Annotated in this window: 52 protein-coding genes and 1 pseudogene (1 of these 53 running past the window's edge); 24 read left to right on the top strand and 29 right to left on the bottom strand. The window is 68.0% G+C overall.

Annotation, left to right across the window (positions count from 1 at the left end):
- The 3 genes from MLGJGCBP_RS20580 to xsc all read right to left on the bottom strand — a co-directional run.
- On the bottom strand, positions 1-910 hold the 5' portion of the coding sequence (locus tag MLGJGCBP_RS20580; RefSeq protein WP_236581223.1) for an amidohydrolase. Its footprint begins 764 nt before the window's first position; 910 of the gene's 1,674 nt are visible here — the first part of the coding sequence; it begins with the start codon at positions 908-910; the stop codon falls past the left edge of the window.
- 123 nt (positions 911-1,033) lie between these two features.
- Positions 1,034-1,789, bottom strand: a complete 756-nt coding sequence (locus tag MLGJGCBP_RS20575) for a sulfite exporter TauE/SafE family protein (RefSeq protein WP_160097792.1) — start codon at positions 1,787-1,789, stop codon at positions 1,034-1,036.
- A gap of 164 nt (positions 1,790-1,953) precedes the next feature.
- Positions 1,954-3,762: a sulfoacetaldehyde acetyltransferase gene (gene xsc / locus MLGJGCBP_RS20570; protein ID WP_160097791.1), complete on the bottom strand. Its 1,809-nt coding sequence runs from the start codon at positions 3,760-3,762 to the stop codon at positions 1,954-1,956.
- 198 nt (positions 3,763-3,960) lie between these two features.
- On the opposite strand from xsc, the gene MLGJGCBP_RS20565 reads away from it, so the two are divergent.
- The 4 genes from MLGJGCBP_RS20565 to MLGJGCBP_RS20550 are packed head-to-tail and all read left to right on the top strand — an operon-like array spanning position 3,961 to position 8,223.
- Complete coding sequence (locus MLGJGCBP_RS20565; RefSeq protein ID WP_160097790.1) at positions 3,961-4,794, top strand: IclR family transcriptional regulator; 834 nt, start codon at positions 3,961-3,963, stop codon at positions 4,792-4,794.
- Positions 4,795-4,804: 10 nt separating this feature from the next.
- The gene (locus tag MLGJGCBP_RS20560) at positions 4,805-5,773 is read left to right on the top strand and encodes an AAA family ATPase (RefSeq protein ID WP_087558646.1); all 969 of its coding nucleotides are present in this window, start codon (positions 4,805-4,807) and stop codon (positions 5,771-5,773) included.
- Between the two features lie 10 nt (positions 5,774-5,783).
- The gene (locus tag MLGJGCBP_RS20555; RefSeq protein ID WP_160097789.1) at positions 5,784-7,496 is read left to right on the top strand and encodes a cobaltochelatase CobT-related protein; all 1,713 of its coding nucleotides are present in this window, start codon (positions 5,784-5,786) and stop codon (positions 7,494-7,496) included.
- A gap of 43 nt (positions 7,497-7,539) precedes the next feature.
- Positions 7,540-8,223: a phosphonatase-like hydrolase gene (locus MLGJGCBP_RS20550; protein WP_160097788.1), complete on the top strand. Its 684-nt coding sequence runs from the start codon at positions 7,540-7,542 to the stop codon at positions 8,221-8,223.
- A gap of 47 nt (positions 8,224-8,270) precedes the next feature.
- Here MLGJGCBP_RS20550 and MLGJGCBP_RS20545 read toward each other — a convergent pair whose 3' ends face one another.
- Both MLGJGCBP_RS20545 and MLGJGCBP_RS20540 read right to left on the bottom strand, forming a co-directional pair.
- Positions 8,271-9,296 (bottom strand): glutamate ABC transporter substrate-binding protein, encoded by a 1,026-nt coding sequence (locus tag MLGJGCBP_RS20545; protein WP_160097787.1) that lies wholly within the window; start codon positions 9,294-9,296, stop codon positions 8,271-8,273.
- A 38-nt stretch (positions 9,297-9,334) separates the two neighbouring features.
- Positions 9,335-10,882, bottom strand: a complete 1,548-nt coding sequence (locus MLGJGCBP_RS20540; RefSeq protein ID WP_160097786.1) for an amino acid permease — start codon at positions 10,880-10,882, stop codon at positions 9,335-9,337.
- A 276-nt stretch (positions 10,883-11,158) separates the two neighbouring features.
- On the opposite strand from MLGJGCBP_RS20540, the gene MLGJGCBP_RS20535 reads away from it, so the two are divergent.
- The 6 genes from MLGJGCBP_RS20535 (at position 11,159) to MLGJGCBP_RS20510 (ending at position 20,842) form a co-directional block, all read left to right on the top strand.
- Positions 11,159-12,766: an SLC13 family permease gene (locus MLGJGCBP_RS20535; RefSeq protein ID WP_160097785.1), complete on the top strand. Its 1,608-nt coding sequence runs from the start codon at positions 11,159-11,161 to the stop codon at positions 12,764-12,766.
- Between the two features lie 93 nt (positions 12,767-12,859).
- Entirely contained in the window at positions 12,860-14,389 is a 1,530-nt protein-coding gene (locus MLGJGCBP_RS20530) for an alpha/beta fold hydrolase (RefSeq protein WP_236581222.1), read from the top strand.
- A 338-nt stretch (positions 14,390-14,727) separates the two neighbouring features.
- Complete coding sequence (locus tag MLGJGCBP_RS20525; protein ID WP_236581236.1) at positions 14,728-16,131, top strand: amino acid permease; 1,404 nt, start codon at positions 14,728-14,730, stop codon at positions 16,129-16,131.
- Between the two features lie 145 nt (positions 16,132-16,276).
- Positions 16,277-17,623 carry a hypothetical protein gene (locus MLGJGCBP_RS20520; RefSeq protein WP_160097783.1) on the top strand — a complete coding sequence of 449 codons (1,347 nt, stop codon included), beginning with the start codon at positions 16,277-16,279 and terminating at the stop codon, positions 17,621-17,623.
- On the top strand, positions 17,623-18,633 hold the full coding sequence (locus MLGJGCBP_RS20515) for a glutamate ABC transporter substrate-binding protein (RefSeq protein ID WP_160097782.1): 1,011 nt from the start codon (positions 17,623-17,625) through the stop codon (positions 18,631-18,633). The genes MLGJGCBP_RS20520 and MLGJGCBP_RS20515 overlap by 1 nt, the downstream gene beginning before the upstream one ends.
- 40 nt (positions 18,634-18,673) lie before the next feature.
- The gene (locus MLGJGCBP_RS20510; RefSeq protein ID WP_160097884.1) at positions 18,674-20,842 is read left to right on the top strand and encodes a serine/threonine-protein kinase; all 2,169 of its coding nucleotides are present in this window, start codon (positions 18,674-18,676) and stop codon (positions 20,840-20,842) included.
- Positions 20,843-20,850: 8 nt separating this feature from the next.
- On the opposite strand, the gene MLGJGCBP_RS20505 is transcribed toward MLGJGCBP_RS20510, so the two are convergent.
- The gene (locus MLGJGCBP_RS20505; protein WP_087558749.1) at positions 20,851-21,066 is read right to left on the bottom strand and encodes a hypothetical protein; all 216 of its coding nucleotides are present in this window, start codon (positions 21,064-21,066) and stop codon (positions 20,851-20,853) included.
- Positions 21,067-21,278: 212 nt separating this feature from the next.
- Between MLGJGCBP_RS20505 and MLGJGCBP_RS20500 the strand changes: the two genes are divergently transcribed.
- Positions 21,279-22,046 (top strand): thiazole synthase, encoded by a 768-nt coding sequence (locus MLGJGCBP_RS20500; RefSeq protein ID WP_160097781.1) that lies wholly within the window; start codon positions 21,279-21,281, stop codon positions 22,044-22,046.
- Between the two features lie 60 nt (positions 22,047-22,106).
- Complete coding sequence (locus MLGJGCBP_RS20495; RefSeq protein WP_160097780.1) at positions 22,107-22,916, top strand: MBL fold metallo-hydrolase; 810 nt, start codon at positions 22,107-22,109, stop codon at positions 22,914-22,916.
- Between the two features lies 1 nt (position 22,917).
- Here MLGJGCBP_RS20495 and MLGJGCBP_RS20490 read toward each other — a convergent pair whose 3' ends face one another.
- From MLGJGCBP_RS20490 to MLGJGCBP_RS20470, 5 genes are all read right to left on the bottom strand, one after another.
- Positions 22,918-23,814 carry a class I SAM-dependent methyltransferase gene (locus MLGJGCBP_RS20490; protein WP_160097779.1) on the bottom strand — a complete coding sequence of 299 codons (897 nt, stop codon included), beginning with the start codon at positions 23,812-23,814 and terminating at the stop codon, positions 22,918-22,920.
- Between the two features lie 466 nt (positions 23,815-24,280).
- Complete coding sequence (locus tag MLGJGCBP_RS20485) at positions 24,281-24,586, bottom strand: helix-turn-helix domain-containing protein (RefSeq protein ID WP_160097883.1); 306 nt, start codon at positions 24,584-24,586, stop codon at positions 24,281-24,283.
- A 5-nt stretch (positions 24,587-24,591) separates the two neighbouring features.
- Positions 24,592-24,948: a type II toxin-antitoxin system RelE/ParE family toxin gene (locus MLGJGCBP_RS20480; RefSeq protein ID WP_160097778.1), complete on the bottom strand. Its 357-nt coding sequence runs from the start codon at positions 24,946-24,948 to the stop codon at positions 24,592-24,594.
- A gap of 479 nt (positions 24,949-25,427) precedes the next feature.
- The gene (locus tag MLGJGCBP_RS20475; RefSeq protein WP_160097882.1) at positions 25,428-26,426 is read right to left on the bottom strand and encodes a PHP domain-containing protein; all 999 of its coding nucleotides are present in this window, start codon (positions 26,424-26,426) and stop codon (positions 25,428-25,430) included.
- Positions 26,427-26,471: 45 nt separating this feature from the next.
- The gene (locus MLGJGCBP_RS20470) at positions 26,472-27,347 is read right to left on the bottom strand and encodes a LysR family transcriptional regulator ArgP (RefSeq protein ID WP_160097777.1); all 876 of its coding nucleotides are present in this window, start codon (positions 27,345-27,347) and stop codon (positions 26,472-26,474) included.
- Between the two features lie 72 nt (positions 27,348-27,419).
- Between MLGJGCBP_RS20470 and MLGJGCBP_RS20465 the strand changes: the two genes are divergently transcribed.
- From MLGJGCBP_RS20465 to MLGJGCBP_RS20445, 5 genes are all read left to right on the top strand, one after another.
- Positions 27,420-28,040, top strand: coding sequence for a LysE/ArgO family amino acid transporter (locus MLGJGCBP_RS20465; RefSeq protein ID WP_201453146.1), 621 nt, complete (start codon positions 27,420-27,422; stop codon positions 28,038-28,040).
- 47 nt (positions 28,041-28,087) lie between these two features.
- Positions 28,088-28,669, top strand: a complete 582-nt coding sequence (locus tag MLGJGCBP_RS20460) for a hypothetical protein (RefSeq protein ID WP_087558618.1) — start codon at positions 28,088-28,090, stop codon at positions 28,667-28,669.
- Positions 28,669-29,073: a TIGR03668 family PPOX class F420-dependent oxidoreductase gene (locus tag MLGJGCBP_RS20455; RefSeq protein ID WP_160097775.1), complete on the top strand. Its 405-nt coding sequence runs from the start codon at positions 28,669-28,671 to the stop codon at positions 29,071-29,073. The genes MLGJGCBP_RS20460 and MLGJGCBP_RS20455 overlap by 1 nt, the downstream gene beginning before the upstream one ends.
- 54 nt (positions 29,074-29,127) lie before the next feature.
- On the top strand, positions 29,128-29,796 hold the full coding sequence (locus MLGJGCBP_RS20450) for an SDR family oxidoreductase (RefSeq protein ID WP_160097774.1): 669 nt from the start codon (positions 29,128-29,130) through the stop codon (positions 29,794-29,796).
- Between the two features lie 152 nt (positions 29,797-29,948).
- Positions 29,949-30,290: a hypothetical protein gene (locus tag MLGJGCBP_RS20445; RefSeq protein ID WP_087558615.1), complete on the top strand. Its 342-nt coding sequence runs from the start codon at positions 29,949-29,951 to the stop codon at positions 30,288-30,290.
- 3 nt (positions 30,291-30,293) lie between these two features.
- On the opposite strand, the pseudogene MLGJGCBP_RS20440 reads toward MLGJGCBP_RS20445, so the two are convergent.
- A pseudogene (locus MLGJGCBP_RS20440) lies at positions 30,294-30,943 on the bottom strand (maleylpyruvate isomerase family mycothiol-dependent enzyme).
- A gap of 141 nt (positions 30,944-31,084) precedes the next feature.
- Here MLGJGCBP_RS20440 and MLGJGCBP_RS20435 point away from each other — a divergent pair.
- From MLGJGCBP_RS20435 to MLGJGCBP_RS20425, 3 genes are read left to right on the top strand one after another with little or no spacing between them, the layout of a single operon-like run.
- Positions 31,085-31,951: a TIGR04222 domain-containing membrane protein gene (locus MLGJGCBP_RS20435; RefSeq protein WP_160097773.1), complete on the top strand. Its 867-nt coding sequence runs from the start codon at positions 31,085-31,087 to the stop codon at positions 31,949-31,951.
- On the top strand, positions 31,948-32,793 hold the full coding sequence (locus tag MLGJGCBP_RS20430) for a DUF692 domain-containing protein (RefSeq protein WP_160097772.1): 846 nt from the start codon (positions 31,948-31,950) through the stop codon (positions 32,791-32,793). Before MLGJGCBP_RS20435 ends, MLGJGCBP_RS20430 begins: the two co-directional genes overlap by 4 nt.
- A complete protein-coding gene (locus MLGJGCBP_RS20425; protein WP_201453148.1) occupies positions 32,790-32,996 on the top strand; it encodes a hypothetical protein in 207 nt (68 codons plus the stop codon). The genes MLGJGCBP_RS20430 and MLGJGCBP_RS20425 overlap by 4 nt, the downstream gene beginning before the upstream one ends.
- On the opposite strand, the gene MLGJGCBP_RS20420 is transcribed toward MLGJGCBP_RS20425, so the two are convergent.
- Positions 32,977-33,939 carry an alpha/beta fold hydrolase gene (locus MLGJGCBP_RS20420; protein WP_160097770.1) on the bottom strand — a complete coding sequence of 321 codons (963 nt, stop codon included), beginning with the start codon at positions 33,937-33,939 and terminating at the stop codon, positions 32,977-32,979. The genes MLGJGCBP_RS20425 and MLGJGCBP_RS20420 overlap by 20 nt on opposite strands.
- Positions 33,940-34,061: 122 nt before the next feature.
- Between MLGJGCBP_RS20420 and MLGJGCBP_RS20415 the strand changes: the two genes are divergently transcribed.
- Entirely contained in the window at positions 34,062-34,817 is a 756-nt protein-coding gene (locus MLGJGCBP_RS20415) for a GntR family transcriptional regulator (protein WP_160097769.1), read from the top strand.
- A 33-nt stretch (positions 34,818-34,850) separates the two neighbouring features.
- On the opposite strand, the gene MLGJGCBP_RS20410 is transcribed toward MLGJGCBP_RS20415, so the two are convergent.
- A complete protein-coding gene (locus MLGJGCBP_RS20410; protein WP_160097768.1) occupies positions 34,851-35,552 on the bottom strand; it encodes a phosphonatase-like hydrolase in 702 nt (233 codons plus the stop codon).
- Between the two features lie 42 nt (positions 35,553-35,594).
- The gene (locus MLGJGCBP_RS20405) at positions 35,595-36,737 is read right to left on the bottom strand and encodes a TIGR03364 family FAD-dependent oxidoreductase (RefSeq protein ID WP_160097767.1); all 1,143 of its coding nucleotides are present in this window, start codon (positions 36,735-36,737) and stop codon (positions 35,595-35,597) included.
- A gap of 185 nt (positions 36,738-36,922) precedes the next feature.
- Here MLGJGCBP_RS20405 and MLGJGCBP_RS20400 point away from each other — a divergent pair, with 185 nt between their 5' ends.
- Positions 36,923-37,729 carry a CPBP family intramembrane glutamic endopeptidase gene (locus MLGJGCBP_RS20400; protein ID WP_160097766.1) on the top strand — a complete coding sequence of 269 codons (807 nt, stop codon included), beginning with the start codon at positions 36,923-36,925 and terminating at the stop codon, positions 37,727-37,729.
- 13 nt (positions 37,730-37,742) lie between these two features.
- On the opposite strand, the gene MLGJGCBP_RS20395 is transcribed toward MLGJGCBP_RS20400, so the two are convergent.
- From MLGJGCBP_RS20395 to MLGJGCBP_RS20365, 7 genes are all read right to left on the bottom strand, one after another.
- Complete coding sequence (locus MLGJGCBP_RS20395; protein ID WP_160097765.1) at positions 37,743-38,828, bottom strand: DUF6777 domain-containing protein; 1,086 nt, start codon at positions 38,826-38,828, stop codon at positions 37,743-37,745.
- Positions 38,829-38,898: 70 nt separating this feature from the next.
- Positions 38,899-39,273 (bottom strand): nuclear transport factor 2 family protein, encoded by a 375-nt coding sequence (locus tag MLGJGCBP_RS20390; RefSeq protein ID WP_012690605.1) that lies wholly within the window; start codon positions 39,271-39,273, stop codon positions 38,899-38,901.
- 161 nt (positions 39,274-39,434) lie between these two features.
- Entirely contained in the window at positions 39,435-40,844 is a 1,410-nt protein-coding gene (locus tag MLGJGCBP_RS20385; RefSeq protein WP_160097764.1) for an MFS transporter, read from the bottom strand.
- A 74-nt stretch (positions 40,845-40,918) separates the two neighbouring features.
- Positions 40,919-41,647 carry an enoyl-CoA hydratase/isomerase family protein gene (locus MLGJGCBP_RS20380; RefSeq protein WP_160097763.1) on the bottom strand — a complete coding sequence of 243 codons (729 nt, stop codon included), beginning with the start codon at positions 41,645-41,647 and terminating at the stop codon, positions 40,919-40,921.
- Between the two features lie 4 nt (positions 41,648-41,651).
- Positions 41,652-42,851: an acyl-CoA dehydrogenase family protein gene (locus tag MLGJGCBP_RS20375; RefSeq protein ID WP_160097762.1), complete on the bottom strand. Its 1,200-nt coding sequence runs from the start codon at positions 42,849-42,851 to the stop codon at positions 41,652-41,654.
- 19 nt (positions 42,852-42,870) lie between these two features.
- On the bottom strand, positions 42,871-44,943 hold the full coding sequence (locus MLGJGCBP_RS20370; RefSeq protein ID WP_160097761.1) for an acetate--CoA ligase family protein: 2,073 nt from the start codon (positions 44,941-44,943) through the stop codon (positions 42,871-42,873).
- Positions 44,940-45,773 carry an SDR family NAD(P)-dependent oxidoreductase gene (locus tag MLGJGCBP_RS20365; RefSeq protein ID WP_160097760.1) on the bottom strand — a complete coding sequence of 278 codons (834 nt, stop codon included), beginning with the start codon at positions 45,771-45,773 and terminating at the stop codon, positions 44,940-44,942. The genes MLGJGCBP_RS20370 and MLGJGCBP_RS20365 overlap by 4 nt, the downstream gene beginning before the upstream one ends.
- A 254-nt stretch (positions 45,774-46,027) precedes the next feature.
- Here MLGJGCBP_RS20365 and MLGJGCBP_RS20360 point away from each other — a divergent pair, with 254 nt between their 5' ends.
- Entirely contained in the window at positions 46,028-46,657 is a 630-nt protein-coding gene (locus MLGJGCBP_RS20360) for a TetR/AcrR family transcriptional regulator (RefSeq protein ID WP_160097759.1), read from the top strand.
- Between the two features lie 36 nt (positions 46,658-46,693).
- A complete protein-coding gene (locus MLGJGCBP_RS20355) occupies positions 46,694-47,611 on the top strand; it encodes a DMT family transporter (RefSeq protein WP_160097758.1) in 918 nt (305 codons plus the stop codon).
- Positions 47,612-47,651: 40 nt separating this feature from the next.
- On the opposite strand, the gene MLGJGCBP_RS20350 is transcribed toward MLGJGCBP_RS20355, so the two are convergent.
- The 7 genes from MLGJGCBP_RS20350 to MLGJGCBP_RS20320 all read right to left on the bottom strand — a co-directional run.
- Positions 47,652-49,400 (bottom strand): sigma-54-dependent Fis family transcriptional regulator, encoded by a 1,749-nt coding sequence (locus MLGJGCBP_RS20350; RefSeq protein WP_160097757.1) that lies wholly within the window; start codon positions 49,398-49,400, stop codon positions 47,652-47,654.
- Positions 49,401-49,681: 281 nt separating this feature from the next.
- Positions 49,682-51,052, bottom strand: coding sequence for an FAD-binding oxidoreductase (locus tag MLGJGCBP_RS20345; protein WP_160097756.1), 1,371 nt, complete (start codon positions 51,050-51,052; stop codon positions 49,682-49,684).
- Positions 51,049-51,384 (bottom strand): putative quinol monooxygenase, encoded by a 336-nt coding sequence (locus MLGJGCBP_RS20340; RefSeq protein WP_160097755.1) that lies wholly within the window; start codon positions 51,382-51,384, stop codon positions 51,049-51,051. Before MLGJGCBP_RS20340 ends, MLGJGCBP_RS20345 begins: the two co-directional genes overlap by 4 nt.
- Positions 51,385-51,486: 102 nt before the next feature.
- Positions 51,487-53,136 carry a chaperonin GroEL gene (groL, locus tag MLGJGCBP_RS20335; protein WP_160097754.1) on the bottom strand — a complete coding sequence of 550 codons (1,650 nt, stop codon included), beginning with the start codon at positions 53,134-53,136 and terminating at the stop codon, positions 51,487-51,489.
- Between the two features lie 46 nt (positions 53,137-53,182).
- Positions 53,183-54,208 carry an NAD(P)-dependent alcohol dehydrogenase gene (locus tag MLGJGCBP_RS20330; protein WP_087558603.1) on the bottom strand — a complete coding sequence of 342 codons (1,026 nt, stop codon included), beginning with the start codon at positions 54,206-54,208 and terminating at the stop codon, positions 53,183-53,185.
- The gene (locus tag MLGJGCBP_RS20325) at positions 54,205-54,948 is read right to left on the bottom strand and encodes an iron-sulfur cluster assembly protein (RefSeq protein ID WP_087558602.1); all 744 of its coding nucleotides are present in this window, start codon (positions 54,946-54,948) and stop codon (positions 54,205-54,207) included. Before MLGJGCBP_RS20325 ends, MLGJGCBP_RS20330 begins: the two co-directional genes overlap by 4 nt.
- A partial coding sequence (locus MLGJGCBP_RS20320) for an amidohydrolase family protein (protein ID WP_160097753.1) occupies positions 54,945-55,901 on the bottom strand: 957 nt, incomplete at its 5' end. The genes MLGJGCBP_RS20325 and MLGJGCBP_RS20320, both read right to left, overlap by 4 nt.

The following is a 55,901-nucleotide window of genomic DNA, read 5'->3' as shown; positions in this document are numbered from 1 at the left end:
CGACGATCTTCACGCCCGTGAGACTGAAATTGTCGTCGTCGGCTGCCGGATCCGGCGCCTCCGGTGTGCCCTCGTCGAGGCCCGCCACGAGATCGTGGAAGAGGTAGCCGTGGACGCGGGTCGGGAGCCCACCGGACCGCGCGAGAGTGCGGTACGCATCGAGGCCCGCCCTGCCGCCGATCAATCCGATACCCGCATCGTGCACCGTCGTGACGCCGTGCCGCGCGTACTCCGCCCCTGCCAGCCGCAACGCTTGCACCGCCTCGTCGCTGCCGCGGCTCGGCACCATCGAATTGACCATGAACGCGGCCCCCTCCAGCAGCAGCCCGGTCGGCTGCCCCGAGGAGTCCCGCGCGATCCGTCCCCCCGGCGGATCCGGCGTCGTGTCATCGATTCCCGCGATCCGCAGCGCTGCCGAGTTCGCCACACAGAAGTGACCCGACACGTGGGTCAGCAGCACCGGGTTGTCCGGTGACACGGGGTCGAGGTCGGTGCGAGTCGGATGCCGGTTGTCGGAGAGGAGAGAGTCGTCGTAGCGATAGCCGCGGATCCATGCGCCTGCTTCTTCGTCCGCCACTGCCTGCTCGAGCCGGTGCACGATGTCGGCGATGCAGTCGTTCGGCGGCGAACCCGCGTCAACCTGCGCGGCCAGCGTCATCCCGAAGAACTCCGGATGGTTGTGCGACTCGACGAACCCGGGGATGGCGGTGCGACCACCGAGATCGAGGACCCGGGTGTCGGGGCCGATCCACTCGGCCACCGCGCGATCGGAATCGACCGCGACGATGCGGCCGCCGCGTGCCGCGAGCCCTCCCGCCCGGCGACCCAGACCGTCCATCGTCAGGACCGTTCCGTTCAGAACGACGAAATCGGCCGATCGCGTGTTGTCCGCGTTTCTGGGAAAGTCCACCACAGTGCCTGCCTTTCGTTACCGCGTCGAAGTAGTTCGAGCACTACCTTGCGCGCACTGTGACGCGGGCAACAGGACCAGAAGACGACCGCCGGACGGTACCAGCGCAGCCCGAAAGCAGCTCTACCGCAACGCCACCTGCACGAGGACGGCGGCGCCGAGGAAGCCGAGCAACCACAGCACCCGCTGGCGGACCTGGTGGGCGGTGGTGCGGTCGAACATCCATTTCCCCGCGGCGGCGCCGAGCATGCAGAGTGGTGCGAACAGGGCGATCTGCGCGAGCACGGGCACTGTGAGGAGTCCGCCTGCGGCCGAGCCCGCTGCGCCGAAGGCGTCGATGACGAGGAAGAACACGACGAGTGAGGCGCGTCCGGCGGCCACGTGGGTGGACGCGGAGAAGTACATGAGGACGGCGGGCGGGCCGCCGAGGGCGAAGCCGCCGTTGAGGAGTCCGGACGCCATTCCCGTCGCGGCGGTGACGCCGGGGCCCGGCAGCGACTGCCGGTCGGGGACGGCGGCCATGGCGACGGCGGATCCGATGATGGCGACACCGAGCAGTACGCGCACCAGGTCGCCGGACAGTTGCGTGAGCGCCCACATGCCGAGCGGCATTCCGATCAGGGTGCCTGCGAACAACCAGCGCAACGACTTCCAGTGCACCTGTCGCCACACCTGGGGCAGCATCGCGGCGCTGGCGACGACCTCGAGGACGAACACGGTGGGAATCACGGAGGTGGGCGGGAGCAGGACGACGAGTCCGGCGACCCACACCATCGCGCCACCGAAACCCCCGAAGCCGCGGACGACGCCACCGGCCACCACGATGCCGAGGGCGAAGAGGAGCGCGGGCAGCGACAGATCCCACACCGTTGCCGCCATACCCTGTTGCACCGCTTCCGTTTCGTCGTCGTCTCCGTCAGAAGTGTGGGGGTCGCGGCGGCGAAGCGACAGATCCAGACGGCGTCGAATCGTCGGTACCAGGAACGCACGGGACGTGGCCTCCGGCGTGATCGCCGGAGGCCACGTGCTGGCAGCAGTTGGATTTACACGTAATCCTTGTACTTGTCGAGCAGGCGCACGGGCTTGGCGAGGGCGTCGCGGCGGAAGGGGTCGCCGAGTTCGCGGGTGCACATGATCTCGATGACCGTGGTCTTGCCCTCGTTCATCTGCGCGGCGACCGCGCGCTGCAGCGCGGGACCGACCTCTTCGAGTTTGTCGACGACGATGCCCTCGGCACCCATCGCCTGCGCGATTCCGGCGAAGGATTCGCTCTCGAGTTCACCGGCGACGAAGCGGCGGTTGTAGAAGTCGACCTGGTTCTTCTTCTCCGCGCCCCATTGCCGGTTGTGGAACACCACGGCCGTGACGGGGATGTCGTGCCGGACGGCCGTCATGACCTCGCCGAGGCTCATGCCCCAGGCGCCGTCACCGGCGTAGGCGATGGCGGGCCGTTCCGGTGCCGCGGCCTTCGCGCCGATGACGGTCGGCAGTGCGTAACCGCAGTTGCCGAAGCTCATCGGGGCGAGGAAGCTGCGCGGCTTCTCGAAGCGGAGGTAGCTGTTGGCGACGGAGTTGATGTTGCCGATGTCGGTGGAGACCATCACGTCCTCCGGCATCGCCTTCTCCAGCTCACGCAGCACCTGACGCGGGTGCAGCCAGTTGCCTTCCTCGCCTTCCTGTTCGGCGATCATGTCGAGGCTGAACGGGTCGCGCTCGTGCGTCCACTCGTCGAGTTCCTTCTCCCACGCCGCCTTCTCGGCGTCGATCTTCTCGGCGCGCTCCTCGCGGTTGGCATCACACGCGAGGGCCTTGCCCTCGAGCCGCTCGGTGAGCGCGACGGCCGCGGCCTTCGCGTCGCCGCAGATTCCGACGGACACCTTCTTGACCAGGCCGAGCATCTTGTGGTCGGCGTCGATCTGGATGATCTTGGCGTTCTTCGGCCAGTAGTCCATGCCGTGCTGCGGGAGGGTGCCGAAGGGGCCGAGGCGGGTGCCGAGGGCGAGTACGACGTCGGCCTGGCTGATCAGCTTCATCGCGGCCTTCGAGCCCTGGTAGCCGAGCGGTCCGGTCCACAGCGGGTGGCTGGCGGGGAACGAGTCGTTGTGCAGGTAGCTGTTGACGACGGGGGCGCCGAGTCGCTCGGCGAGTGCCTTGCATTCGTCGACACCGTCGGCCATCACGACGCCGCCGCCGGAGACGATGACCGGGAACTTGGCCTGCGCCAGCAGTTCCGCCGCCTCGTTCAGGCTCTTCTCGCCGCCGGGGCCACGATCGAGGCGGGTGGGCTGCGGGATCTCCGTCTCGATTTCGCCGTAGAAGAAGTCGCGGGGAATGTTGAGCTGCGTCGGACCCATCTCGGACATCGCGCGGTCGAAGCAGCGGCCGGTGAACTCGGCCATGCGCTTGGGATTGTTGACGTGGCCCTGGTACTTCGTGAACTCCTGGAACATCGGCAACTGGTTGGCTTCCTGGAAGCCGCCCAGGCCCGTTCCCATGGTGCCGGCCTCGGGGGTGACGATGACGACGGGGCTGTGCGCCCAGAATGCGGCGGCGATCGCCGTGACGCAGTTGCTGATGCCCGGGCCGTTCTGCCCGATGACCATGCCGTGACGTCCGCTGACCCGGGCGTATCCGTCGGCCATGTGTCCGGCGCCCTGCTCGTGCACGACGGGGACGAGCCGGATGCCTGCGGGAGCGAAGATGTCCATCGCGTCCATGAAGGCCGATCCCATGATGCCGAACATGTCGGTCACGCCGTTCGCGACCATCGTTTCGACGAACGCCTCCGACGGTGTCATCTTCTGTACGCCGGAAACAGCGGTGCGATCGGCACCGTTCTTCTTCTTGGTCATGTGTGATCCTCCTTCAGGGGCGCGCCGGAACCGGCCGAGAATGTCAAAAATCGGAACGTTTCGTTCGTGATTTTGTGATCTGCAGTGACAGTAGGCCACGTCACACGCTTCGTCAATGAATGTTCCTAAAAACGGAACCGGATGTATGATTTTTCGATACACGATGCGAATGCGTCGCCGTTCTGCCTAGGAGGAACCGTGGGTGAGATTCACCGGATCGACGAGTCGAACGGACACCCGACGACGGAGCTACCCGGAGACACGCCGACGCTCCGTCTGTTCGCGCTGCTCGAGATGATCGCGTCCAAGGACCAGCTCTTCACGTTGCAGGGACTCGTCGAGGAGACGGGCATGGCCAAGCCGACCCTGCACCGCATGCTGCAGCAACTCGAGGGCGCCGGACTCCTCACCCGGCAGAACAACGGCAGGCACTACGGCACCGGTGTGCGCCTGCGGCGCTTCGCCGAGAACCTGCTGCTCAACGACACCCACCACGGCGCGCGGCACGCCATCCTCCGCAACCTCGTCGCGGAACTCGGCGAGAGCTGCAACGTGACCACCCTGTCGGGTAGTGAGGTGGTGTACCTCGACCGTGTGGAAACCTCCGAGCCCCTTCGGTTTACACTCCATGCGGGGTCGCGGGTGCCCGCGCACTGCTCGGCGAGCGGCAAGATGATCCTGTCGCAGCTCAGCCCCGCCCAGCGCCGGCGACTCCTCGGGCGCATGCCGCTCGAGCGGTACACCAACAAGACGGTCACCGACATCGAACTCATCGAAACCGAACTCAAACAGGTCCGCCGCGACGGTTTCGCCATCGACGACGAGGAGTTCCTGCCCGGTCTCGTGTGCGCGGCGGTGCTCGTTCCCTGTGCCACAGGTAATTCCAATCTCTGCATCGCAGTCCAGGCCCCGGTCATGCGACTCACCCCCGACAAGGCGCTCAAGCTGCTTCCCGCGTTGCGGCGGGCGGCCGACGCCATCGGTGAGATCGAGAACGAGGTCCTGGACGACGGAACGGCAGAAATGAACTGAAGGAGGGCGCATGCCCGAAATGACCACTGCGGCACCCAGCCACGTGCTCTCGGCGCGTGAGCTGTTCGGACTCGACACCGACCTGACGGTGCGTGCCTTCCGCGAACCGGTCGACCACGTCCCCGACGTCGACCCCGCGTACCGGTTCGATCACGCGGTGACCACCGCCCTGCTCGCCGGGTTCGACCGCAACCGCCGGGTGATGGTGCAGGGACTGCACGGCACCGGTAAGTCCACGCACATCGAGCAGGTCGCGGCGCGGCTCAACTGGCCGTGTGTGCGCGTCAACCTCGACGGCCACCTCAGCCGGCTGGACCTGATCGGCAGGGACGCGGTCGTGCTGCGAGACGGCAAGCAGGTCACCGAATTCCAGGAAGGCATCCTGCCGTGGGCGCTGCAGCGCCCCGTCGCCCTCATCCTCGACGAGTACGACGCCGGCCGCCCCGACGTCATGTTCGTCATCCAGCGCCTCCTCGAGCGCGACGGCAAACTCACCCTGCTCGACCAGAACCGGGTGCTGACTCCGCATCCGGCGTTCCGGTTGTTCGCCACCGCCAACACGGTCGGCCTGGGCAACCTGAACGGGATGTATCACGGTGCGCAGCGGCTCAATCACGCGCAGATCGACCGCTGGAACATCGTCGCGACGCTCGATCATCTCCCCGCGGAACAGGAGATCGAGATCGTGTCCGCGCGGGTGCCGTCCGTGGGACGGTCGCTGATCGCGTCGATGGTGGCCGTGGCGAACTTGACCCGCAACGGTTTCCGGCTCGGTGACCTGTCGACGCTGATGTCGCCGCGCACGGTGATCACCTGGGCCGAGAACATCGAGATCTTCCACGACCCGGCACTGGCGTTCCGGTTGTCGTTCGTCAACAAGTGCGACGAGGCCGAGCGGCCGGTCGTCGCCGAGTACTTCCAGCGATGCTTCGACGAGGAACCCGAGTGGTCGGCGATGCTCGCGGCGAGCACGGCCTGAGCGGGCGGTCATGGCAGAACTGCCCGTGTGCCCCGAGTCGGTCCGTCGTCGGCAGGAGGTTCGTGAACTCTGCGCCACCAGCATCCGTGCCCTCGCCGGTGAGGGTGAGTTGCATTTTCGCGGAACGGAACTCCATCGCGGACATCGGCGGGTGCCGATGCCCGCCCCGCACCTGCATCCGTCGTTCGGCCGCGCCGACGTCGCCTCCTTCCGCGGCGCGGGCGACGGCATGGCGTTGCGACTGCTGCATACCGAGCTCGCCCTGCACCGCAGCCTGTGCCCGGAGGACACGCCGAGTCGGCTGATCTTCGAGACCCTCGAACAGTTCCGCGTCGAATCGCTGGCCGCCGGCGAGTGGGACGGGGTGCGCGCGAATCTGGCCCACCGATTCTCGCGGTGGTCGCAGGAGTTCGTGGCGTCCGGGCTGACGGAGACCGTGCACGGCATGCTGCTGTTCACGGTGATACAGATGTGCCGGGCGCGGACCACCGCCGAGCCGATACCGGAGACCACGCAGGACCTGATCGAATCGACCCGGTTCGGCCTGGCCTCCGCTCTCGGTGACCAGCTTCCGCTGCTGCGCCGAACCCGGCGCTCGCAATCGGATTTCGCGGTGCATGCACTGGCGATCGCCGACGTGATCGGCCGTCGATTGGAGCAGGCCGCGGACGGGGACGAGCCGGGCGGCGCAACGCGCGACGACCGGGCCGCGACCTTCTCCCTGCTCTTCGACTTCGAGCCGGACGAGAGCGACTCGTTCGCGACGGCCGTCTCGGGGCACAGCCGCGCGCTGGGTGACGGCGGCGACGGGTACCGCGTGTTCACCCGCGCCTACGACGAGACCCGGCAGATCACGTCCCTCGTCCGGCCCGAACTGCTCCGCGACTTCCGACTGCGCCTCGACCGCGGCATCGAGAACAATCGTCTCAACGTCCGAAAGCTCGGACGGCAGCTGAAGACCCTGCTGTCCGAGCCCGCCCGCGACGGCTGGGAGGGCGGCCGGGACGAGGGCTACATCGACGGTCGCCGGCTCGCGCAGCTCGTCACCTCGCCCACCGAACGCAGACTCTTCCGCGCCGAACGCACCGAACCGCGGAACGACACCACGGTGACGTTCCTCATCGATTGCTCCGGTTCGATGAAGAAGTTCAGCGAACCGGTCGCAGTCCTGGTCGACGTGTTCGCGCGGGCGCTGGAACTGGCCGACGCCCGGTGCGAGATCCTCGGCTTCACCACCACCGCGTGGAACGGCGGCCGGGCCCGGAAAGACTGGCTCCGGTCCGGTCGTCCGGACGATCCGGGACGTCTCAACGAGGTCCGGCAGCTGGTGTTCAAGGACGCCGAGACCACCTGGCGCCGCGCGCGCCCCGCCATCGCGGGATTGCTGAAGGACGACCTGTTCAAGGAGGGCGTCGACGGTGAGGCCGTCGACTGGGCGTGCTCCCGGATGCGCGACCGCGGCCCGGGCAGGAGGCTGCTGTTCGTGATCTCGGACGGCAGCCCACTGGACGGCGCCACCGCGCTGGCCAACGACGAGTTCTACCTGGACCACCACCTCCAGGTCGTGGTCGAACGGCACGAGGACGAACGCGCGGTCGAGGTGTACGGCCTGGGCGTCGGGCTGGATCTGAGCCCGTACTACGACCGTTGCCGGACGCTCGATCTGACGCACGGAACCAACAGCGACGTCATCGCCGACGTGCTGTCGATGATCGCCCACTGACAGGTGCGCCTGTGAATGGCTCGACTGCGAAGGAGTCACCCCCATGACCGAACCCCGGGTATCGCTGGTCACCCTGGACATTGCCGGCACGAGCGTCGACGAGGGCGGCGCCGTGTACGTGGCGTTGCGCGACACAGTCGAGAACTACCTCGGCGGACCGATTCCGGACGACCGTTTCGACCGCTGGAAGGGCACGGGCAAGCGGCAGGCCATCGAGGGACTGCTGCGTGAGAGCGGAGTACCGGCCGACACGGCCGTTCTCGACTCCGTCGAATCCGAGTTCACGGCAATGCTTCTCGCGGTGTACCGGAAGAGACCGCCCACCGCACTGCCGGGAGTCCACGACGCCTTCGGCGCCCTGCAGCAGCGCGGCATCAAGATCGTTCTCCAGACCGGATACTCACGCGAAATCGCGCAGCCTCTGCTCGAGCAGGTCGGCTGGGAGATCGGACGGGACATCGACGGCGTGATCACCAGCGACCAGGTACGGATGAGCAGGCCGTCGCCGTATCTCATCTTCCGTGCGATGGAACTGGCCGGCGTGCAGAGTGTGGACGAGGTCCTGGTCGGCGGTGACACTCCCAACGATCTGCGGGCAGGCACGAACGCCGGGGCGCGGTACGTGGTCGGTGTGCTGACCGGCGCCCACGACGCCGCGACGCTGCGCCCCGAGCCCCACACGCACATTCTGGAGAGCGCCGCGAAGATCCCCGAACTGCTGGGCTGATCGACGAGGCGGGCCGGTCCTGTTCTGCAGGACCGGCCCGCGACCCGTCAGTCCCGGTAACTCGGCGCCGGCGGACCCGCCGTCGGCCCCAGCAAGCCCAGCCACTGGTCGTACAGGCGATTCCACGTTCCGTCGTCGCGCATCCGTTCCAGGGTTCCGTTGACGAAGCGGACCAGAGCGTCGTTGTCCTTGTTCGCGACGACGCCGTACGGCTCCAGTTCCAGATTCGGGCCGACGATTTCGAGGTTCGGATCCTGCGCGGCGAGCCCGGCGAGGATGGAGTTGTCGGTGGTCGCGGCGTCGGCCTGGCCCAGTTGCAGCGTGGTCAGGCAATCGTCCCAGTCGGGGACGGCGACAATCGTGGCTTCGGGTGCCACCCGCTGGATCGTGGCGAGCGAGGTGGTGTCGATGAAGGTGCACACCCGCTTGCCGGCCAGGTCCGCGGGAGAAGTGATGCCGGATCCCTCCGGCACGAGCAGACGCTGGAACGCCTCGAAGTACACGGACGAGAATCCGACCCGGGCGGCGCGCTCGCACGTGATGGAGGTGGCGTGAACCACCAGGTCCACGTCGTTTCGCTCCAGTGCGTCGAAGCGGCCGGCCGACGTGAGCAGACGGAATTCCACTTTGTCCGGGTCGCCGAAGAGGTCGCGGGCGATCTCCCGCGCCAGGTCCACGTCGAACCCCGACAGCGTGCCGGTCGACGGGTTCCGGAAGCTGAACAGGTTCGTGTTCTGGTCGGTTCCGACGATCAGCCGTCCCCGCGCGACGATCGCGGCCAGCGCCGACCCCGGCGGCGCCGTGTCCGGCCGCAAGCCGGGGTCGGGCTTCAGACTCGACAGTGCGCCGCAGGAAGAGGGATCCGGTGGGGGCGGTGGAACGACAGCCGTGGGCGGCAGGATCTCGGCACCGTCCGGGAGCGAATATTGCGAGTAGTCGCCGGCGAGGGGCGGGGGGAGCGCCGAGGGGGCCGCGCACGCCCCACCCACCACGCACAGGGACACTGCCGCGACGAGCACCGCCCGGCACCGCAGGTGCGGGCCGGCCGGGGTTCGTCTCCACGATCTCGTCATCGGCTGCTGCGCGTTCGATCAGGTCACCGCATGATGGTTCACGACTGCCTCCGGTGGTGGCGGTGGGAATTCGGCTCCTGCTGCGCCGCCGCGGCCAGTTCGATGTCCGAGCCGCCGAGCGTCTCCACGGACTCGATGCGCTTCTCGGCCTGCGAGACGGACTCGTCCGCCGAACCGACCGGGGGAGCGGCGGACAGTGATTCGTCGTCGACGCCCGCCTTGCCGAGCCACCTGCGCACCTCGTAGCTGATCAGGATGGCGATCAACGTCAGACCGCTCATGAGGAACTGCGAGCGGGTGCTCGGGAGGAAGGCCATCGCGAGGATGACCGTGGCCATCAGCGCGATGGTGGCGTAGCTCAGCCAGGGGAACAACCACATCCGGAGTTGCAGTGCCGCGGGATCTTCGCGCTCGAGGCGCCGGCGGAGCACCACCTGGGAGACGGCGATCAGCAGGTACACGAACAGCGCGACGGCGCCGTAGGAGTTGACGAGGAAGTTGAACACGACGTCGCCCCACACGTACGTGCAGGCGACGGAGATGTAGCCGATGGTCGTGCCGAGCAGAATCGCGCGACGGGGCACACCGTTGCGGGAGAGCTTGGTGAAGAACTTGGGTGCATCGCCGTTCCGGGTGAGCGCGAACAGCATTCGTGACGTGGTGTACAGCGCTGAGTTCAGGCAGGAGAGTACCGCGGTGAGGACGATGAAGTTCATGATCGTGGCGACGCCGGGAATTCCGAGCACCTCGAGCACCGACGCGTACGGGCTCACTCCGACGCTCTCGGTGTCCCACGGCTGGATGGTGACGACCACGAGAATCGACCCGACGTAGAACGTCACGATCCGCACCACGATCGACCGCATGGCCCGGGCGACAGCACGTTTCGGTTCTTCCGACTCGGCGGCGGCGATCGTCACGATCTCGGCCCCGGTGTAGAAGGCGACGCAGGGGACGACCGCGGCGAGCACCGCACCCCAGCCCAGCGGGGTGAATCCGCCGTGACTGACGAGGTTGCCGAGCCCCGGCGTCGAATCGGGCCACAGCCCGGTGATCCAGAGGGCGCCCATCCCGAGGAACAGGACGATCGCAACCACCTTGATCGAGGAGAACCAGTATTCGAACTCGCCGTAGGAGCGGGCGGACACCATGTTGGTGGCCGTCAGCAGCAGCATCAGCCCCAGGCTCAGCATCCACAGCGGCACCATCGGGATCCACAGTTGCAGGATCCGGCCGCCGGCGATGGCCTCGACCGCAACGACGATGACGAAGAAATACCAGTACATCCACCCCGTCGCGAACCCGGCCCGGCGCCCCAGCGCCTGGCGGGCGTAGACGTAGAACGATCCGACCACCGGCCTGGCCACCGCCATCTCCGCCAGCATCCGCATGATCAGCAGCGTGATGATGCCCGCGAGGAGGAAGGAGATGATCGCGGCGGGTCCCGCACCGCCGATGACGACGCCGCTGCCCACGAACAGGCCGGCACCGATCACGCCACCGAGCGCGATCAGGTTCATGTGCCGGCGTTTCAGGCCTTTTCCGAGACCGGAACTGTCGGTGTGTTCGGGAACGGTACTGTCCACATTTCCTCCAGAGGGCGTTGACCGAGCGCGCCGGCTGCCTGCGGCCGTCCGTCGTCGGACGGTGGTGCAGGGGCGGGCACCGAGCAAGTGTGATCCACATCACTTCTTTGGTGGGTCACCTCACCTTACGACTCGGATACAGCGCCCGCCCAGAGCCAGATCCGAGGGCGGGAGGGGAACCAGCATCCGGAGCCCGGCCATCGCGCAGCGCAGCGCATAACGCCCTTCCCGGCGGGTACTACTTCGGTACCGATCCTCGTCGCCGCGGGAGGCGCCATGACCACCGACAACCAGGGCGACCGAACCGACGTCGACAAGGCGTTGCTCGGACACTCGACGTACCGCAGCCTCGGTGAGCAGCAACTCTCGCCCGCGGAGGAGCGATTCGAGAAGGGCCGCCGCACGATCGGGCTCTTTCTCGCGCCACTGCTCACCATCGGATTCCTCGCGCTGCCCCTCGACATTCCGCCGAACCAGCAGACACTGGCAGGCGTCCTGCTCGGCGTCATCGTGCTGTGGGTTTCCGAGGCGGTGCCGATCCCGATCGGCGGCCTGCTCGGTGTGGCCGTCGTGGTGTTTCTGGGGGTGGCGCCTGCCGACGAGGTCCTCTCGGCGTTCGGGTCGTCGACGATCTTCACGTTCATCGGCGCGTTCATCCTCGCTCAGGCGATGCTCGAGCACGGCGTGGCGCGGCGGTTCGCGTTCCGGATCCTGACGCTACCGAAGGTCGGCCAGTCCACCACCGGGGTCATCGTCGCGTTCGGCGTCATCACGTGCGGGCTCTCGGCGTTCGTGTCCAATACCGCCACGGTGGCCATGCTGCTGCCCACGGCCCTCGGCATCCTCGGCGTCATCGCCAAGTTGATGCAGCACCGCGGCGTGGTCGCACCGGACTTCGACCCGTTACGGCTCCGCGTCGGCGCCGCGATCATGCTGATGCTCGCGTACGGCGCGAGCGTGGGCGGCCTGCTGACGCCGGTCGGGAGCCCGCCGAACCTGATCGGGCGCGGGCTCATCGAGGAGGCCACCGGGGAGCGGATCACGTTCGGGCAGTGGATGGTCATGGCCGTCCCGATCTGCCTGGTGATGTTCATTGCGCTCGCCTTCATCCTGCTGCGCCTCAACAAACCGGAGATCCGGCGCATCGAAGGCGTCTCCGACTACCTGGCGGAGCAGCGCGCGGAAATGGGCCCCCTGTCGCGGGCCGAGAAGAACACGCTCATCGCGTTCGGGGTCACGGTGACGCTGTGGATCCTGCCCGGCGTCGTCGCCGTGTTCGCAGGCAACGACTCCGACCTCTACGCGACGATCAGCGACCGACTCGACGAAGGCATGGTGGCGGTGTTCGGAGCGGCGCTGCTGTTCCTGCTGCCGACCGACTGGGAGCAACGCGAGTTCACCCTGCGCTGGCGGGACGCGGCGCAGATCGACTGGGGCACGATCGTCCTGTTCGGCACCGGCATCATCTTCGGGTCGCTGCTCGCCGACACCGGTCTCGCCGAGACGATCGGCACCTCCGTCGCGGATTCGCTGGGCCTGACGAGCGTCGTCGCCATCACGATCTTCGCCGTGCTCCTGGCCATCGCCGTGTCGGAGACGACGAGCAACACGGCGTCCGCGGCGGTCGTGGTGCCGATCGTGATTCCGGTGGCGATCGCGGCCGGGGTCAACCCGTTCGTCCCGGCCCTCGCGGCCACGTTCGCCGCGTCGTTCGGCTTCATGCTGCCGGTGTCGACGCCGCAGAACGCCGTGGTCTACGGCTCCGGCGCGGTACGGATCACCACGATGATCCGAAGCGGTATCACGTTCGACATCATCGGCGGAATCCTGATCATCGTCCTGCTGCCCCTGATGGTCGCCGTGGTCGGTCTCGGCGCCGGCTGACGCACGGACGCGGTCGCAAATGCCGCTGCGGTGGACGCGATCTGAGAGACTGGCCGCGGAACGATCGCGAGAGTACGAGGGGGCAGCGGGAGTATGCGGGGGATCTTCGGACGAGCGGCCCTGGCCGTCGGTATCGGCGTCGCCGTCACGGTGGGGGCAGCACCGCTCGCCGCCGCGCAGCCGGCGCCGGGCGACGAACTCGACTGGGGGCCCTGCCCGGCCGAATACGAACTCGACCCGGCGTCCGAGCAGTGCGGGTCGGTCACCGTGCCCCGCAACTATGCGGATCCGGCCGCCGGCACCATCGACGTCCTCGTCACCCGCCACCGCGCCGAGGATCCCGGCGCGCGGCGGGGTGTGCTGTTCACCAATCCCGGTGGGCCGGGCGGCGACGCGATCGGCTCGAACAGCATGTTCGTCGATGTCCTGCCCGACGCGGTCCGCGCACAGTGGGACGTGATCGGTGTGCAACCGCGCGGGCTCCCGTACGCCGGCGCCGTCGACTGCACCCTGTCCCCCGAGCAGACCACGGCGATGGGCCTCGGTTTCGGCGGCGCCGCAACGCGTGCCGCGTGCGAGTCCGCCGCGCCGGACACCACGGCGCACCTGACGACCGAGAACACCGCGCGGGACTGGGAGCAGGTCCGGGCCGCACTCGGCGAGGACGTCATCGACATCTACGGCCTGTCCTACGGCACCATCCTCGGATCCACCTACGCGACGCTGTTCCCGCAGCACACCGGCCGGATGGTCCTCGATTCCGCGGTCGACCAGAAGTGGCTGTGGAACGACGTGCTGTGGCAGCAGAACGACGGCTACAAGGAACGCTTCTACGACCTCATGGACTGGGTCGCCGCCCACGACGACACGTACGGGCTCGGCGACACCCCGCTGAAGTTCTACCAGCGGTGGTCGGACCGGATCGTCGAGGAGGCGGGCGCCGACGCCTACCGCGGCGGGGTCGATCTGACCGGACCGGCCCGGGTCCAGTTCGAGGCCTTCATCCGGGGCATCGCAAATCCGTCGCACACCCAGACGTCGTCCAGCATTTACGTGATGACACGGCAACTGCTTCCCGCCCGGAACAACTGGCCGCTCCTGGCCCGGGTGGTCCGCGACGGACCCGGCGCGATCCCCGAGGGTGCCGGGCTGAACGACCTGACGGAGCAGGAGTACGCGCGACTGCTCCAGTCCCAGACGATGCAGACGCTCGTGCTGTGCAACGAGAACGCCGTCGCGGCCCGGCCGGACCGCATCCCCGGGTGGCTGTTCTCCACGTTCGTGACCGGCGACCTCGTCGACCTCATCGGGTACGGCTACAGCTCCGGAACGTTCTGCGCCGGTGCGCCGCCCGTCGTCACACCACCCGCGTTGAGCAACCGGGGGCTGGCGACGGCGCCGCTCGTCCTGCAGGGCCTGCGCGACCCGCAGACCCCGTATCAGGGCGGAGTTCGGCTCGCCCACGACATGGGGGCGAACCTCGTCACCGTCGGGGGCGGAGATCACGGCGCCGGAATCCAGGGCGGCAACGCCGTCGTCGACCGGGCCGTCACCGAATACCTCGAGACCGGGCACACGAACGTCACGGAGGCACCCGAGGCGCCGATCACCGCACCTCTGTGAACCCGGCCTGAGCCACCGCACCACCATCAAACCTCACAATCTGGACCTCAGAGGCGCTCCGGAACTGGCACTGTGCTCCCCACCGCACCCTCCATACAGTGTTGTGCATCACATCAACAGTTCAGTTCACGGTGGACCGTCTCCCCTTTCTCCGCCGGCACTGTTCTCCGTTCCAACCGCCGGTGATCCGACCCGGATCGCGATGGCGACCTGACGTTCCCGGTCAGCGCACAGTGGAGGAAAACGTGACTGCAACACCACCCCCGGCCCAATCCCAGGACTCCGACCAAGAAACCGGCCAGGACTCCGGGCTCGGAAAGGGCCTGAAGAAACGGCACATGAACCTCATCGCCCTGGGCGGCGTGATCGGTGCCGGATTGTTCGTCGGCAGCGGTGTCGTCATCGAGAGCGCGGGGCCGGCGGCGATCGTGTCGTTTCTCATCGCAGGGGTCATCACGCTTCTGATCATGCGGATGCTGGCGGAGATGGCCGTGGCCAGGCCGGTGGTCGGATCGTTCTACGTGTACGCGAGGGAAGCGCTCGGCAATCGCGCCGGATTCTCCGTCGGCTGGATGTACTGGTACTTCTTCGTCATCGTGGTCGCCGTCGAGGCCATCGCCGGCGGTCGAATACTCCAGCTCTACTTACCGTCCGCGCCGCTGTGGACCCTCAGCCTCGGTCTTCTCGTACTCCTGACCTGCACCAATCTCGTATCGGCACGGTCGTTCGGCGAGTTCGAGTACTGGTTCTCGTCGATCAAGGTGATCGCGATCGTCCTCTTCCTCGGCCTGGGTGCGCTGTGGATCACCGGAATGTGGCCGGACTCGACCCCCGGAGTGGCGAACCTCGTCGATCACGGCGGATTCGCGCCGCTCGGCTGGGGCGCGGTGCTCGCCGCGGTCGTTCCCTGCGTCGCCTTCTTCACCGGCGCCGAGATCGTGACCATCGCGGCCGCCGAGTCCGCGGAACCCAAGAAGGCCGTCGCCCGGGCGATGCGCTCCATCGTTGTTCGGATCATCACCTTCTACGTCGGATCCATCTTCGTGGTCGTCGCCGTGGTGCCGTGGAGCGCCGAAGCCGTCGGGGTCAGCCCCTACGCGGCGGCCCTGTCCGCCCTGCACATCCCCGGGGTGGCCACGATCATGAACGTCGTCATCCTCACCGCGGTGCTGTCCTGCCTGAACTCCGCCCTGTACACGTCGTCGCGGATGCTGTTCGCCCTCACCCGCAACGGCGATGCCCCGCACATGTTCACCCGACTGTCGGGCGGCGGCGTGCCCCGGCGCGCCATCCTCGCCGGGACGGTGATCGGATACGCCTCGGTGATCGCGGCGTTCGTCTCCCCGGATCTCGTGTTCTCGTTCCTGGTCAACTCGTACGGCGCCGTGGCGCTCTTCGTCTACCTCATGATCGCGATCTCCCAGGTCGCACTCCGCCGGAAGCTGGAGGCGCAGGATCCCGGGGCGCTCAGCCTGAAGATGTGGCTGTTCCCCTGGCTCAGCTACGCGACCATCGCGCTGATGGGTACCGTGATCGCGGCGATGGCCGTGCTCCCCACCACCCGTTCGCAGTTCTGGCTGAGTGTGGTGACGCTGGCCTTCATCCTGATCGGCTACGAGTTCCGCCGGCGCAGCCGCACCAGCGCGGAACGCCTCGACACCGTCACCCCGCCCGCGGAACCGGCCGACACGGGTGCGGAAGCGGAACAACTCGTCGGAGTCGTGACGCGCGAGCAACACTGACACACTGCTTCACCGAAGAGGGGCAGGGACCGCACCGGCCGTCCCTGCCCCTCTTTTGTGCCCCCGATGCCACATCGGCTTTTTCCGGCACGACCCGCCGCGAATCGGGGCACACTTGCAGAAGACCTCGGCGGAGGAGGACACCGTGTTCCACCGCGGAGACGACGTCGTCACCGAAGAACACTCGCTCGACGAGTCGCTGCTCGTCGAGCCCGACTCCCGGCGCCGGCCGTGGCGGGAATTCCTCGTCTCGACGCCGGGACGGCTGTCGGTGCTGGGAATCGCGCTCGTGGTCGCGGCGCTGGCGACCGGGGCGGTCACGTCGGCAGCGATCGGCGCCCGGCAACAACGCATCGACACCCTGCGGACGCACACCGAACCCCTCACCTACGCGGCCGAGCGGCTCTACAGTTCGCTGTCCATCGCCGACGCCGCGGCCGCCACGTCGTTCATCTCGGGCGGCGTCGAGCCGATCGCCGTCCGCAACCGGTACAACCAGGCGATCGGGGACGCGTCGAATGCGCTGGTCACCGCGTCGAACGGGGTCGACTCGACCGACGCCGCCGCCCTCGGCCAGCTGTCCGAGGTGTCCCGGAACCTTGCCGCGTACACCACGCTGGTCGCGACGGCCCGCGCCAACAATCGATCGGGCAACCCGGTCGGCGTCGCCTACCTCAGCGACGCCTCCTCGATGATGCAGGACACGATCCTGCCCGCCGCCGAGCGTCTGTACTCGGAGCAGTCGAGAGCCGTCGCCGACACCCAGGTCCTCACCGGACGGCTCCCCAGAGTCGCGTTCGCCGCCACCGTCGCCCTGCTCGTCGCGCTCCTCCTGGCGCAGGTATACCTGGCACGCAAGAGCAAACGCCGCATCAACCCCGGACTGGTCGTCGCGTCCCTGCTCGCCGCGACCCTCCTGATCTGGCTGGCCGGCGCCGCCCTGGTCTCCACCGCGGCCACGGACCGCGCGAGAACCGAAGGGGCGCAACCACTCGCGACGATCACCCAGGCGCGGATCCTCGCCCAGCAGGCCCGGGCGGACGAGACCCTCGCGCTGCTGCAGCGTGGCTCCGACGAACAGTCCGAGATCGACTACGCCCGCCGCTCCGCCGCGCTGGCCGACGTCCTCGCGGACCTGCAGGGCGGTTCGCACGGACCGGGCGCCACGCAGCCGATCGACGAGGCGGTGACGGCGCTCGGCGGCTGGCGGCACGCGCACGAGATGCTGGAGCAGCGACTGGAGGTGGGGGACTACCCGGGCGCGACGGCCGTCGCGATCGGCCCGGCGGACTCCGCGTCGCCCGCGACGTTCGCGGCGCTCGACGAGGCGTTGCAGCACGGGATCGACAGCTTCCGCGGCGAGGAAGTCGACGGCATGACCGAGTCCTTTCGCTCGTTGTCGCTGCTCGCGGTCGGTAGCATGGTGATCGGCGTACTCTGCGGGTTCGCCGTCGGTGGGGGGATCTGGCCCAGACTGAACGAGTACCACTGATGACGCGGGTGAGGCGACCGAGACGACGGACGTGCCCGCGCGCCCTCCTGCTCTCCGCTGCCGTGGCCACCCTTCTCGCGGCCGGGTGCGCCGCCCCGCAACCCCTCACTCCCATCGCCAGCGGTGACTACTCCGACCAGCCTCTGACGAACGGGCTTCAGGTCCATCCGCCGACCGGCGACGTGCCCGCGGAGCCACCCGCACCCGACTCCTGCGGCGCGCTGGCGAGTCTCCGCCCGGTCACCGCGCCGGACCTGCGGGCGCCGGGAAGCGCGCTGGCCGAGATCACCGCGCGCGGCAGGCTCGTCGTCGGGATCGACCAGAACACCAACCTGTTCAGTTTCCGGGACCCGACCACCGGCGCGCTGATGGGATTCGACGTCGACGTCGCGGGGGAGATGGCGCGGGACCTGTTCGGCGACCCGTCCAGGGTCGAGTTCCGGCTGCTCACGTCCGGCGACCGTTTCGACGCCCTCGAGAAGAAGGCCGTGGATCTCGTGGTCAAGAGCACGACGATCACGTGTGAACGGTCCGAACGCGTCGCCTTCTCCACCGTGTACTTCCAGGCGTACCAGCGACTACTGGTGCCGAAGGTCTCCGGTATCACCGGCGCGGAGGATCTGGCGGGCAAGCGCGTCTGCACCGTCGCCGACACCACCTCACTGGACACCGTTCGCCGGGTGCAGCCGGCGGCCACGATCGTGACGGTGCCCGACTGGGACGACTGCCTCGTGGCGCTCCAGCAGCGTCGGGCCGACGCCGCGAGCACCGACGACTCCATCCTGGCCGGGCTCGCCGAGCAGGATCCGAATCTGGAGATCGTCGGCCCGCCGCTGCAGTCGGAGCCGTACGGCATCGGGGTCAACAAGGGCAACGAGGATCTGGTGCGCTTCGTGAACGGGACGCTGGATCGGATGCGCGGAGACGGGACGTGGATGAGGCTCTACGACAGCTGGCTGACGGTGCTCGGACCCGTCACGGGACCGCCGACCGCCACCTACCGGGACTGAGGTGTCACCGAACGTGAGCGACGAGACCAGGCGAACCCCGATGGACGAACCGGAATCCACGCGGGGAGTGCGGTTCGATCCGTTCGCCGACGACGAGGACGAAGTCCCCTCGTCCCGCACGGAGCCGGATGCCGCCCACACCTCCGACCTGTCGATGCTGCTGACCAATCCCGTTCTCGCCGAGAACAAACGGTACTGCGACCGGTGCAAGCGGCCCGTCGGACGTTCCACCGCAGCCCGCCCGGGTGACACGGAGGGGGTGTGCACGCACTGCGGGACCGTGTTCTCGTTCGCCCCCCAACTCGAGGCGGGTGAGTTGGTGGCGGGTCAGTACGAGGTCCTCGGGTGTCTCGCCCACGGCGGCGTCGGCTGGATCTACCTCGCGCTCGACCACAACGTCAGCGACCGCTGGGTCGTCCTCAAGGGCCTGCTGCATTCGGGCGACCCCCAGGCGCAGGAAGTGGCCCTCGCCGAGCGCCGGTTCCTCGCCGAGGTGACGCATCCGAGCATCGTCAAGATCTACAACTTCGTCGAACACCCCGGGATGGACGGCAATCCCGTCGGCTACATCGTCATGGAGTACGTCCGGGGCCGGACGCTGCGGGACGTGCTCACCGAGCTGAAGGAGGAGGCGGCACCCGACGACCCGAAACCGAGGCTGCCGGTGGAGCATGCCATCCGCTACCTCCTCGAGGTCACGCCTGCGCTCGGCTACCTGCACTCGATGGGGCTGGTCTACAACGATCTCAAGCCCGAGAACATCATGATCGGCGACGACTACGACCAGCTCAAGCTCATCGACATGGGCGCGGTCGCGAGGATCGGCGATCACGGATACATCTACGGCACCCAGGGTTACCAAGCCCCCGAGATCGCCACCACGGGGCCCACCGTCGCGTCCGACATCTACACCGTCGGGCGTACGCTCGCCGTCCTGACCCTCGACATGCCCACTGCCGGGGGCTGTTACGTCGACGGCCTGCCGTCTCCGGAGGCGGCGCCGCTGCTGGCGGAATACGAGTTCTACCACCGGCTGCTGCTGCGTTCCATCCATCCCGACCCGGCCAGGCGCTTCGCGTCGGCAGACGAGATGTCGACGCAACTCGAGGGTGTGCTGCGCGAGGTGCGGGCGCAGCGGACCGGAAACCCGCAACCGGGATTGTCGCACCGTTTCAGCCCGCAGCGGACGACGTTCGGGACCGACCTCACGATCAGCCGTACCGACGTCTACGTGGACGGGCACCGCCGGAACGAATGCATCAGCGCGATGAGCATCGTTCGGGCACTGCCGATTCCGTTGGTGGACCCCGACGATCCGGCCGCCCCGCTGTTGTCCGTCGTGCACAGCAGACCGCGGGAACTCCTCGATTCGCTGCACCGGGCGAAGGAGGTGGCGGCGAAGGAGGGAGTGGAGTCCACGAGCATCGAGATCCCGCTCGCCGAGGTGCGCGCGCACCTCGACCTCGGGCAGCCGCGTGACGCCGCCACCATTCTCGAATCCCTCGACCACGAACTCGAGGACACGTGGCGCGTCGACTGGCACACCGGGCTGTGCGCTCTCGTGGGCGGCGACTTCGAGGAGGCGTTCGCACGCTTCGATTCGGTCCTGACGGCGCTACCGGGCGAGGAGGCCCCGAAACTCGCCCTCGCGGCGACGGCCGAGATGTGGTGCGAATACCGCGCCGGCGAGAACCTCGGGCGGTGGCGCGGGACCGCCGAGAAGTACTACCGCACGGTGTGGCGCACCGATCACGGCGCGGTCAGTGCGGCGTTCGGCCTGGCGCGGCAACTCGAGCACCGCGACGACCGGGTCAACGCGGTGGAGGCGCTCGACGAGGTGCCGCCGACGTCCCGGCACTACGCCGAGGCGCGGTTGACGAGTGTGCTGATGCTCGTCCACGATCGGCCGCTCGCCGAGGTGAGCGAACGGGATCTGCAGGAGGCGGCCCGCCGAGTCGAACTGCTCGCCCACGACGAGCGTCGCGCGCTCCAGACCCGTGTTCTCGTCCTCGGTGTGGCCGTGGACTGGCTGCATGCCGGCGGCGTCCCCGAGGCGACGAGGATACTCGGTGTGCCGTTCACCGAGCGCGGTCTGCGCACCGGGGCGGAGGCGGCGCTCCGGGCCCTCGCCCGCAAGGCGCCCGAGCGCAGGCATCGGTACACGCTGGTGGATCTCGCGAATCTGATCCGCCCGACCACGTGGCTGTAGCGCCGGGGTCAGAGTCCGCCGAACCCGACGGGCTCGCGGCCCCACCGGGCATTCCACGCCATCACCTGCATCCGGTCACTCAAAGCGTCACGGCTGCGCACTGTTTCGGCAAGCTGGCCCATGAGTTCGATGATCCGGCGCCTGGCATCCTCCAGTTCCGCGGCCAGGCGCTGCTCCTCCCTCGACCTCGCGGTGCGGTTCCTGCCGGCGATCATCGTGTTCATGTCTGCTCCGATCGTGACGTCGCGGCATGTGCCACTCAGCTCATCTGACCGACAACTCTGCGGCATCTGGTACGGGTCCAGAAGATCCAGAAGAACGGCGAATCAGGGGTCCAATCTGGACCTATGACGCAGCACACAAGTGGCTCTGACGCCGGGGACGGTTCGACCGTAGGGTTCGGATATCCACTGAAATTCCGATCGGAGAGGTACCTATGCGCAATCAGACGGACGCACTCACGATCGCGGGCCGGGACTTCTCGTCGCGACTGGTCATGGGCACCGGGGGTGCGGCCAACCTGGCGGTTCTCGAAGAGGCGCTGATCGCGTCCGGCACCGAACTGACGACGGTCGCGATGCGCCGGGTGGATGCCGTGGGGAGAACCGGTCTGCTCGAACTGCTGGATCGGCTGGGCATCGCGTTGTTGCCGAACACCGCGGGGTGCCGCGGCGCCGCGGAGGCGGTACTGACGGCGCAGCTGGCCCGGGAGGCACTGGGCACCAACTGGATCAAGCTCGAGGTGATCGCCGACGAACGCACGCTCCTCCCCGACGGGATCGAACTCGTTTCGGCAGCAGAACAACTCGTGGACGACGGCTTCGTCGTGCTGCCGTACACCAACGACGATCCGGTGCTCGCGCAGCGCCTGGTCGATGCCGGGTGCGCCGCCGTGATGCCACTCGGGTCGCCGATCGGGACCGGGCTCGGCATCTCCAATCCCCGCAACATCGAGATGATCGTCGCGCGCACGGACATCCCGGTCATTCTCGACGCCGGAATCGGCACCGCGAGCGATGCGGCGCTGGCGATGGAACTCGGCTGCGACGCCGTCCTGCTCGCCTCCGCGGTGACGAGGGCGTCAAACCCGCCGCTGATGGCGGCGGCGATGGCCGGGGCGGTCACGGCCGGACGCCGCGCCCGGGCCGCCGGGCGCATACCGAAACGGTTCTGGGCGCAGGCGTCGTCCCCGGTTGCTGTGTAAGTCCCCGGTCGCGGTGTAATCGGGCACTCGTGAACGCAGACTCGGCTAGCGTGAAAGCCCATGCGGGTACACCACCTCAATTGCGGTTCGTTCTCCTCGGCGCTCATCGGGCGGTTGGTGTGCCACGTGCTGGCATGCGAGACCGACGCGGGCATCGTGCTGGTCGACTCCGGGTTCGGGCTGGCGGATGTCGCCGACCCCACCGGTCGCGTCGGCAAGTACGCGAGGCTGACCGGCGCCCGATTCCGCGAGTCGGAGACGGCGGTCCGCCAACTCGAGAAGCTGGGGCTGAATCCCTCGGACGTCACCCACATCGTCGCGACGCACCTCGACTTCGACCACATCGGCGGGGTCGCCGACTTCCCGAATGCCACCTTGCACACCACCGCCGCGGAACAGGCTGCGTCGGAGGGACGTTCGTCGTTCCGGGAGAAGGTGCGGTACCGCCCCGCCCAGCTCACCCCGCGCCCGACGACGCACACCTATGCGGGGCCGGGTGAATCCGTGCTCGGTTTCTCCGGCGCCCACCCGATCGACGGGGTCGGCGACCGCATCGTGCTCGTCCCGATGCCCGGGCACACCCGGGGTCACGCGGCGGTGGCCGTCGACACCGGTGACCGCGGCTGGCTGCTGCATGCGGGCGACGCGTTCTACCACCGCAGCACCGTTGCCGCCCCCGGGCAGGTGCCGCCGGGAACCGCAGGCCGCGCCCTGCGGGTGATGGAAGAGCTGATCGCGGTGGACCGTTCGAAGATCCGCGGCAACCACCGCCGGCTCCGCGAACTGAACAATCAGGTGGCACCGCGGGTCCGGGTGTTCTCCGCCCACGATCCCACGCTGTTCGCGGAACTGGCCGCCGAGCGGGGCTGACTCAGCGGGCGCTCTGCTTCACCGCCGTCAGGTAGTTCGCGCGGTCGGCCAGGTCCGCGAGTTCCTCGGGGAGTTCGGGCGCGGGCCTGCCGTACGACTCGGCCAGCGCGAACGGAGAATAACTCCGCACCGACCAGCCGTGCTCGGTCAGCCAGTGCTCCGGGTGGGCGCGCTCGTCGCCGTAGAACAACTGGGTGATGTCGAGGTCGCCGAACGGGTCCTTGTCGAAATACTTCTTCCTGATCTCGTCGAAACGCTTCGCGTCGGCACCCGGCGCGAAGTTGTCCACGGCGAGGCGGCTACCCGGACTCGACAGTTCGTCGATCCGCTCGAACAACGCGTCGTGTGCCGCGCCCGGCAGGTACGCCAGCAGTCCCTCGGCCGACCACGCGGTGGGCTTGGCCGGGTCGAGGCCTGCGGCGTCGAGCGCGGCGGGCCAATCGTCCCGGAGATCGACCGGCACCGCTCGGCGATCGGCCTTCGGCCGCGCGTCGTGCTCGGACAGCACTTCCGCCTTGAACTCCAGCACCTTCGGCTGATCGACCTCGAACACCGTCGTGCCCGTCGGCCAGTCGAGGCGATACGCCCGGGCATCCAACCCGGCTGCGAGGATTACCGCCTGCGACACTCCGTCCGCCGCGGCCGACAGGAAGAACTCGTCGAAGAACCTCGTGCGGAACCCCATGAAACCGGAGAACGGTGCGTCTCCCAGCGAGGACGGGTCGGCCAGCAGCCCGGTGAAATGCGGTTCGCCCGCGGCCTCCACGAACCACGGCGCGTAGTCGTCGCGGATCAGCGCATCGGGACGGCCGGTTTCCAGCGCCCGGAACGTCGCCACTCCCAGGGCGGTCAGTCCCACACTGCTGACGATGTCCCAGGAATCCCCGTCGGTGCGCATGAATACCTCCCGATCGTGCCGAAGGGTCGGCCGCGACGACCGACCAGGCTCCCCGGCGATTCTACGCCGCCACGTGGATTGCATCTATTATGTTGTTTTGCAATATCTTTCGGCATCTACCTCTTCAGAAGCGCACGTATGACGTCGACGACGTCCCCGGGCGCTTCCTCCGCCATGAAGTGACCCGCGGTGACGGGTTCCGTGCTCCAGGTGACCAACGCACGGTCCGAGTGCGGACGTGGCAACGACACCGATCTTCTGCAGGATGCCACTGCAGTCGGTCCGAGTTGCTGCGTCAGCTGCACTGGCGCACAGGAAGCCAGCACCGGTGCAGCTATTGGTGGACGATGCACGGCGAGACGCCCGTTTTTGCTTCTGCCGGAATAAACTGTTCACAGAAAGCTTTCGGCGTGGCCGCGCCATATAGTCGTGACCCGGCACTGCTCCCTTCAGGAGCCCTCGGTTCTTATGCGATCTGGAAGCGCTCGTCCCCGAGTTCGACCTCGACGCGCAGCGCGCCGCCGACGGCTTCGACATACCGGCGCAACGTGTCAATCTGCACACGCTCGAGGTCACCGTGCTCGATGTTGGACACCCGGTTCTGCCCGACTCCGAGCCGCTCAGCCAGCTGCTTCTGCGTCATCGCCACCGATTCGCGCAGCTCCTGAAGTCGATAAGCACGCACTTCGTCGATCATGCGGGCCTTATGCGCATCGACCGCGCCACGATCGACAGGTCGCTCGGCGAGCATCTGCTCAAGACTCTTCGCCATCGTGTTCACCTACCTTCCAACTCGTCCAGATGAGCCGCGAAGCGGTCATCGGCAATCGGGATGTTGACCTTGTACCAACTCTTCCACCGACCCGCTTTGTTGCCGGCAACCAACAGAATGGCCTTCCGTTCCGGGTCGAACGCGAACAGCACCCGCAGCTCCGAGCGACCACTCGACCCCGGCCGCAGTTCCTTCATGTTCTTGTGCCGTGACGCCTTCACCGTGTCGACCAGAGGTCGGCCGAGCTGCGGTCCGCGGTCCGCGAGTAACTCGAGTGCGGCCACCACCTGCTCATACGACGACTGATCCAGTGCCAACAGCCACTCTTCGACCAACCCCACCTCTACCGTCCACTGCCCCACCGCACAAAACTATCACACAGAAGTGATATCTCTTAAAAGTGATCCCCGCAGCTAGAGGGCGTGGGGAAGGGACCGTGTCCGCGACACCGACATCTGACCTCACGACCGCCTAAACGGAACCACCCGCCCTCAGCCCTGCTGTGAGGAGGACAGTCAGTGCGTCACAGACGTAGGTGCTGGATAGCTTCCACTCGTTGTTGGAATGCACGGAGGGAATTGGCTCTACTGGGTAAGGTTTCGCCGGCGGCAGCGGTCTCGCGGCCGCCCGGGAATCCGAGGAGATCGCCCGCGCGCTGGACGACCCGGTGCTGCCCGCGTCCGCGCTCAACGGCGTCTTCATGCACACGTTCCACCGCTCGGGCCTCGCCCCCGAGCGGGATGCCCCACCTCTTGCATGCGGACGGCCGCCCGGACGAGGCGGACGCCTGCTGCCCGTGCGTGCGTGACGAGTCCCTGGACTCCTTACTCACGCACGGGTGCTACTTGGCCCACTCCAGCAGGTCGTCGGCGGACCACGTGTTCACGACGCGGTCGGCATCGACTCCGCACCGCATGGCACGCTCGCATCCGTAACCCTGCCAGGCGAGTTGCCCCGGGGCGTGCGCGTCGGTGTCGATGGAGAACAGGCACCCCAGGTCCATGGCCAGGTCGATGAGCCGGCTCGGGGGGTCGCGGCGCTCGGGACGGCTGTTGATCTCGACGGCGGTGCCGTGGTCGCGGCAGGCGGTGAACACCTGCTCGGCGTCGAACGTCGACTCCGGCCTGGTCCCGCGCCCACCCTCGACGAGTCGGCCCGTGCAGTGACCCAGCACGTCCACCAGCGGATTCTCGACGGCCTTGACCATCCGTCGGGTCATCGCGCCACGCTCCGCCCGCAACTTGGAGTGCACGCTGGCGACGACGATGTCGAGTTCGTCGAGCAGATCCGGATCCTGGTCGAGCGAACCGTCGTCGAGGATGTCGACCTCGATGCCGGTGAGGATGCGGAACGGCGCGAGTTCCTCGTTCAGCTCGGCGATCACCTTCAGCTGCGACCGCAGGCGCTCCGCCGACAGCCCGTTCGCGACCGTCAGCCGCGGGGAATGGTCTGTCAGAGCGCAGTATTCGTGGCCGATGAGCGCCGCGCTGCGCATCATCTCGTCGATCGGGCTGCCGCCGTCCGACCAGTCCGAGTGGGTGTGCAGGTCGCCCTTGAGCGCCTGACGCAGTGCGCCGCCGCCGATCGGCTCCGCATTCTCCCGTAGTTCCGCCAGATAGACGGGCACCCCGTCGAGTGCCTCCCGGATCACCGTCGCCGTCTTCGGCCCGATGCCCGGCAGATCCTTCCAGCTGTCGGTGCGCCCGCGGACGTCCCGCTGCTCCTCGGACAGTTCGGCGACCACGTCGGCCGCCCGCCGGTACGCCTTCACCCGGTGCGTCTCCGCCCGCGACCGTTCGAGCCAGAACGCTGTCTCTCGCAGGGCCTGCACCGGGTCCATCGGGCTGTCCGCGTCCATGACTCCAGTGTTGCGCCCACCCGGACGTCACCGCAACGCTTCGCGCGCCCCGTCCCGGACCGCGGTGGTGAGCGCCGCGAGGATGGGCGAATCCAGTTTCCACCGCTGCCAGTACAGCGGGACGTCGATCGGGCGGGACGGGTCGAGTTCCACGAGCCCGTGGTCGTCGCCGGTGTGCAATTCCGGCAGCAGTCCCCAGCCCAGTCCGTAGCGGACGGCGTCGGAGAACGCCGAGGACCCGGGCACGAAATGTCGCGGCGGCTGCAACCGGCGCCGCGTGAACCCGCGCAGGAACCGGGCCTGCAGTTCGTCCTTGCGATCGAAGTCGAGTATCGGCGCCACCGCGAGGGCGTCCGCGGTCGGGCCGTCGGGGAGCCAGCGTTCGGCGTAGTCGCGGCTGCACAGCGCGCGGTACCGCATCGACCCCAGCTTCTCGACGGTGCAGCCCTGCACCGCCTCCGGGACGGACGTCACGGCGGCCATCACCGTGCCCTCCCTCAGCAGGGTGGTCGAGTGGTATTCGTCCTCCCGGTGCAGGTGGAACAGCGCCCGGTACTCCGGCGCCAGTCGGGCGAGAGCCGGAATCATCCACGTGGACAGCGAATCCGCGTTGACGACGAGCGGCAGCGTGCTCGTCGTCGCTTCTTCGGGATTGAGGGAAGTCATGGCCTCACGCTTGAGGTGGGCCATCTGGCGGGCCAGCGTGAGCACGACGTGTCCGGAGTCCGTGGCCCGGACCGGCTTGGCCCGCTGCACCAGGACGCGTCCCACCTGCTGCTCGAGCGCCTTGATCCGCTGGCTCACCGCGGACGGCGTGATGTGCAGTACCCGGGCCGCGGCGTCGAAGGTGCCTTCGTCGATCACGGCGGCGAACGTGCGGAGAGCCGCCAGGTCCAGATCCATATGAAGTGATGCTAATGGCAATGAAGGATAATTAGCTGGATTGATGACGACGGGGTTCGTAGCGTGGTTCCCATGCACCTCACCCCTGCCCTGCTCACGGCGGCCGCCGGCTTCGGCACCGGCCTGTCGCTGATCGTCGCGATCGGCGCGCAGAACGCGTTCGTCCTGCGACAGGGGATCGTCCGCAGGCACGTCCTGCCGGTGGTTGTGCTGTGCGCGGTGTCGGACGTCGCGCTCATCGCCGTCGGGATCAGCGGGATCGGGGCTGTACTCGCACACGCACCCGCCGCCATCACCGTGATCCGTTGGGCGGGAGCGGCATTCCTCGTCTCCTACGCCGTGCTCGCCGCCCGCCGCGCCCTGCGCCCCGGAACGCTGGACGCCGCGACGGAGGTCGGATCGGCGACCCTCGCGACGTCGATCCTCACCTGCCTCGCACTCACGTGGCTCAACCCGCACGTCTACCTCGACACGGTGCTGATGGTCGGTTCGGTGGCCAACAACCAGGGCGATTCGGGCCGGTGGTTGTTCGGTCTCGGGGCCGCCACCGCGAGCGTCACCTGGTTCCTCGCGCTCGGCTACGGCGCCCAGTTCCTGCATCGCGTGTTCGCCCGTCCGAACGCGTGGCGCGTCCTCGACGCCGGGATCGCCGCGCTGATGCTCGCCCTCGGCATCACCCTCGTCACCGGCTAGTCAACCTTTTGTTGACAGCACCCATCCTGTCAACCAATACTTGACAGATGTCGGACGCCGCCCTCACCCAGCTGCTGTCGGATGCGATCGCCAAGGCGGACCCCGAGATCGACCCGGGGCTCGACCACGACCCCGCCGCCTACCTCGCGCTCGTCCGGCTCACGTCGCAGGCGCGGGAATCGGTCGACGAACTGCTGGTCTCCGCGATCGCCGCCGCCCGCTCCGCCGGCCACAGCTGGGACACCGTCGGCGCCGCCCTCGGCATGTCGCGGCAGGCGGCGCAACAACGCTTCGGCAAACGCATCGGCGACGCCCCCGACCCGGACCCGGACGGCCGCACCCGCCGGCTCACCCCACTGACCGCGTTCAACGAGATGCGCATCCTCAACCACGCCGGCGCGTACGGCTGGCACTCCGTCGGATTCGGCACCCTGTTCCACACCGTCCGCAAGTCCGACGAACAGTGGGAGCACACCCGGGCGTCGGCGCTGGCCGGCCGCGAGAAGCTCGAGGCCGACGGCTGGCAGAAAGTCGGGACGCTGTGGTTCCCGTGGGCGTACTTCAAGCGACCGCTGGGCATCCCCGCGCTCCCCGAACCGGTGAGCGGCGACTACCTGATGGAACCGTGATGGACGCCGTCGCGCGATTCGCGGCCGCCCGCGTCGCCCGGCTCGCCACGGTCGGGGCGGACGGCGTGCCGCACCTCGTCCCGCTCGTCTTCGCGCTCGACTCCGACGCCATCTATTCCTGCGTCGACCACAAACCCAAACGCACCACGGCCCTGCGGCGCCTGAAGAACATCTCCGGCAACCCCGCCGTCACCCTGCTGGTGGATCACTACGACGAGAACTGGGACCACCTGTGGTGGGTGCGGGTCGACGGCCGGGCCCGGATCCTCGACCCGGACTCCGACGAGGGCACGGCCGCGCTCGACATTCTGGCCGCGAAGTATCCGCAGTACGTCGACCGGCGACCGGACGGACCGGTGATCGCGATCCACGACCTGAGGTGGCATCACTGGTCCGCCCTGTGAGTACTTGTTAACCGCCGGCGGTTAACAAGTACTCACGGCCGATAGCCTCTGCGCATGCCCACAGCCCTGATCACCGGTGCCAGCCGTGGCCTCGGAGCCGCCATCGCCCGCGAACTCGCACCGACCCACGACCTCCTGCTCGGCGCCCGGTCGGCGGGGTCGCTGACCGGCATCCTCGCCGAACTGCCGGCCGCGACACCCTGGCCGGTCGAGCTGACCGACTACGACGCGGTGGCGGCCGCATGCGCACCGATCGAGCGGCTCGACGTCCTCGTCCACAACGCCGGCGTCGCCGATCTCGCGACCGTCGCGGAGTCGACCGTCGAACAGTGGCGGCACACGCTCGAGGCGAACGTCATCGCGGTGGCCGAACTGACGCGACTGCTGCTGCCCGCTCTGCGCGCCGCAGGCGGCCACGTGGTGCTCATCAACTCGGGTGCCGGCATCCGCGCGAACGCCGGCTGGGCATCGTATGCGGCGAGCAAATTCGCGCTCCGGGCGTTCGGGGACGCACTGCGGCTGGAGGAACCGTTACTGCGCGTCACATCAATTCACCCCGGTCGGATCGACACCGATATGCAGCGCGCCATCGTGGCCGGCGAGGGCGACGAGTACCGGCCGGAGAAGTACCTGCAGCCGTCGACGGTCGCAAAAGCCGTGCGTACGGCGGTGGAGACGCCGCGTGACGCGCACCCCACAGAAGTCGTGCTGAGGGTGCGCTGACAGCGGAGAAACCTGCGTGAGATACATCACAGATTGATCTCACACAAAGGCCTTAAGCTGCTCACAATTAGTCGCCCTACAGTTCTACTCATCAGCAGAAGTCCCAACCGCGAGTCGGGTCCACGAACCGACTCCCAGGAGGTATCCCCACGATGAACACCGAACAGCGTATGCACAGCGACACCGCCGTCGCGGTCGACGGCGACGTCTTCGCGACGATGTTCACTCTCGATCTCGGTGACGGCGAGGTCGATCGGGACGCGGTCGAGCGGATTCACGGCGGCGACTTCGACGAGTGGATCGAGGCGGCAGCCCGGTCCGGTCTGTTCACGCCGCAGGCGGTCGCGGCCCTCGTGCAGTCGTGGCAGGAGAACCCGAAGGCCCTGTTCGACGCCCTCCTCGTCGATGCCGACGAGATGACCCACAAGCGCTACGCGATCATCTGGGACGCGCTCGACGACGCCGACACGTTCGAGAGCGTCGAATACGCCTGACGGTCAGAACGGCCACGCGGGGACGGGCGGCAGGCCCTCTCGCGTGGGGCGTCCGACGACCCAGGCCAGCAGTTCGGTGTGCGGAAGTTCCGGCGCCCGGACCTCCGGATGCCCAGCGGCCAGCGCGGGCAGCTCCGATTCCAAGGTGTGCTCGACGAAAAGTTCCGGCCAGTCGGCCGCGGTGTAGTCGAGGCCGAGGTCCACGTGGTGGATCTCGAGTTCACGCCACCGCAGCACCGGCACCTGACGCGCCGGCACCTGCTGACGCCAGTTCACCGGCGTCTCGTACAGATCTTCGGTGATCCCGCGCAGCGACTCGATCACCCGCCGTCCCGCGAAGCGGAAATCGGCCACCAGTAGTTCCGCCGGACGTCCGGCCCCCTCCTCGATCGCCGCGGCCCGCGCGGCCGGGCCGCCCGGGTACATCTCGGGCGCCGCCTCGCCGGTGAGCACCCCGACGGCGAATCGGTTGAGCGCATCCGCGTTCCTGCGAGGTGCGTGACGACGTGTCCCCGACTCCACCCCGGCAGCAGCGACGGCCCCCGCGCCTGATCGTCGGTCAACCCCGCCAGCGCGACCTCCACCGTGCGGTGCGATTCGGCAACAGCATCGAGCAGTTCGACATACGACAGTGCGGCACCCGGTGACGTCATGCAGACGATGCTCCCACAGTCCACCCCACGCCGATTCTCGGTAACGGTACGGTGACGATCGGCCTCCGGCGGGTGCGTGTGGGACACTCGTACTGATACTGAGATCGACTGTCGGACAACGTGGTTGAAAGGTGGTGTGTGATGTACAACGAATCCGCTACGTGGGGGATACCGAGCGAGACGTTCCTGGTGATCTACGTGGCCGCCGCCGTGCTCTCGGTCGGGCTGGCGCTGTTCCTCCGTTCCAGTGGCAACGCTCCCGCCACGACCGCCGGTGTTCGCCTCGATCCGGTGCAGACCGGCATGCTGACCAGCGATGATCGCGCCATCGCCGCATCCCTGACGCTGTTGCGGGGAGCGGGCATCATCTCCGACGACGGCACGATCCTGCGGGCGTGGGGAGTCCCCGACAACGCCCTCGGATGGTTCACGCGCGCCGTCTACGACGAACTCGCCTCCGGTCGCGGCGCGCTCGGCAACGTTCGCCTCCCGGGCCGGTTGCAGGCCCCACTCCACGAGTTGCGGTTCACTCTGGTCGCGCAGGGACTGCTCACCGGACCCGAGCAGAAGACGTGGAACCGCCGGGCGACCATCCCGATCCTCGTCGTCATGGCCATCGGCGTCGCACGCCTCGTCGCCGGATTCGCCGCGGGCAAGCCGATCGGATTCCTGCTGGTCGCGGTGGTGCTACTGGCGGCCTCGCGCGAACTGGTTCGCCGGACCGGCCGCAGGACGCGACAGGGGACGGCGGAATTGCAGCGACTGCGCCGCGAACACTCGTACCTGTCGCCGCGGATGCGCCCGTCCCTGACCGCATACGGTCCGACGCCGATCGCGCTGTCGACGGCACTGTTCGGGATGGGATCCGTCGCCCTGTTCTCGCCGGGGTTCGCGAGCGCGGCCGGCCTCTCCGACAGCAGCAGCGGCGGCGGCGGTGGCAGCGGCGGCGATAGCTCTTCCTCCTGCGGCGGCGGAGGTGGCTGCGGTGGCGGTGGGTGCGGGGGATGACCGCACTGATCGAGTCGGGCCTCGGCATCGGCTGGCGGCCGGAGATCTGCGGGATCATCGGCCGGCTCGACGGCCTGCGGTTCTGCGAGGTGATCGCCGAATCGCTGCCCGCCCGCCGACGCGGGGTCGGCGTTCCGGACGAACTGCGGTCGCTGGGGGTTCCCGTCGTCCCGCACGGCATTTCACTGTCGCTGGGTGGCGCCGAGCCCGTCGAGCAGCGCCGGATCGACCACCTCGCGCGGTGCGCCGACGCGCTCGGGGCGCCGCTCGTCAGCGAGCACGTCGCGTTCGTGCGGGCGGGCGGTCTCGAGGCCGGGCATCTGCTGCCGGTGCCGCGCTCGGCGGAGGCCCTGGACGTGTTGGTGCGGAACGTCCGGCGCACGCAGGAGTGTTTGCCGGTGCCCCTGGCGGTGGAGAACATCGCGGCCCTGTTCGACTGGCCGGACGACGAGTACTCCGAGGGCGAGTTCCTTGCCGAACTGGTCGAACGCACCGGGGTTCACCTGCTGCTGGACATCGCGAACGTGTACGCGAACGCCCGGAACCGCGGCCGCGACGCCGCCGAGGAACTCCGTCGGCTCCCCGTCGAACGCGTGGCGTACTGCCACGTCGCAGGCGGGTCCGAACGGGACGGCGCATACCACGACACCCACACCGACCCGGTGCCCGTCGAGGTGCTGGACCTGGTCCGGCAGTGGGCTTCCGGGGGTGCTCCCGCGATGATGCTCGAGCGCGACGGCAACTACCCGCCCGCCTCGGAATTGTTCGGCGAACTGGATGCGATAGCGGACGCGGCCGGCTTCGAGCGGATCACCCGGGGCGCCGATTGGAGCCTGTCGTGACAGGCCTGGCCGATCGGCAGGCGGCGCTGGTGCGGGCTCTCGTCGCGGCGGGGGAACCGCCCGAGGGATTCGACCGCGACGCACTCGGCACCGCGTCGAAGGCCCTGCTGCGCAAGCGGTCCGGTGGGGCCGGGGAGCCCGGCGCACTGCCCGCACCGGCGCGGCGGCGCCTGTTCGGCCTGTTCAGCCTCCGACGAAGCTGAGCAGCAGCTCGTTCACCTCTTCGGCCCGTTCCAGCTGAACGAAGTGGCCGGCGCCCTCGAGGAGGTGAACGCCGCGCAGGTCGGGGACGGTGTCGCGCATCCGGTCGAGTGCCTGCGCACCGCTCATCGCGACGACGGGATCGTTCGCACCGGCCACGAACAACGTCGGCACCGCGATCTGGGCAACCCGCACTCTCGCGGAGCGTTCCCAGTTGGCGTCGTACGCCCGGTACCAATTCAGGCCGCCGGTGAATCCCGTCCGGGTGAAGACCTCCACGTAGTGCTCGAACTCCTCCTCCGTCAGCCACGACCACGGCAGGGGTGGGGCGTCGGGCAGCACGTCCAGGTACCCGTTGCCCTCCGACGGGTGCTGCCAGATGTCCAGGTAGCGGTAGTCGCCCGACAATGCGTAGAACAGCCGCTGCAGGAAGCCGCGCGGGTCGCCGTCGAGTTCGCGGTCGGCGACACCCGGCTTCTGGAAGTAGTGGATGTGCAGGAAGTGCTTGCGCGCCAGCGACGCATAGAGCTCAGATGGGCGCAGCGGGAATCGGTCGGGCATGTAAGGAACGGCCAGCAGCACCAGCCCGGACACTCGTTCGCGGTGACGCAGCGCGACGGTCCAGGCGACCGGAGCGCCGAAGTCGTGACCGACGAACACGGCACGGTCGAGTCCGAGGGCGTCGAGCAGGCCGATCAGTGCGTCCGACACCCGCTCGTTGGTGTAGTCGTCGACGTCGCGGGGCACGTCGGTGCCGCCGTAGCCGGGCATGTCCGGGGCGATCGCGCGGTACCCGGACGCCGCGAGGGCCAGCATCTGGTGCCGGAAGCTGTATCCGAGGCCCGGGAACCCGTGGCACAGAATCACGGGCGGACCCTCACCCAGTTCGCTGATCTGCCAACGGAATCCGTCGACCGTGACCGATCGCTCCGTCGACGTCGCCATGATCCGAATCCCTCCACCGGCTGGAACGCGTTCTCGCAGTGTACCGTAACGGCGACGCCACTAGAATGCACTTGATTCGCAGTGGTAACCGTCGACCGGCCGGGGAAGTGGGGTGATGCGCAATGGTGGAGGCACGCTCCCGCCATGAGTTCGTCGCGGTCCAGCTCCGGCAGCGCATCATGCAGCGGCGGTACGCGGTGGGCGAGTCACTGCCGAGCGAGAGCATGCTGTGCGCAGAATTCGAGGTGTCGCGCGGCCCGGTGCGCCAGGCCCTCGCGACGCTGAAGAACGAGGGGCTCATCCAGCTGTCCCAGGGCAAGCCGGCCGTGGTCCGCAGCCACGACATCACGCAGACCCTCGACACGTTCACCCCGTTCACCCAGTGGGCGCGCCGCACCGGCCGCACCGCGGGGAGCCGCACGCTCGAGATCGCCCGACGCCGGGTGTCCGAGCCTGCCGCCGCCGCATTGGGAGCGGCCCCGGACGACTTCGTCGTCGAGGTTCTCCGCGTCCGACTACTCGACGGCGAACCGACGATGCTCGAGCGGAGCACGTTCACCGGCCGCGTCGGCTCGCTGCTGTTCGAGATCGACATCGACTCCGGGTCGATCACCGACTACCTCACCTCCCGCGGCGTCCGGTTCGAATCGATGGAGCACGTGCTCGACGCCGTCGCCGCGGACGAGGTCGAGGCCGAACATCTCGGCATCGCCCCCGGCAGCCCCTTGCTGCGCGAACGCCGGACGTCGCGGGATCAGCACGGCGACATCTTCGAGTACGCGGACGACCGGTACCGGCCCGACCTCGTCGCCTTCAGCATCGTGAACGCCCGGACCGTCGACCCGCGGGGCCCGTCGGGCGAGGGCAACAACCTCTAGTCGACGGCCGGCATGCGATTCCGGCGCGGGGGATCAGGTGCTGCGCAGCCGGTCGAGCAGACCGGGCAGGTCCGCGACGCTGTCGAGGACGTGGGTGGCCCCGGCCTCGGACAGTTGAGTGGCGTCGTGGGCGCCGGTGAGCACACCGACGGACGCGCGGGCTCCGGCGCGCAGGCCGGTGGTGATGTCCGAGGTGGTGTCGCCGAGCACCACCATGGACTGCACGGACGGGGCGCCGGTGCGCATCAGCGCGGTCAGCGGCATGTCGGGGAACGGGCGGCCGCGGACGCCGTCGCCGGGGCAGAGCACGACATCGGCGACGTTCTCCCAGCCGAGCGCACGGATGATCGACATCTGCGTCCCGTGGGCGAACCCGGTGGTGAGCGCCGTTTTGATGCCCTGCTCCCGCAGTGAGCCGAGGAGTTCCTCGGCGCCGGGAACGGGGCTGCACCGGCCGTCGTCGACGAGTTGCGCGTAGCAACGTTCGAGTTCCTTGTTGGCGGCCTGCGCCTGTTCCTCGTTTCCGCTGCTGAGGTGGCGGAAGACGACGATCTTGGACTGGCCCATGGTGTCGGAGACGTACTCGAGCATCCGCTGCCGGTCGTCGTCCGTCTTCGACAGCCCGGCGTGCGCGTCCGCGGCGAGGAAGGACTGCTGCACCAGCCCGCTGTCCTCCACGGTGGTGCCTGCCATGTCGAAGACGACGAGACTGATGTCCCGGTGCTGTGTTCCCATTGTCGTGTTCCTCGGTTTTCGGTGAATGTGTTTGTGGGATAGCTAGTTCGCTGGTGCGGCTTCGCGGCCGAAGATGTGGTCGATCCGGTCCTTCGCCAGACCCAAGCCGGTCGTCATGCCGATGCCGGTGGTGACGGTCACGATGTGCACCCCGTCGATGGGCTCCTCGATCAGGAACTCCGAGTCGGGGGCCGAGCTGTACACGCCCTGCCAGCGCTCGGTGACGGTGACGTCCGAGACGCCGAACAGGGCGACGGCCTCGTGGATCAGCACGTCGAACCCCCGCTCCGACTGGAACGGCTCCGCCGAGACCTCACGGATGTGGGTGTCGCCCAGCAGGATCGAACCGTCCGGCTGCGGGCTGTACATCTGGTTGAGGTCGAGGTCGGCGTAGTCGAGGTACTCCTCGCGCAACCGCGCCGCGAGTGCCGCCGTCGCGGGCAGATCCGCGAAACCGCGGTACCGCACGAGCGACCAACCGGTGAACAGCGGTGCGGGCAACGGTGCGGGCAGCGGCATCCTCGCGCGCAGCATGTGCAGCCGGCACTGCAGGAGCCCCCGGCGCTCGGCCGATTCTGGGAACAGCCGGTCGATGTCGTGGTTGACGGTGACGAACACCGTCCCTGCATGAAGATCGCCCCGTGAGGTGTGGACCACTCCGGGGCCGAATCCGAGTGCGGCGGTGCGCCAGAAGAAGTCGACACCGGACGCGTCGAGCCAGCGTGCCACGGCGGGTGCCGCTCCCCTCGGGTCCACCTGGAGGTCGCCGGGCATGTACATTCCGCCGACGACGCGACTGCCGGAGACGGGGAGCGCGGCGAGGATCCGTTCGCGCGGCAGCAACTTCGCCTCGGCCGGTCCGCGCCTGTCCGCGAACTCGGCCAGGACGGCCATCTCGTCGTCGTGCCGTGCCACACAATACGTTCCGGACTCGGAGGACCAGAACCCCGCCTTACGTGACAGATCGAGCCAGTGCTCCCGGCCGGCCAGAGCGTAGTCGCGGGCGCCCCCTGACTGGGCGGTGATGCAGACGTGACCGAAGTTCTGGACGGATGCGCCCGCTATTCGGTCGGCATGATCGATCACTGCTACCGACAGACCGCGATCATGCGCGTGGTAGGCGTGCGCGAGACCGAGGATTCCGGCGCCGACAACCACCACGTCGTGGCGTCGTTGATGTGTCATGAATTCCACCTTGGCCCCCGGACGCTCAACTTGTCAATACAAGTTGTTTGAATTCACCACAGGTATTGATACGTTTCCGTCCGTTCACCGTCCGTTGCGAGTACAGCTGGCGCGCCGGGTGGCACCGACAGGCGGTTGCTGCGAAGATTGCCTCTCGCGTCTACCCACCGCAGAGGGACGAATCGATGAGTGGTGCTTCCGGATCCAGTTCCGTCCCCGTCTACGAACCGTCGCCCGGCGACCACTTCGGACCCCTGATCGAGCGCCGCGACGACGCCGACTTCCCGTTCTACGACGGGACGCCCACCGCGCTCTCGGCGCGGCAGTGGATTCTGATGTGGGCGTCCGTCGTTGTCGGTTTCGCGGCCCTGGTCCTCATCCCGCAACCCGGCAATCTGGTGGCGCTGATTCCGCGGATTCTGTTCGTCGGCATCCCGCTCGCCGTCCTGGCGCTGGTGACGCACGAACATTGGACCGCGCTGTTCCGCAAGGTGCGCGGCCGCGACGTCCTCACGATGATCGGCTTTGCGCTGCTGAACCTGGCCGTCACGTTCGCACTGGCGCTGGTCGTGCAGGCCCTGTTCGGGGTGGCGTCCAACAAGGCCGTCGACGATGCGGGTGAGGGTGGTGCGCTCGACACGGTCGCGTTCTACGTGGGAACCGGGATCCAGTTGGTCGGTGAGGAAGTCTTCACCATCGTCCCGTTCCTCGCGCTGATGTACTTCCTGGTCGCCAAGGCGAGGCTGTCCCGGAAGACGGCGATCGTCCTGGCCTGGCTGATCAGCGCGGTGTGGTTCGGCACCGCACATCTCCCGACCTACGACTGGAACTTCGCTCAGGCGTTCATCGTGATCGGCGGGGCCCGGCTGGTGCTCACGCTCGCTTACATCCGCACCAAGAACCTGTGCGTCTCGACGGGCGCGCACATCATCAACGACTGGACGCTCTTCACCCAGGCGGTCGTGGCGCACGCGGCCCTTCTCGTCCTCTGACGGAGCGCGGGCGTCAGTTCGGAATCGGGATGACGATCGGCGGCAGACCCGGTATCTGCACCTGAATCTGTTGCGGCGGAGCGGGCACCGGCGCGGGCGGCGGGTTGTACACCGGCGGCTCGGGTGCGGGCGGCGGCACGGCGACGGGTGCCGGCGGCGGGGGCGGTGGTGGCGGCGGCGCGGGTTCCGGGGAGGGGACGGGCGCGGGCCGGGGAGCGGCCTGCTGCACCACGGCGGGCGGTGAATCGACCACGGGCGCCTGGATTTCCACGGGAGCTACCGGGTTCGCGCGCTCCGCGGGCTGCTGTGGGCCGGAGCCGATCGGCACCGTCGACAATCCCCCGGTCATCAGGTCGACCACGGACACTTCGGTCATCGCCAGGTTGGAGGGCTGCACGACGTACAGCCGGTCCTGCTGGAATGTCGGCCACGGATCGCCCTCGACTTCGGCGTCCTGGTTCACCACCGGGGACAGCAGCGGGCTGCCGCGCATGCACCGGACGCGGGGAACGCCGTGGTCGTCGATCAGCACGATGGTCCCGGCCTGGAGCACCGACTGGAATGCAGTCGCGTGGCCGTCGTCGAAGCCGTGATTGGTGACGCGGGTGTCCGCGCGGAGGAGGACGGGGGTGAGGGTCCGGACGTAATTGCGCACGTCGTCGACCTGGAACACACTCGACCAGGCCTCCAGCCTCGCAGGATCCCCCTCGAGGTCGTCGACGAGACGCTGCCGGTCGCAGAGCACCCGGTCGGGGCTTCCGCCGTAGAGTCCGGCGCGGTCGCCGACCACCCGGATACCGGCGGCCCGGGGCTCGCCCGGCAGATCCGTTCCGGGCGGGCCGAACGGAACCGTCGTCGGTGTCTGCGGTGGAAGAAGCACCTCCGTCCACGGAAGTTGTCCCTGGTCGGTGACCCGATCGAGGTCGACCGGGTCGGGGTGGCCTCCGGAACCGGAGGAGCAGGCCACGGTCATCGCCGCGGTCAGGGCTCCGAGGACCGCCAGCCAGCTACGCGGTGCGCGCCCGGGGCGCGTACCGGCTCGAACGACTCGTCTGCGTCGGGCACGCCGTGCAGCCCGCCCGGCGTCGTCGGTGGCCACCCCGTCATCGTAGGCACAGTCGCCGATCGGCCGGGCCGTATTGCGGTGTGGTTGCCGGCCCGGCTTTCGGTCAGCTGGTGATCATGTCCTCCTGCGACCAGAACGCCCGCATCGACGTGATCTTGCCGTCGTCGTCGAAGGTCATGACGTCGATCGGCGCGATCTCGAGCTTCTGCTCACCGAGGTCGGTGACGAGGGAGAAGTGGAACGCCGCCGAGTTGCCGGCGATCTTCAGCGTCAGGAGTTCGCCGGTCTGCTTCAGCGGTTCGATCACCCCGTAGAACTCGCGCAGTGATTCCACCGACGTCCGCGGCTCGGTACCCACCGGATCCTCCACGGTGGCGCCCTCGGCGTACAGCGCGACGACGTCGTCGGCGGTCCCGGTGGCCACCGCCTCGATGTACCTCTCGACGGTCTTGCGGATGTCTTCTGCGGACGGTGCCATGATGCGACTCCTCAGTCGAATAGAACGTGTTCTAGCCGTGAGAGTAGCGCAGCGCGCCGCCGGTGGGCAGCCCCTTTTCCCAGGCAGCGGGACGTGGCCGCACCGGGGTCCGCCCCTGCCGACGGGAGCGAAAGTCGGCAGGGGCGGAAAGTGTCGATCTCTCAGGTTCGCGGCGCGGACGCCTCCTCCAGCTTCTCCATCCGCGGAGCGCTCGTCCCCGTCACGGGTGAAGCGGCCACGGACGACACCTCTTCGAGCGACTTGCCCTTCGTTTCGGGCGACATGAAGAAGCAGATCACGAACGCAACCGCCGTCAGGACCGCCCCGAACAGCATCGTGGTGCCGGTGCCCAGCGAGGAGATGCTCAGCGGCAGCAGGTAGGTGCCGGTAGCGGCGCCGAACCGGCTGACGGCGGTGGCGATGCCCACGGCCGTGGCCCGGAACTCGGTGGGGAAGAGTTCGTTGGGATAAATCCACACCAGGATGCTCGGACCACCGGAGATGAACGCGTAAGCGCAGAAGGCGGCGACGATGAACCAGAGCGGCCCGTCCGCCCACAACCACAACCCGGCCAACGGAATCACCATCAGTGCCAACGGAATCACCGCGATCGGGCGCCGGCCCCACTTCTCGACCAGGAACAGCGCTGGAATGGATCCGGCGACGATGAGTCCGATGATGACGGTCTCCACGATCAGCCCCGCGGAACCGTCGCCGGAGATCGAGAATCCGGACAGGATCGTGGGCAGGAACGTCAGCAGCGCGTAGAGCGGGGTGACGACCGCCAGATACAGGGCGCTGCACATGATCAGCCGGGCGAGGTACTGACCCCGGAAGTAGATCTTGATGTCCGCCTTCGGCTGGTCGGCGGTGTCTTCCAGGGTGACCGTGCTCAGGTCCAATTTTTCGCCGTAGATCTGCTCGACCACGGCCTCGGCGTCCGCCACCCGGCCGTTCTTCAGGAGCCAGCGCGGCGACTCCGGGATTCCGCGGCGCACGAGGATCACGATCAGACCCAGCACCGCACTCGACGCGAGCAGCAGGCGCCAGTGGTCGTTGCCGCCGGAGATGCCGACGACGAGGGCACCGACCACGTAGGCGGCGACGGCGCCCGCCGACCAGGCGACGGCGGACATCCCGACCATCGCGCCGCGCTTCTTGGTGGGGGTGAACTCGGTGAGGAGCGAGGTGGCGATGGGGTAGTCCGCACCGATGGCCGCGCCGATGACGAACCGCAGCACGATCAGCTGCCACGGCAACTGGACGAACACCGACAGCACGCACGCGACGACCAGCACCACCAGGTCGAGGGCGTACATCTTCTCCCTGCCGATCCGGTCGGTGAGGAAGCCGAACACGGTGGCGCCGAAGAAGATACCGATCAGCGAGGCCGCGCCGATCAACCCTGCCTCGGCCGTCGTCGGGTGTAGCTGCTCGTGCACGCCGAGCAGGGCCACGCCGATGATGCTCATGACGTACCCGTCCAGGAATGGTCCGCCACAGCACGCGATCAGGAGCTTGGTGTGGAACCCGCGTTTGGCGGGTCTGTCCATCACGTCGAAGGAACTCATGTCGTCTCCACTACGTAGATTGGTGCCGTCACCCTCGGGGTGGCGGTCGAGTCGGCCGCACTCGGCCGGTACCGCTAAGGGGTTGTCTTGTTCAGCGCCGAGTAGGCGAGTTGCTCGAGCAGCAGCGATGCGTGGTGCGGGGCGTCCGCGCTGACGTCCAGCACCTGCTTGGTGATGCTCAGCGCCAGAGGCGAATACGCCGCGAGTTCGTGCGCGATGCTCAGCGCCTGCTTCACGTGCTCCGCCGGAGGGGCGATCTCGCTGACGATGCCCCAGCGTTCGGCGTCCGTGTGATCGAAGCGCCGGCCGCGCAGGACGAGGTCGCGGGCACGGCCGGCCCCGACGATGCGGGTGATGCGGGTGACGCCGCCGGAGCTGGGGAGGATTCCGATGCCGATCTCCGGGAATCCGAAGACCGCGGCCGGGTCGGCGACCCGGATGTCGGTGGCGAGGGCCAGTTCGAGGCCGCCGCCGAGGCAGTAGCCGGTGATCGCGGACACGGTGGGTTGCGGGAGCGCCGCGACCGCCTCGTACACCGACCCCGAGGTCCGGTAGTACTCGGCGATCGCCTCCGGCGTCATCTCCCGCAGTTCGGTGACGTCCGCGCCGGCCGAGAACACCGAGTCGCCCCCGGTGACGACCACGGCCCGACTGGACTTCACCTCGGGTGAGCCCAGCGCGGCGAGCAGTGCCGCTTCCATGTGCGTGGACAGCGCGTTCCGCTTCTGTTCGCGCCGCAGGGTGACGACGGCGACGTCGCCGTCCCGGCGCACGTCGACGGTTCCGGCGTTCTCGGTCGGCATGGTGTTACTTCTCCCCGGCCTCGTAGCGGAAGGACAGGAGGTTCTCGAGACCGCGCTTGTTGGCTTCGTTCGCGATGACCAGGCGCTGGATCTCCGACGTACCCTCCCAGATGCGGTCGACGCGCAATTCGCGCCACAGCCGCTCGACGGGGTAGTCGCGGATGTAGCCGCGGCCGCCGAAGATCTGGACGGCCCGGTCCACCACCCGGTTGGACGCCTCGGACGCGGCGAGCTTCACCGTCGCAGCCTTGGCGTGCAGGGTCTTTCGCAGGTCGGCGTCGTTCGGATCGGCCTGGTCGAACTCCCACGCCACCTGGTGGGTGAGTGCCCGGTTGGTGGTGATGTCCACGACGGAATCGGCGATCATGCCCTGGATCAGCTGACGATTGATCAGCGGCTCGCCGCCCTGCACCCGCTCCCGCGCCCAGTCGACGGCCAAGGTCAGCGCCCGCTCGGCCGCACCGATCGTGCGCGCGCCGATCATCAGCCGCTCCTCCGTGAACCAGTCGCGGGTGAGGTCGTGGCCCTGTCCGATGCCACCGAGCACGGCGTCCGCGCCGACGCGCACGTTCTCGAACGTGAACTCGGGGTGCTCGTAGACGAACGTGTGCGTGTAGCGGGGGATGTGCTTGATCTTCACACCCGGTGTGTCGATGTCGATCAGGAAGATCGTCGCGGCGTGATCGGGTTCGACGTTGGCCAGCACGATGAGGTAGTCGGCGACGTCACCGACTGTGACGAACCACTTCTCGCCGTTGATGATGTAGCCGCCGTTGCCGTCGGGGGTCGCGGTGGTGCTCGCCGCGGAGAAGTCCGAACCGGCGTTGGCCTCGGAGATCGCGACGGCGTCGCGACGGTCGCCGCGGGCGCCGGGAATCAGGTAGCGCTCCCGCTGTTCGGGGGTCGCGTGGGTCAGCGGGTTCGCCGGCCGCCACACCGTGTCCCACAGCGCATTGGTGAGCTTGCCGAGTTCGTCCTGCACGACGGCCTGCTCGAGTACCGTCAGTCCCGCTCCGCCGTATTCGACGGGGGTGTTGATCGCCTGCAGTCCCGATGCGAGGACGGCCGCCTTGATGGTGGCGTGGGATTCGTCGGAGATCCCGTTGTTGCGTTCGCACTCGTCCTCGAACTGCATGATCGTGTCGGTCAGGGCGCGGGCGCGCTCCTTGAGGTCGGCGAGGCGGGGGCTGTATGCGAATTCCATGGTTCAGAACTTCCTTGTGTCAGTTGGTGTTCGATGGGTTCAGGACGATGCGCGCGTCGAGTCCGAGGGCTTGCTTCGGGGTGACGAGCAGGGGGTTGATCTCGAGTTCCGCGATCTCGGGGTGCGCGGTGGCCACGGACGTGATCGCGGCGATGGCGTCCGCGGCGGCGTCGATGTCGATCGGCGGCCTGCCCCGCACCCCTCGGAGCAGAGCGGACGCCCGCAAGTTGTCGAGCAGTCCGCGGGCGGTCTCCGCGTCGACCGGCGCCAGCGCAAAGGAGACGTCGGCGAGGACCTCGGTAAATATTCCGCCGAGACCGACCATGGCCACCGGACCGAACCGCGGGTCGGTCTGGACCCCGACGATGAGTTCGACCCCCTCACTCAGGTCGGCCATCGCCTCGACGCAGTAGGCGGACGCTCCGAGCGAGGCGTCCATGCGGGTGAACGCGTCGGCGAGTTGTTCCGCCGACCCCAATCCCAGGGCAACGCCGCCGGAGTCGGATTTGTGCAGCAGACCCATCGCTTTCAGGACCACCGGGAATCCGACGGTTTCGGCCGCCGCCACTGCCTCGGCACAATTCTGCACCAGGCGTGCTGCGGGGAATTCGACCCCGGCGTCGCGGAACAGCTCACGCGAATCCCAGTACGCGTCGGTGGTCACCGGCGCGGACGGCAGGCTGTCCGCACTCGCCCGATGTTGCGGCGCAGTGGTTTCGGCGAGGACACCGAGCGCACCGGCCGCGTCCTCCACCGCGCGGAAGACCGGGACCCCGCTGTCCGCGAGCACCCGCGCCGCGGCGCTGTCGGGATGCATCGTGTGCACGACGACCGGCTTGCCGTGGGCCCGGGCCGTTTCCGCCATCGCACGAGCGGTCTCGATCTCCTTGCGCGCCAGGTTCTCGCCGTAACTGCCGTAGCCACCGAAATACCCGGTGAGAAGGACGGAATCGACCGCCGGACTCTGCAGGATGGTGTCGAGAACCGAGACGAACGAGGTGATGTCCTGTTCCCCGGCGCCCGCGAGGTCGACCGGGTTGGTCACTCCGGCGGACGGCGGCAACAGATCGCGCAATGCGCCGCTGATGTCGGCGGGGAACTCCGGAACCGTGAGTCCGGCGGCCTCCACGACGTCGGACGCGACACCCGCGTGCCCGCCGCCGTCGGCAACGACACCGACCCGGCGCACCGCCGCGGGTCCGTACCCGAGCAGTGTCGCGGCGACGTCCGCGAGTTGCCGCGGACTCGACACCCGGTACACCCCGGCCGCGCGGCAGGCCGCGTCGATGACCGCGCTGTCAGACGTCAGCGACCCCGTGTGGGACTGCGCCCCGCGGATGGAGGCCTCGCTGCCGCCGACCGTCAGCAGCAGCACCGGTTTCCCGGCGCGGGACGCCTGAGCGGCGGCATCGACGAATGCCCGCCCGTCGCCGAAGTCCTCGCAGTACACGGCGATGAGTTCGGTGTCGTCGTGCTCGACGCACGACCGGATGAGGTCGGCGGCGCCGAGGTCCGCCTGGTTCCCCAGCGAGGCGAAGCGGGAAAACCCGTGTCCGCGGGCCTCGAGGAACTGGCTGAGTTCGAGTGCCATGTTGCCGCTCTGGGAGAGCAGCGCGACGCGTCCGGCGGGCAGCGGGTTCGACGCCAGCGTCAGCGCGGTGCTCGAGTCCAGCACACCCAGGCAGTTCGGCCCGAGGAGGACCGCTCCGGCCGCCCGGACCCGCGCCACCACCCGATCCTGCACTGCCTTTCCGGCAGCGCCGAGTTCGGCGAAGCCGGCGGTGACACCGACGATCGCGGTGGCGCCGGCTGCGAGGGCGTCGTCGACAGCCTCCTCGAAACCCTGTGCCGGAACGGTGATGACGACGAGGTCGACCCGTTCGTCGAGTTCCGACAGGCTGCGGAGCGACGGCTGACCGAGGATGCGCTCGCCGCGCCGGTTGACGAGGTGGACGGACCGGTGGTCCGTCATCCGGAGCGCCTGCACGCTGATCCAGTTGCCGTACTTGGTTTCGTCGTTGCTCGCACCGAGGACCGCGACCGAGCGCGGATCGAACAGTGCCGTGAGGTCGCGGTCCGCGATCGCGCTCATCGGATCTCCTCGACCTTCGGAGCGGGATGGCCGGTGCCCCAGGCGTCGGCACCGCCGTCGATCACCAGCGTGGTCCCGGTGACGTAACTGCCTGCGGGCGAGGCGAGGAACGTGACGACTCCGGACACGTCCTCTGCCGTGCCCAGACGTCCGAGCGGCACCGCGGACGTCCACTGCGCGCGGGCCTCTTCCGTGTAGTTCTCCTCCATGCCCTCCGTCGCGATGGTGCCGGGGGCGATGCAGATCGACCGGATTCCGTACCGGCTCCACTCCAGCGACAGGCCGGAGGCGAGGTTTTCGAGGGCCGCACGGGCCGACGTCGCGTGGACCATCGATGCGATTCCCCGGCGCGGGGAGAACGCCATGAAGAAGATGCATCCCGACCGCCGCGGAATCATCGCGCGGACGGCGACCTCCCGGGTGACGGCCCAGGTGGCGTCGACGGCGAGACGGTGAACGGCGCGCCATCCCTTGCTCGTGATGTCCTCGGCCGGCGCCGCGAACTGACCGCCGGCGTTGTTGACCAGGACGTCGACGCGACCGAACCGCTCCAGGGCCCGATCGACCAGGGCGGTCACCTGCTCCTCTTCGCGAATGTCCGCGGGCACGGCGAGCGCTCGTCCGCCCAGTGCCTCGATCTCGGCGACGGTCTTCTCGAGGGGTTCGGGCCTGCGGCCGCTGATCACGACGTCGGCTCCACACCGCGCCATGTCCAGTGCGATCGCGCGCCCTATCCCGGTGCCTCCACCGGTGATCAGTGCCACCCGCCCGCGATGGACGTCGGGGCGTAGCACCTGCCCGGCGCCTCCACCTGGGTTCTCACATTCCATCGAGCGTTCGCCTCTCGTCGCTACCGTTCCGACCAATGGGGTCTGACTGATGCATCAGTTATACCGTGATCCAGCCCACAGATGTCAAGGCTTTCGCCGAAACTGATCCGACACTCAGATGTGGAGCTAGACTATTTCTAAGTGATTACCTGCCGTTATGCGCGTTCCAACCAGCCGTTGGCGATTTCGGTGTCCGGACTCGGGTGTCTGACTGATGCGTCAGTTTGCTCCGTATGATTTGATGGATCAGTCAGATGACAATCGAAGGAGGGACAGTGACCGCTCAACTCACCGAGGACGCGCGCCGAACGGCGATACTCGATGCTGCGGCTCAACTGATCGCCGAGCGCGGATACCACTCGGTCCGCATCTCCGACATCGCCCAGGTCGTCGGCACCAGCACCGGGGCGGTGCACTACTACTTCCCAGGCAAGAGCGACGTCCTCACCGCGGCCCTCCGCCACGCCATCGACAACGCCTTCGACCGGCAGAGCCGCGAACTGAAGGCGATCGACAACGCCCACGAACGCCTGCTCCGCCTGATCGACATGCAGTTACCCCGAGTCGGGCCGCTGCGCGACGAGTGGTCCATCTGGTTGCAATTCTGGGCCGAGGCCACGCTCCGGCCCGAACTCCGCCCCTTCCACAACACGTACTACGCGCGCTGGCACGAGACCGTCGTCAAGATCGTCCGGCGCGGACAACGGCAGGAGATCTTCCGCACCGACGTCGACCCGGAGACCATCGCGCAGCGGCTGACCGCGCTCACCGACGGGACCGCCATCCAGGTCCTCACCGGCGCACCGAACATGACCGTCGCCGCGATGAAAGAGGTACTCGTGCAGTTCGTCCACGACGAACTCGTCGCGCCGCGCAAATGGTGACCCGGCCTTCGCGGGCCACCCGGCGCGTTCGGTCCCATGGTCGCTAGCTCCACAGAACAGCGGACGCGCGGTGGCAGTGCGGTCGCCTGGGGATGCGGTGCGGCCTCCGCGGTCGCCTACGGACTCACCCCGACGTTCGCCGCGATCGGCTACGCCGGCGGCGTGTCACCGGCCGTCCTCGTCTGCCTCCGCAGCCTCGTCGGTGCCGCACTGCTGTTCCTGCTGGCCTGGTCCACCGGACGGCTGAAGGACGTCACGTGGAAGTCCGCTGTCGGACTGTGCTGCGTCTGCGGCCCGCTGTTCGGCATCCAGTTGCTGTGCTTCTTCGCGGCCGTGCGGGTCACCGGTGCCCAGATCGCGGTCGTCATCGTCCACATCTACCCGCTGTTCGTGATGGCACTCGTCTGGGTGGTCACCCGGAACAGGATCAACCGCGGTCAGCTGGTGCTGGCCGTCGCGATGTCCGGCGGCATCGCACTCGTCGCGGGCGCCGGCACCTCCGCCGTCGCCGTGAACGGGGCCGTGCTCGCCCTCCTCAGCGCCGCCGGATACGCGCTGTACCTGGTGGTCGGGGAACGATGGGTGCACCAGGTCAGCCCCGTCGCCGCGGGCGCACTCGCATCACTCGGCGCCGGAATCGCCACCGGCGCGATCGCCGTCGTCGACGGACAGTCCTGGACGTTCGCACCCAGCGGGTGGGGGTCCATCCTGATCCAGGGACTCCTCCTGATGCCCATCGGAATCGGCTGCTCCTTCATCGCCGTGCGCGCACTCGGATCGGCGTCCGTCGCCCTCCTCGGACTGCTCGAACCGGTGGTCGGGGTGCTCGCCGCACAGGTCCTGCTGGGCGAGCAACTGTCCCCAGCTCAGTGGGCCGGGATGGTCGTCGTCCTCCTCGCGTCCGCGGCCCTTCCCTTCGCCGTCGTGCGCTCCGCGCCCGTGAGTACTTGTTAACCGCCCGTGGTTAATAAGTACTCACGGGGGCGAAGCCCACTCACACGTCGATGCCGAATTCCTTGATCTTGCGGTAGATCGTGGCGCGCGAGATGCCGAGAGCTGTTGCCGCGGCTTTCTTGTTGCCGTGATTCTCTTCGAGGCTGCGTACGATGGCGTCGCGTTCGAGGGCTTCGATCTGGGTGAGGGTGTGCCGGCTCAGGGCCCGGCACATCGGGGGCAGCTGGTCGACTTCGACGACACCGGAGCGCTGGCGTTGGACGACCTCGTGCAGGACCTGCCGGAGTTCGGTGACGTTTCCGGGCCAGCTGTACTTGCAGAGTTGGCGCATTGCCGCAGGCGAGAGGGACAGCTCCGCGCCGCGACCGAGTTGTCGTAGCAGATGCGGTGCCAGACTGTGCAGATCGTCGATGCGATGGCGCAGGGCCGGCATCGTGACGGTGTGGCTGAAATGGGGAAGGAGCAGTGCGTCGAGATCGGTGTTGTGACCTGTGCCGCCGATGGTCGCGCCGATCCATCCGGCATGTTCGCGCCCTTGGATCAGGTCGGCGACGACCCGCTGCTGTGCCTCACTGAGTAGGTCGATGTCGCGCAGGACGACACTGAACCGTTCCTGGTCGAGTTCCTGTTCGAGGGCCGGTAGCACGGCGCTGTCCTCGGAGAGTTCGGCAGCCGTGAAGATCCGCGTCCGAATGGGAACATGTTCGATGGCAACAGCTTTGAGAGCGGATCCGCGGCCACTTCCGGGCTCGCCCGACACGATGACCCACTGTTGCTCGCGTGCGCAGCGAGCGATCTGCTGGCAAGTGCGGCGCCAGGACGCGCTGGTGCCGGTGACACCGGGAAGCACGGTGCTTGCCGGTGCAGAGGCGACAGATGAGGTGCGGACGTCGAGGAGATGTACGTAGAACAAGGCCATCGGCCTGCGGGCTCCGAGCCCGAAGTCCTCGATCGAAGACAACCTCGCCGTCTGACCGCTGGGCAGAGCGACGATATGCCGATAGGTGGCGTTGACGCTGCTCAGGTCGACGGCGTGTTCGAGTAGCGCTGCCTGATCCTGGGCGTCCAGCGCCACACGAAGTCGCCGGTTGACGAGGACGACATCGTCTCCGAGCGCCAGCACCCCGGTCTGCGGCGATCGGCGACACGCCTTGAGATACGCGTTGAGCAACGACGTCTGGTCGGCGCTGGCCTGCGCCAGGAGACGGCCTTCGATCTGAGCGGTGGCGGATTTGGCGAGGGTGGCCAGCAACGGACCCCCGTCCTCTACCCAGCCGGTGAGATCGAGTGCCCCCACGAGCGTGCCGGACATCGGATGGGTGATCGGGACACCCGCGCAGGCCAATTGCCCGAGACAGTCGGCATAGTGCTCGGCGCCCGTCACGAGGGTGGGCTGGCGGGTTTCCAGGGTGGTGCCGATCCCGTTGGTGCCGGCGAATTCTTCCGAGTAGCTGTAACCGGGTATCAGTTGGACGTCGTCGAGTGTGCGATTGAGTCGTCGGCTGGCGGCGATCCTGGTCAAGATCACTCCGTCAGCCGACGTCAGGATCACGCTGACGGGTTCGTCGACCAGGCCGTCCGCGAGCTGTCGCAACACGGGTTCGGCAGCCGCAGCGAGAGGACAGTCCAGATTCGGCTCGCGGACGAACGGGAGGTCGAGCTGATCAGGGCTCACTTTGAGCGACTTCGATCGTTGCCACGAGAACGAGATGGGTTGGCGAACGGAGCTGTCGAGATCGTTGTCGGCGAGAAACAGCTCGCGCGCTTTCTGCAGGTCCTTGGTGGTCATGCCGTGTTTACGCCCCGTTTCTCCACACGTTTATGCACCCGAGCGTACGTCGTCTCGATGTGAGACGCGTCTCAATATGAGACGGTTGTCGATGGAGGTTCGACCGTCGCCCGGATACCGGTCAGTACTTCGAGGACGCTGGCGAGGTCGGCCTGCGTGAGGGTGCCCGGCACCGGAGGGGGCCCGGGGTCAGTGCGGGGACGGCCGCGCCGCCGGCCGGGGTGCGCTGTCATGGTGGGGGCCTTTCGTCGCGGGGTGGGGCGGATTCAGGGTCGTGGTCGTCATATCGCGCGGCCGGGGTTCAGAATTCCGGTCGGGTCGAACGCCGCCTTGATCCCTGTCATCAGGGATCTCTCGACCGAGCCGATCATGGGTTCGAGGTAGCGGCGTTTGAGGCTGCCGACGCCGTGCTCGCCCGAGATCGATCCGCCCAGCGCCAGACATCGCGTCACCATCTCGTCGAAGGCCCGATGGGCCCGGTCGGCGGCGTCGGGGTCGGCCGCGTCGAACACGATCGTGGGGTGGAGGTTCCCGTCGGCGGCGTGCCCGAACGTGCCGATGAGCAGGCGGTGGCGGTCGGCGATCCGGGCAATGGCGTCGAGCATGTGCGGTAACCGTGGGACCGGTACGGCCAGGTCGTCGAGCAGGGTGCTGCCGCGGCGTTCCAGGGCGGTCAGCGCCACGCGGCGCGCCTGCATGAGAGCGTCACCTTCGGCGGCGTCGGTGCTCACGTACAGCTCGGTGGCCGCGGCGGCGCGGCATGCGTTCGCGCTGCGCTGGGCTTCCGCCGCGGCGGCGTCACCGTCGCACTGGATCAGCAGCAGCGCGCCTGCCGTCTCGTCGAGACCCATGTGGGTCATCTCGTTGACGGCCGCGATGGTGGTTCGGTCCATGAGTTCGACCAGGCTCGGGTCGGCCACCGCCTGAATTGCCAGCACCGCGTCGACGGCCTGGACGGTATCGGAAAAGGCCGCGACGACGGTGGCCGTGTGGGCCGGGGCCCGGCGCAGCCGCACGGTCGCCTCGACGATCACCGCCAGGGTGCCCTCGGACCCGACCAGCAGTCGAGTCAGATTCAAACCGGCCACGTTCTTGCGGGTGACGGCCCCGGTGTGGATGATCCGGCCGTCCGCGAGGACCGCCTTGATCCGCGCGACGTGGTCGCCGGTCACCCCGTACTTTGCGCAGCACGCGCCGCCCGCGTCGGTCGCGAGGTTCCCGCCTATCGTGGAGATGGCGCGACTCCCGGGGTCGGGGACGTACCACAGTCCGCGCTCTGCCACCGCGGTCGCGAGGTCGCCGTTGATCACGCCCGCCTCGACCGTGGCGGTGCGGGACTGTTCGTCGACGGCGAGGATGCGGTCGAGTTTCTCGGTGCTCAGCACGATGCAGCCGTCGATCGCGTTGGCCCCGCCGGCCAGACCGGTGCCCGCACCCCTCGTCACGACCGGAATACCATGTCGGTGCGCGGTTTTCAGAGTCGCGACAACATGGTCGACGGTCCGGGCGCGGACGACGGCGAGCGGAAGCCCGGACGGGCAGAGCAACGCCTGATCGCGGGTGTAGGCGAGCATGGTGTCGCTGTCGGTCACCGCGGCATCGCCCAGTTCCGCGACCAGATCCGCGACGGGGCCGGTCGTCACGACCGTCATACCTTGGCCTGCGTGACTTCCAGCTCTCCCATCCGCGACCAGTCCTCCCCCGGAATCTCCGTGTGGATGATGCGCGGTGTCTCGCTCAGCGCGGGACGCATCGCGTCCAGTCCCTTCCGGAAGTGGTCGGCGGCGACGTGGTCGGAACCGGCCTGCCCGTCCCGGAACGCCTCGATCAGCACGAATACGGCGGGGTCGTCGGCGCTGCGGTGCCACTCGAACCAGAGATTGCCCGGTTCGGATCGTGTCGCATCGGTGAACTCCTTGGTGACGAGCAGCCAGTCGTTCTGATGCGTGTCGAGGACTTTGAACTTCACGACGATAAAAATCACGATGCTTCACTTTCTTTCGGGTATACGGGGCCGCAGCGGTGGGTTGGCGCTCGAGCAGGGGAGTGGGTCACCGCCCGCAGGACGGCGACCCACTCGGCTGCGTCAGTAGATGTTCGACGGGCGGACCATGCCTTCGGCGAGATCGCCGAATCCGGGCGCCATGATGGCGCCGGGATTGCCCATGACCTCCTCCACCACAGCGGTTTCGGTGGTGATCAGCAGTGCCGCGATCGAGGCCGCGCTTTCGAGCGCGGCGCGGGTGACCTTGAACGGGTCGATCACGCCGTCGTCGAACATGTCCCCGTATTCACCGGTGAGGGCGTTGAATCCGTGCCCGAGCGGCAGACCGGCGACTACCTCGACGACGTCATCGCCGTCGAATCCGGCGTTGATCGCGATCCAGCGCAGCGGTTCGGCGAGGGCGCGGCGTACGACGTCGCACCCGATGGCCTCGTCTCCGGACAGGTCGAGGTCGGCGAGTGCCCGATGTGACTGTGCCAGCGCGGTGCCACCGCCGGACACGATGCCCGCCTCCACCGCGGCGCGGGTGGCAGCGAGGGCGTCCTCGACGCGCAGCATCCGCTCCTTGAGTTCGACGCTGGTCGCGCCGCCGACGCGGATGACGGCGACCCGCCCGGTGAGCCGGGCGATGCGCAGTTCGAGGCTTTCCTGGTCCGCCTCGATCTTGGCACGCTCGAGCTGGGATTCGAGTTGGGCGATGCGGGCGTCGAGCAGGCGCTGGTCGCCGTGGCCGCCGACGATCGTGGTCTCGTTCTCGGTCACCGTGATCCGGTCACACGACCCGAGATGCTCGACGCTGACCTCGGACAGTTCGATGCCGGTGTCCTTGGCGATCACGTGCCCACCGAGCGCCACCGCGAGGTCTTCGAGCTCGGCGACCCGGCGGTGCCCGAAACCGGGGGCCCGGACGACCACCGACTGCATCGTCTTGTGCATGTTGCCACCGACGAGCAGTTGCAGGGCCGGCCCGTCGACCTCCTCGGCGAGCACCACCAGCGGCCGGTCGGCACGCTTGGCGACCTCGACGGCCGGCATGATCTCCTGGACCTGGGTGACCTTCTTGTTGGTCAGCAGGATCAGCGGATTGGCGTGGACCGCTTCCATCCGCTCCGGGTCGGTGACCATGTATCCCGAGGTGTAGCCGTGGTCGAACTCGATGCCGTCGACGATGTCGACGGACAACCCGAGGGTGTCGCTCTCCTCGGTGGTGACGACTCCGGACTTGCCGACGTAGTCCACGGCCTTCGAGATGGCGTGTCCGATCACGTCGTCGTCGCTGGCGGCGAGCGTCGCGATGCGTTGCAGATCGCTCTGGCCCCCGACCTGGCTGGCCTGCTCGCGGAGGGAGTCGACGACGACGGATACGGCTCGTTCGATGCCGCGACGGACCCGCATGGGGTTGGCTCCGGCCTCGACGGAGCGCAGCCCCTCACGGACCATGGCCTGGGCGAGCACGGTTGCGGTGGTGGTGCCGTCGCCGACGACACCGTTGGTCTTCATCGCCACCTCCTTCACCAGCTGGGCGCCCATGTTCGCGAACGGTTCGCGGAGCTGGATCTCGCGCGCGATGGTCACACCGTCGTTGGTGATGGTCGGCGGCCCGGTGAGCTTCTCGAGCACCGCGTTGCGCCCCTTGGGGCCGAGGGTCACCTTGACCGCGTCGGCGAGGGCGTTGACGCCCTGCTCGAGTCGGGCTCGGGCGTCCGTGTTGTACCGCAGCTCTTTTGCCATGGCTGATGGTCCTTTCGTGCTTTTCTTGTGCGGAGTATGCGGCGTGTTACGGGACGAGAATCGCCCGACCGCGGACCCGCCCGGCATCGAGATCGTCGAGGGCTTGCTGGAAGTCCTCGAGCCGGTATCGGGTGGTGTGCAACGTGACCTTGCCCTGGGCGGCAAGGGTCATGAGCTCCTGAAGATCGTTGTAGGAGCCGACGAGATTTCCGATGAAGTTGATCTCGGTGGAGATCACATCGATGGTCGGGACGTCGATGTTCTCGCCGTATCCGACGACGTAGTAGTTCCCGGCGCGGCGCAGCATCGCGATGCCTTCCCGGGTGGCGCCACCTTCGCCGACGAAGTCGACGACAGCCTCGGCGCCGTGTCCGCCGGTCAGGTCGAGTACCTGCTGGATGTGGGTGCCGTCGGCGACGATGCCGTGGTCGGCGCCGATCTTCACGGCCAGTTCGACGGCCGCGGGGTTGCGGTCGAGCACGACCACGGTGACGCCGGAGATGGCCTTGAGGACCTGGATGCCGATGTGGCCGAGGCCGCCGGCCCCGATCACCACGCACACGTCCCCGGGGCGGGTCGTCTTCGCGGCCTTGGCAACCGCGTGGTAGGCGGTCAGTCCGGCGTCGGCGAGTGCGGCGACGTCGGCCGGTTCGAGCGAATCGTCGATCTTCACCACGCTGCGTGCGGTGGTACGGAGATATTCGGCGTAGCCGCCGTTGACGTCGATGCCCGGGAACTGACTGTTCTCGCAGTGGACGTCGTCACCGAAGCGGCATGCCCGGCACAGCCCGCACGTGATCAGGGGGTGCAGGATCACCTTGTCGCCGACCGCAACGTTGGTGACGGCATCGCCCACGGCGTGGACCCAGCCGGCGTTCTCGTGGCCGATCGTATACGGCAGTGCGACACCGGACTTCTCCTCCCACTGCCCCTCGAGGATGTGCAGGTCCGTGCGGCACACGCCGGCGCCGCCGATGCGCACGACGACATCGAGCGGGCCCTCGACAGTGGGTTCGGGAATGTCGGTGAGCTGCAGTTTGGTGTGGTATCCCACCACTTGCACGGCCTTCATCGCGGGCTCCTGGTTCTGAGGTTGGTGATTCGCGGCGTGGCGCCGACGGATTCGCTGTCGGCGTAGCGGGTGGCGAGCAGTCCGCGGCAGAAGTGGGCGTTGCCCTCCATCGAGATGCGCACCGACTTGGCGAAGCGCAGCCGCATCGGCACCGATTCCGGGGGAATGCGCTTGCCGTCGTCGTCGACGAACACCCGACTGGCCGGGCAGATGCTCAACCCGATGCCGATCCGGCGACGCAGCAACGCGGCCTTCGCCTTTCCCGGAGCGAGGTCGCTGAGAGTGAGCCGGTAGATCTCGTTCACCCCCAGGTCGGTGGTCTTCAGGTGCGCCTCGACGCACCGTTCCATCGCGGCGGCGTGCGCCTTGGACCGGAACATTCGACGCAGTTCGTGCAGACTGTCCTCCGCCTCGGAGCCGAACGTCCCGACGTATCCGGCGTCGGCGGCGAGGCCGGCGTTGATCTTGTCGCTGTCGTGATGGTCGTCGAGCAGCACCCGCACCTCGCCGATGTCCTCGATCAGGCGTAGCGCGTCGAGGGAATCGGAAGCCATGAGGTAGGCGAAGTTCGGCGAGCAGAACGCGGTGGGCAGCCGCAGGTGCACGGTGACCCCGTCGTCGTCGAGGGTGACCGACCGGACGAACCCGAGATCGGTGATGGGTTCGTCCAGTTCCGGGTCGGTGACCGTCGACAGGGCCATCAGGACGTCGTGTTCGGTGCAGACGACGACGGCGGTCATGACGGCACGGATTCCGGCTCGCGCGCCCCGGCGGCGACCTCCACACCTTCCTGTCCGGCCGGCTCGGCCAGTTGCAGGTCGGCGGGAACATCGATGTCGTACAGCGCTGCCGCGTTGAGACCGAGAATCTTCTGCTTTTGCTCCACGGTGATCGGGGCGTACTCGCTCTGCATGTCCTCGGGGATCTGGAAGTCGACGAACTTCTCGATCAGCCACTTCGGGGTCCACAGTGCGTAGTCGCTGCCGAAGAGGATCTTGTCCTCGCCGATCCAGTAGAGCAGTTCACCGATGACCTGGGCGAAATAGCGGGGCCGGGTGTGGATGAACGGCAATGCCACTGCCAGACCGCCGTACACGTTCGACTCCTGGGTGGCGATCCAGCAGAAGTCCTCGAGCCGCGGCAGACCCACGTGCTCGACGACGAATCGCAGGTCCAGGTAGTCGGTGGCGACCTTGTCGACGTCGGAAACGTCGAAAGCGTCACGGTCGAGGGGGCGGATCGTCGGGCCCTTGTGAACGTGAATGTTCTTGATCCCCAGCTTGATGCATTCTTCGAGGTAGCGCCGCGACCACGGTTCGTCGAGTTTGTAGCCGCGGGAGTCGCCGTGCCATTCTGCGGTGTAGAGCTTGACGCCCTGCAGGTTCATCCGGTCCGCGTCCTTGCGGAGCTGTTCGAGGCCGGCCTCCTCGTGGCGCGGGTCGTAGGCGTGGTTGTAGGTGAGCTTGCCGGGATTCTTGGCGACCAGGGCGAGCGCTTCGTCCGTCTGCCCGAATCCCTTGTGGTAGAAGTCGCTGAGCAGGGTGGCCTGGAAGATCGCGTGGTCGACGTATCCGTCCACGAAGAGGTCACGCTCGAAGCGTTCGCTGCCGTAGTACGTGTAGGTGTCGTAGTCCCACACGACCTCTTCGGGGCTGAGGTTCTTGTGGTAGTCGTAGAAGCAGTCGATGAACTG

It is taken from the genome of Rhodococcus sp. T7, from assembly GCF_009872365.1.
Lineage (GTDB): Bacteria > Actinomycetota > Actinomycetes > Mycobacteriales > Mycobacteriaceae > Rhodococcus_F.
The sequence above is the reverse complement of the archived record's forward strand: the minus strand, read 5'-3'. Positions and strand labels throughout refer to the sequence as shown.

What these genes read in the sequence shown, in the direction of transcription:
- MLGJGCBP_RS20575 (WP_160097792.1), bottom strand. Translation starts at nt 1,789, where the DNA reads ATGGCGGCAACGGTGTGGGATCTGTCGCTGCCCGCGCTCCTCTTCGCC.
- xsc (WP_160097791.1), bottom strand. Translation starts at nt 3,762, where the DNA reads ATGACCAAGAAGAAGAACGGTGCCGATCGCACCGCTGTTTCCGGCGTA.
- MLGJGCBP_RS20560 (WP_087558646.1), top strand. Translation starts at nt 4,805, where the DNA reads ATGCCCGAAATGACCACTGCGGCACCCAGCCACGTGCTCTCGGCGCGT.
- MLGJGCBP_RS20555 (WP_160097789.1), top strand. Translation starts at nt 5,784, where the DNA reads ATGGCAGAACTGCCCGTGTGCCCCGAGTCGGTCCGTCGTCGGCAGGAG.
- MLGJGCBP_RS20550 (WP_160097788.1), top strand. Translation starts at nt 7,540, where the DNA reads ATGACCGAACCCCGGGTATCGCTGGTCACCCTGGACATTGCCGGCACG.
- MLGJGCBP_RS20545 (WP_160097787.1), bottom strand. Translation starts at nt 9,296, where the DNA reads ATGACGAGATCGTGGAGACGAACCCCGGCCGGCCCGCACCTGCGGTGC.
- MLGJGCBP_RS20535 (WP_160097785.1), top strand. Translation starts at nt 11,159, where the DNA reads ATGACCACCGACAACCAGGGCGACCGAACCGACGTCGACAAGGCGTTG.
- MLGJGCBP_RS20530 (WP_236581222.1), top strand. Translation starts at nt 12,860, where the DNA reads ATGCGGGGGATCTTCGGACGAGCGGCCCTGGCCGTCGGTATCGGCGTC.
- MLGJGCBP_RS20525 (WP_236581236.1), top strand. Translation starts at nt 14,728, where the DNA reads ATGAACCTCATCGCCCTGGGCGGCGTGATCGGTGCCGGATTGTTCGTC.
- MLGJGCBP_RS20515 (WP_160097782.1), top strand. Translation starts at nt 17,623, where the DNA reads ATGACGCGGGTGAGGCGACCGAGACGACGGACGTGCCCGCGCGCCCTC.
- MLGJGCBP_RS20510 (WP_160097884.1), top strand. Translation starts at nt 18,674, where the DNA reads ATGGACGAACCGGAATCCACGCGGGGAGTGCGGTTCGATCCGTTCGCC.
- MLGJGCBP_RS20505 (WP_087558749.1), bottom strand. Translation starts at nt 21,066, where the DNA reads ATGAACACGATGATCGCCGGCAGGAACCGCACCGCGAGGTCGAGGGAG.
- MLGJGCBP_RS20500 (WP_160097781.1), top strand. Translation starts at nt 21,279, where the DNA reads ATGCGCAATCAGACGGACGCACTCACGATCGCGGGCCGGGACTTCTCG.
- MLGJGCBP_RS20495 (WP_160097780.1), top strand. Translation starts at nt 22,107, where the DNA reads ATGCGGGTACACCACCTCAATTGCGGTTCGTTCTCCTCGGCGCTCATC.
- MLGJGCBP_RS20490 (WP_160097779.1), bottom strand. Translation starts at nt 23,814, where the DNA reads ATGCGCACCGACGGGGATTCCTGGGACATCGTCAGCAGTGTGGGACTG.
- MLGJGCBP_RS20485 (WP_160097883.1), bottom strand. Translation starts at nt 24,586, where the DNA reads ATGGCGAAGAGTCTTGAGCAGATGCTCGCCGAGCGACCTGTCGATCGT.
- MLGJGCBP_RS20475 (WP_160097882.1), bottom strand. Translation starts at nt 26,426, where the DNA reads ATGGACCCGGTGCAGGCCCTGCGAGAGACAGCGTTCTGGCTCGAACGG.
- MLGJGCBP_RS20470 (WP_160097777.1), bottom strand. Translation starts at nt 27,347, where the DNA reads ATGGATCTGGACCTGGCGGCTCTCCGCACGTTCGCCGCCGTGATCGAC.
- MLGJGCBP_RS20465 (WP_201453146.1), top strand. Translation starts at nt 27,420, where the DNA reads ATGCACCTCACCCCTGCCCTGCTCACGGCGGCCGCCGGCTTCGGCACC.
- MLGJGCBP_RS20460 (WP_087558618.1), top strand. Translation starts at nt 28,088, where the DNA reads ATGTCGGACGCCGCCCTCACCCAGCTGCTGTCGGATGCGATCGCCAAG.
- MLGJGCBP_RS20455 (WP_160097775.1), top strand. Translation starts at nt 28,669, where the DNA reads ATGGACGCCGTCGCGCGATTCGCGGCCGCCCGCGTCGCCCGGCTCGCC.
- MLGJGCBP_RS20450 (WP_160097774.1), top strand. Translation starts at nt 29,128, where the DNA reads ATGCCCACAGCCCTGATCACCGGTGCCAGCCGTGGCCTCGGAGCCGCC.
- MLGJGCBP_RS20445 (WP_087558615.1), top strand. Translation starts at nt 29,949, where the DNA reads ATGAACACCGAACAGCGTATGCACAGCGACACCGCCGTCGCGGTCGAC.
- MLGJGCBP_RS20435 (WP_160097773.1), top strand. Translation starts at nt 31,085, where the DNA reads ATGTACAACGAATCCGCTACGTGGGGGATACCGAGCGAGACGTTCCTG.
- MLGJGCBP_RS20430 (WP_160097772.1), top strand. Translation starts at nt 31,948, where the DNA reads ATGACCGCACTGATCGAGTCGGGCCTCGGCATCGGCTGGCGGCCGGAG.
- MLGJGCBP_RS20420 (WP_160097770.1), bottom strand. Translation starts at nt 33,939, where the DNA reads ATGGCGACGTCGACGGAGCGATCGGTCACGGTCGACGGATTCCGTTGG.
- MLGJGCBP_RS20415 (WP_160097769.1), top strand. Translation starts at nt 34,062, where the DNA reads ATGGTGGAGGCACGCTCCCGCCATGAGTTCGTCGCGGTCCAGCTCCGG.
- MLGJGCBP_RS20410 (WP_160097768.1), bottom strand. Translation starts at nt 35,552, where the DNA reads ATGGGAACACAGCACCGGGACATCAGTCTCGTCGTCTTCGACATGGCA.
- MLGJGCBP_RS20405 (WP_160097767.1), bottom strand. Translation starts at nt 36,737, where the DNA reads ATGACACATCAACGACGCCACGACGTGGTGGTTGTCGGCGCCGGAATC.
- MLGJGCBP_RS20400 (WP_160097766.1), top strand. Translation starts at nt 36,923, where the DNA reads ATGAGTGGTGCTTCCGGATCCAGTTCCGTCCCCGTCTACGAACCGTCG.
- MLGJGCBP_RS20390 (WP_012690605.1), bottom strand. Translation starts at nt 39,273, where the DNA reads ATGGCACCGTCCGCAGAAGACATCCGCAAGACCGTCGAGAGGTACATC.
- MLGJGCBP_RS20385 (WP_160097764.1), bottom strand. Translation starts at nt 40,844, where the DNA reads ATGAGTTCCTTCGACGTGATGGACAGACCCGCCAAACGCGGGTTCCAC.
- MLGJGCBP_RS20380 (WP_160097763.1), bottom strand. Translation starts at nt 41,647, where the DNA reads ATGCCGACCGAGAACGCCGGAACCGTCGACGTGCGCCGGGACGGCGAC.
- MLGJGCBP_RS20375 (WP_160097762.1), bottom strand. Translation starts at nt 42,851, where the DNA reads ATGGAATTCGCATACAGCCCCCGCCTCGCCGACCTCAAGGAGCGCGCC.
- MLGJGCBP_RS20370 (WP_160097761.1), bottom strand. Translation starts at nt 44,943, where the DNA reads ATGAGCGCGATCGCGGACCGCGACCTCACGGCACTGTTCGATCCGCGC.
- MLGJGCBP_RS20365 (WP_160097760.1), bottom strand. Translation starts at nt 45,773, where the DNA reads ATGGAATGTGAGAACCCAGGTGGAGGCGCCGGGCAGGTGCTACGCCCC.
- MLGJGCBP_RS20360 (WP_160097759.1), top strand. Translation starts at nt 46,028, where the DNA reads ATGACAATCGAAGGAGGGACAGTGACCGCTCAACTCACCGAGGACGCG.
- MLGJGCBP_RS20355 (WP_160097758.1), top strand. Translation starts at nt 46,694, where the DNA reads ATGGTCGCTAGCTCCACAGAACAGCGGACGCGCGGTGGCAGTGCGGTC.
- MLGJGCBP_RS20350 (WP_160097757.1), bottom strand. Translation starts at nt 49,400, where the DNA reads ATGACCACCAAGGACCTGCAGAAAGCGCGCGAGCTGTTTCTCGCCGAC.
- MLGJGCBP_RS20345 (WP_160097756.1), bottom strand. Translation starts at nt 51,052, where the DNA reads ATGACGGTCGTGACGACCGGCCCCGTCGCGGATCTGGTCGCGGAACTG.
- groL (WP_160097754.1), bottom strand. Translation starts at nt 53,136, where the DNA reads ATGGCAAAAGAGCTGCGGTACAACACGGACGCCCGAGCCCGACTCGAG.
- MLGJGCBP_RS20330 (WP_087558603.1), bottom strand. Translation starts at nt 54,208, where the DNA reads ATGAAGGCCGTGCAAGTGGTGGGATACCACACCAAACTGCAGCTCACC.
- MLGJGCBP_RS20325 (WP_087558602.1), bottom strand. Translation starts at nt 54,948, where the DNA reads ATGACCGCCGTCGTCGTCTGCACCGAACACGACGTCCTGATGGCCCTG.